This is a genomic window from Kitasatospora sp. NPDC015120, assembly GCF_043080305.1.
Taxonomy (GTDB): Bacteria; Actinomycetota; Actinomycetes; order Streptomycetales; family Streptomycetaceae; genus Kitasatospora.
Genome location: NZ_JBIBVJ010000020.1, coordinates 56,527 through 111,748, shown reverse-complemented (window position 1 = coordinate 111,748; position 55,222 = coordinate 56,527). Strand labels below are relative to the sequence as shown.

General features: G+C 76.0%; 55 protein-coding genes (2 of these 55 running past the window's edge). 30 read left to right on the top strand and 25 right to left on the bottom strand.

The features are described from left to right. Positions 1-1,875, bottom strand: the 5' portion of a protein-coding gene (locus ACF1AK_RS30450) for a restriction endonuclease (protein WP_391502065.1). The gene continues 285 nt to the left of window position 1, outside the view; 1,875 of the gene's 2,160 nt are visible here — the first part of the coding sequence; its start codon is at positions 1,873-1,875; its stop codon lies beyond the left edge, outside the window. A gap of 557 nt (positions 1,876-2,432) precedes the next feature. On the opposite strand from ACF1AK_RS30450, the gene ACF1AK_RS30445 reads away from it, so the two are divergent. The 3 genes from ACF1AK_RS30445 to ACF1AK_RS30435 all read left to right on the top strand — a co-directional run bounded on the left by ACF1AK_RS30445 (position 2,433) and on the right by ACF1AK_RS30435 (position 5,371). After that, entirely contained in the window at positions 2,433-3,812 is a 1,380-nt protein-coding gene (locus tag ACF1AK_RS30445; RefSeq protein WP_391502064.1) for a rhodanese-like domain-containing protein, read from the top strand. Positions 3,813-3,987: 175 nt separating this feature from the next. After that, positions 3,988-4,743: a sulfite exporter TauE/SafE family protein gene (locus tag ACF1AK_RS30440; protein WP_391502063.1), complete on the top strand. Its 756-nt coding sequence runs from the start codon at positions 3,988-3,990 to the stop codon at positions 4,741-4,743. 40 nt (positions 4,744-4,783) lie between these two features. Next, positions 4,784-5,371 carry a rhodanese-like domain-containing protein gene (locus ACF1AK_RS30435; RefSeq protein WP_391502062.1) on the top strand — a complete coding sequence of 196 codons (588 nt, stop codon included), beginning with the start codon at positions 4,784-4,786 and terminating at the stop codon, positions 5,369-5,371. A gap of 601 nt (positions 5,372-5,972) precedes the next feature. On the opposite strand, the gene ACF1AK_RS30430 is transcribed toward ACF1AK_RS30435, so the two are convergent. After that, a complete protein-coding gene (locus tag ACF1AK_RS30430) occupies positions 5,973-6,830 on the bottom strand; it encodes an alpha/beta fold hydrolase (protein ID WP_391502061.1) in 858 nt (285 codons plus the stop codon). Between the two features lie 82 nt (positions 6,831-6,912). After that, positions 6,913-7,635 (bottom strand): alpha/beta fold hydrolase, encoded by a 723-nt coding sequence (locus tag ACF1AK_RS30425; RefSeq protein WP_391502060.1) that lies wholly within the window; start codon positions 7,633-7,635, stop codon positions 6,913-6,915. Positions 7,636-7,770: 135 nt separating this feature from the next. Here ACF1AK_RS30425 and ACF1AK_RS30420 point away from each other — a divergent pair, with 135 nt between their 5' ends. The 3 genes from ACF1AK_RS30420 (at position 7,771) to ACF1AK_RS30410 (ending at position 9,965) form a co-directional block, all read left to right on the top strand. Beyond that, positions 7,771-7,995, top strand: a complete 225-nt coding sequence (locus ACF1AK_RS30420; RefSeq protein WP_391502059.1) for a hypothetical protein — start codon at positions 7,771-7,773, stop codon at positions 7,993-7,995. Between the two features lie 7 nt (positions 7,996-8,002). Then, a complete protein-coding gene (locus tag ACF1AK_RS30415; RefSeq protein WP_391502058.1) occupies positions 8,003-8,917 on the top strand; it encodes a DUF2797 domain-containing protein in 915 nt (304 codons plus the stop codon). 115 nt (positions 8,918-9,032) lie between these two features. Further along, a complete protein-coding gene (locus ACF1AK_RS30410) occupies positions 9,033-9,965 on the top strand; it encodes an alpha/beta fold hydrolase (RefSeq protein ID WP_391502057.1) in 933 nt (310 codons plus the stop codon). Between the two features lie 12 nt (positions 9,966-9,977). Here the strand turns inward: ACF1AK_RS30410 and ACF1AK_RS30405 are convergent, their stop codons facing one another. After that, on the bottom strand, positions 9,978-10,280 hold the full coding sequence (locus ACF1AK_RS30405) for a hypothetical protein (protein ID WP_391502056.1): 303 nt from the start codon (positions 10,278-10,280) through the stop codon (positions 9,978-9,980). A gap of 329 nt (positions 10,281-10,609) precedes the next feature. Next, complete coding sequence (locus tag ACF1AK_RS30400) at positions 10,610-11,611, bottom strand: formylglycine-generating enzyme family protein (RefSeq protein WP_391502055.1); 1,002 nt, start codon at positions 11,609-11,611, stop codon at positions 10,610-10,612. An 89-nt stretch (positions 11,612-11,700) separates the two neighbouring features. On the opposite strand from ACF1AK_RS30400, the gene ACF1AK_RS30395 reads away from it, so the two are divergent. Further along, on the top strand, positions 11,701-12,309 hold the full coding sequence (locus ACF1AK_RS30395) for a PadR family transcriptional regulator (RefSeq protein WP_391502054.1): 609 nt from the start codon (positions 11,701-11,703) through the stop codon (positions 12,307-12,309). Then, a complete protein-coding gene (locus ACF1AK_RS30390; RefSeq protein WP_391502053.1) occupies positions 12,306-14,081 on the top strand; it encodes a sulfatase in 1,776 nt (591 codons plus the stop codon). The genes ACF1AK_RS30395 and ACF1AK_RS30390 overlap by 4 nt, the downstream gene beginning before the upstream one ends. A 116-nt stretch (positions 14,082-14,197) precedes the next feature. Here the strand turns inward: ACF1AK_RS30390 and ACF1AK_RS30385 are convergent, their stop codons facing one another. Genes ACF1AK_RS30385 through ACF1AK_RS30375 form a run of 3 tightly spaced genes read right to left on the bottom strand, consistent with a single transcriptional unit; the run spans position 14,198 to position 17,579 of the window. Beyond that, the gene (locus ACF1AK_RS30385) at positions 14,198-14,935 is read right to left on the bottom strand and encodes a succinate dehydrogenase/fumarate reductase iron-sulfur subunit (RefSeq protein WP_391502052.1); all 738 of its coding nucleotides are present in this window, start codon (positions 14,933-14,935) and stop codon (positions 14,198-14,200) included. After that, positions 14,932-16,878 (bottom strand): fumarate reductase/succinate dehydrogenase flavoprotein subunit, encoded by a 1,947-nt coding sequence (locus tag ACF1AK_RS30380; protein WP_391502051.1) that lies wholly within the window; start codon positions 16,876-16,878, stop codon positions 14,932-14,934. The genes ACF1AK_RS30385 and ACF1AK_RS30380 overlap by 4 nt, the downstream gene beginning before the upstream one ends. Continuing rightward, positions 16,875-17,579 carry a succinate dehydrogenase cytochrome b subunit gene (locus ACF1AK_RS30375; protein ID WP_391502050.1) on the bottom strand — a complete coding sequence of 235 codons (705 nt, stop codon included), beginning with the start codon at positions 17,577-17,579 and terminating at the stop codon, positions 16,875-16,877. Before ACF1AK_RS30375 ends, ACF1AK_RS30380 begins: the two co-directional genes overlap by 4 nt. Before the next feature lie 96 nt (positions 17,580-17,675). Here ACF1AK_RS30375 and ACF1AK_RS30370 point away from each other — a divergent pair, with 96 nt between their 5' ends. After that, complete coding sequence (locus tag ACF1AK_RS30370) at positions 17,676-18,596, top strand: LysR family transcriptional regulator (protein ID WP_391502049.1); 921 nt, start codon at positions 17,676-17,678, stop codon at positions 18,594-18,596. Positions 18,597-18,647: 51 nt separating this feature from the next. Here the strand turns inward: ACF1AK_RS30370 and ACF1AK_RS30365 are convergent, their stop codons facing one another. Beyond that, positions 18,648-19,136, bottom strand: coding sequence for a glutathione peroxidase (locus ACF1AK_RS30365; RefSeq protein WP_391502048.1), 489 nt, complete (start codon positions 19,134-19,136; stop codon positions 18,648-18,650). A gap of 93 nt (positions 19,137-19,229) precedes the next feature. Continuing rightward, positions 19,230-19,793, bottom strand: a complete 564-nt coding sequence (locus ACF1AK_RS30360) for a pyridoxamine 5'-phosphate oxidase family protein (RefSeq protein ID WP_391502047.1) — start codon at positions 19,791-19,793, stop codon at positions 19,230-19,232. A gap of 542 nt (positions 19,794-20,335) precedes the next feature. Here ACF1AK_RS30360 and ACF1AK_RS30355 point away from each other — a divergent pair. The 5 genes from ACF1AK_RS30355 (at position 20,336) to ACF1AK_RS30335 (ending at position 24,021) form a co-directional block, all read left to right on the top strand. Continuing rightward, positions 20,336-20,512: a hypothetical protein gene (locus tag ACF1AK_RS30355; RefSeq protein ID WP_391502046.1), complete on the top strand. Its 177-nt coding sequence runs from the start codon at positions 20,336-20,338 to the stop codon at positions 20,510-20,512. A gap of 83 nt (positions 20,513-20,595) precedes the next feature. Further along, on the top strand, positions 20,596-22,110 hold the full coding sequence (locus ACF1AK_RS30350; protein ID WP_391502069.1) for a SulP family inorganic anion transporter: 1,515 nt from the start codon (positions 20,596-20,598) through the stop codon (positions 22,108-22,110). Positions 22,111-22,201: 91 nt separating this feature from the next. After that, positions 22,202-22,498 (top strand): MTH1187 family thiamine-binding protein, encoded by a 297-nt coding sequence (locus ACF1AK_RS30345; protein ID WP_380294277.1) that lies wholly within the window; start codon positions 22,202-22,204, stop codon positions 22,496-22,498. Positions 22,499-22,568: 70 nt separating this feature from the next. Then, positions 22,569-23,159, top strand: a complete 591-nt coding sequence (locus tag ACF1AK_RS30340; protein WP_391502045.1) for a TetR/AcrR family transcriptional regulator — start codon at positions 22,569-22,571, stop codon at positions 23,157-23,159. 91 nt (positions 23,160-23,250) lie between these two features. Beyond that, entirely contained in the window at positions 23,251-24,021 is a 771-nt protein-coding gene (locus ACF1AK_RS30335; protein ID WP_391502044.1) for an SDR family NAD(P)-dependent oxidoreductase, read from the top strand. Between the two features lie 45 nt (positions 24,022-24,066). On the opposite strand, the gene ACF1AK_RS30330 is transcribed toward ACF1AK_RS30335, so the two are convergent. After that, positions 24,067-24,342, bottom strand: coding sequence for a helix-turn-helix domain-containing protein (locus ACF1AK_RS30330; RefSeq protein ID WP_391502043.1), 276 nt, complete (start codon positions 24,340-24,342; stop codon positions 24,067-24,069). A gap of 114 nt (positions 24,343-24,456) precedes the next feature. Between ACF1AK_RS30330 and map the strand changes: the two genes are divergently transcribed. The 3 genes from map to ACF1AK_RS30315 all read left to right on the top strand — a co-directional run bounded on the left by map (position 24,457) and on the right by ACF1AK_RS30315 (position 27,170). Beyond that, positions 24,457-25,224 (top strand): type I methionyl aminopeptidase, encoded by a 768-nt coding sequence (map, locus tag ACF1AK_RS30325; protein ID WP_391502042.1) that lies wholly within the window; start codon positions 24,457-24,459, stop codon positions 25,222-25,224. Positions 25,225-25,387: 163 nt separating this feature from the next. After that, positions 25,388-26,335 (top strand): universal stress protein, encoded by a 948-nt coding sequence (locus ACF1AK_RS30320; RefSeq protein WP_391502041.1) that lies wholly within the window; start codon positions 25,388-25,390, stop codon positions 26,333-26,335. After that, positions 26,328-27,170, top strand: coding sequence for a universal stress protein (locus tag ACF1AK_RS30315; RefSeq protein WP_391502040.1), 843 nt, complete (start codon positions 26,328-26,330; stop codon positions 27,168-27,170). The genes ACF1AK_RS30320 and ACF1AK_RS30315 overlap by 8 nt, the downstream gene beginning before the upstream one ends. A gap of 56 nt (positions 27,171-27,226) precedes the next feature. On the opposite strand, the gene ACF1AK_RS30310 is transcribed toward ACF1AK_RS30315, so the two are convergent. Continuing rightward, complete coding sequence (locus ACF1AK_RS30310) at positions 27,227-28,141, bottom strand: hypothetical protein (RefSeq protein WP_391502039.1); 915 nt, start codon at positions 28,139-28,141, stop codon at positions 27,227-27,229. Next, on the bottom strand, positions 28,138-29,193 hold the full coding sequence (locus ACF1AK_RS30305; RefSeq protein WP_391502038.1) for an SPFH domain-containing protein: 1,056 nt from the start codon (positions 29,191-29,193) through the stop codon (positions 28,138-28,140). Before ACF1AK_RS30305 ends, ACF1AK_RS30310 begins: the two co-directional genes overlap by 4 nt. Before the next feature lie 111 nt (positions 29,194-29,304). Here ACF1AK_RS30305 and ACF1AK_RS30300 point away from each other — a divergent pair, with 111 nt between their 5' ends. Both ACF1AK_RS30300 and ACF1AK_RS30295 read left to right on the top strand, forming a co-directional pair. Next, positions 29,305-30,381, top strand: coding sequence for a hypothetical protein (locus ACF1AK_RS30300; protein WP_391502037.1), 1,077 nt, complete (start codon positions 29,305-29,307; stop codon positions 30,379-30,381). A gap of 210 nt (positions 30,382-30,591) precedes the next feature. After that, positions 30,592-32,970, top strand: a complete 2,379-nt coding sequence (locus ACF1AK_RS30295) for a transglycosylase domain-containing protein (RefSeq protein ID WP_391502036.1) — start codon at positions 30,592-30,594, stop codon at positions 32,968-32,970. Positions 32,971-33,054: 84 nt separating this feature from the next. Here the strand turns inward: ACF1AK_RS30295 and ACF1AK_RS30290 are convergent, their stop codons facing one another. The 3 genes from ACF1AK_RS30290 to ACF1AK_RS30280 all read right to left on the bottom strand — a co-directional run bounded on the left by ACF1AK_RS30290 (position 33,055) and on the right by ACF1AK_RS30280 (position 37,555). After that, positions 33,055-34,341: a glycerophosphodiester phosphodiesterase gene (locus ACF1AK_RS30290; RefSeq protein WP_391502035.1), complete on the bottom strand. Its 1,287-nt coding sequence runs from the start codon at positions 34,339-34,341 to the stop codon at positions 33,055-33,057. Positions 34,342-34,670: 329 nt separating this feature from the next. Then, on the bottom strand, positions 34,671-35,219 hold the full coding sequence (locus tag ACF1AK_RS30285; protein WP_391502034.1) for an RBBP9/YdeN family alpha/beta hydrolase: 549 nt from the start codon (positions 35,217-35,219) through the stop codon (positions 34,671-34,673). Positions 35,220-35,380: 161 nt separating this feature from the next. Then, a complete protein-coding gene (locus tag ACF1AK_RS30280) occupies positions 35,381-37,555 on the bottom strand; it encodes a hypothetical protein (protein ID WP_391502033.1) in 2,175 nt (724 codons plus the stop codon). Positions 37,556-37,776: 221 nt separating this feature from the next. On the opposite strand from ACF1AK_RS30280, the gene ACF1AK_RS30275 reads away from it, so the two are divergent. The 7 genes from ACF1AK_RS30275 to ACF1AK_RS30245 all read left to right on the top strand — a co-directional run bounded on the left by ACF1AK_RS30275 (position 37,777) and on the right by ACF1AK_RS30245 (position 42,451). Further along, the gene (locus tag ACF1AK_RS30275) at positions 37,777-38,343 is read left to right on the top strand and encodes a DJ-1/PfpI family protein (protein ID WP_391502032.1); all 567 of its coding nucleotides are present in this window, start codon (positions 37,777-37,779) and stop codon (positions 38,341-38,343) included. Between the two features lie 217 nt (positions 38,344-38,560). Beyond that, positions 38,561-39,850, top strand: a complete 1,290-nt coding sequence (locus ACF1AK_RS30270; protein WP_391502031.1) for a serine hydrolase domain-containing protein — start codon at positions 38,561-38,563, stop codon at positions 39,848-39,850. 87 nt (positions 39,851-39,937) lie between these two features. Next, positions 39,938-40,465 (top strand): gamma carbonic anhydrase family protein, encoded by a 528-nt coding sequence (locus tag ACF1AK_RS30265; RefSeq protein ID WP_391502030.1) that lies wholly within the window; start codon positions 39,938-39,940, stop codon positions 40,463-40,465. Between the two features lie 137 nt (positions 40,466-40,602). Then, entirely contained in the window at positions 40,603-40,839 is a 237-nt protein-coding gene (locus ACF1AK_RS30260; protein WP_391502029.1) for a DUF2277 domain-containing protein, read from the top strand. A gap of 69 nt (positions 40,840-40,908) precedes the next feature. Then, positions 40,909-41,145 carry a DUF6296 family protein gene (locus ACF1AK_RS30255; RefSeq protein WP_380294296.1) on the top strand — a complete coding sequence of 79 codons (237 nt, stop codon included), beginning with the start codon at positions 40,909-40,911 and terminating at the stop codon, positions 41,143-41,145. Between the two features lie 42 nt (positions 41,146-41,187). Then, on the top strand, positions 41,188-41,472 hold the full coding sequence (locus ACF1AK_RS30250) for a DUF427 domain-containing protein (protein WP_391502028.1): 285 nt from the start codon (positions 41,188-41,190) through the stop codon (positions 41,470-41,472). A 97-nt stretch (positions 41,473-41,569) separates the two neighbouring features. Further along, positions 41,570-42,451: a hypothetical protein gene (locus ACF1AK_RS30245; protein ID WP_391502027.1), complete on the top strand. Its 882-nt coding sequence runs from the start codon at positions 41,570-41,572 to the stop codon at positions 42,449-42,451. An 84-nt stretch (positions 42,452-42,535) separates the two neighbouring features. Here ACF1AK_RS30245 and ACF1AK_RS30240 read toward each other — a convergent pair whose 3' ends face one another. The 5 genes from ACF1AK_RS30240 to ACF1AK_RS30220 all read right to left on the bottom strand — a co-directional run bounded on the left by ACF1AK_RS30240 (position 42,536) and on the right by ACF1AK_RS30220 (position 46,623). Next, positions 42,536-42,790 carry a hypothetical protein gene (locus ACF1AK_RS30240; protein ID WP_391502068.1) on the bottom strand — a complete coding sequence of 85 codons (255 nt, stop codon included), beginning with the start codon at positions 42,788-42,790 and terminating at the stop codon, positions 42,536-42,538. 250 nt (positions 42,791-43,040) lie between these two features. Next, complete coding sequence (locus ACF1AK_RS30235) at positions 43,041-43,202, bottom strand: hypothetical protein (RefSeq protein ID WP_391502026.1); 162 nt, start codon at positions 43,200-43,202, stop codon at positions 43,041-43,043. A 115-nt stretch (positions 43,203-43,317) separates the two neighbouring features. Then, positions 43,318-44,523, bottom strand: coding sequence for a cytochrome P450 (locus tag ACF1AK_RS30230; RefSeq protein ID WP_391502067.1), 1,206 nt, complete (start codon positions 44,521-44,523; stop codon positions 43,318-43,320). Between the two features lie 92 nt (positions 44,524-44,615). Continuing rightward, positions 44,616-44,834 (bottom strand): ferredoxin, encoded by a 219-nt coding sequence (locus ACF1AK_RS30225; protein ID WP_391502066.1) that lies wholly within the window; start codon positions 44,832-44,834, stop codon positions 44,616-44,618. Between the two features lie 241 nt (positions 44,835-45,075). After that, positions 45,076-46,623, bottom strand: a complete 1,548-nt coding sequence (locus ACF1AK_RS30220; protein WP_391502025.1) for an ATP-dependent DNA ligase — start codon at positions 46,621-46,623, stop codon at positions 45,076-45,078. A gap of 237 nt (positions 46,624-46,860) precedes the next feature. On the opposite strand from ACF1AK_RS30220, the gene ACF1AK_RS30215 reads away from it, so the two are divergent. From ACF1AK_RS30215 to ACF1AK_RS30205, 3 genes are all read left to right on the top strand, one after another. Next, positions 46,861-47,355 carry a GNAT family N-acetyltransferase gene (locus ACF1AK_RS30215; RefSeq protein ID WP_391502024.1) on the top strand — a complete coding sequence of 165 codons (495 nt, stop codon included), beginning with the start codon at positions 46,861-46,863 and terminating at the stop codon, positions 47,353-47,355. A 153-nt stretch (positions 47,356-47,508) separates the two neighbouring features. Next, positions 47,509-48,552, top strand: a complete 1,044-nt coding sequence (locus ACF1AK_RS30210) for a CAP domain-containing protein (RefSeq protein ID WP_391502023.1) — start codon at positions 47,509-47,511, stop codon at positions 48,550-48,552. Between the two features lie 186 nt (positions 48,553-48,738). Then, positions 48,739-50,385 carry a sigma-70 family RNA polymerase sigma factor gene (locus tag ACF1AK_RS30205; protein ID WP_391502022.1) on the top strand — a complete coding sequence of 549 codons (1,647 nt, stop codon included), beginning with the start codon at positions 48,739-48,741 and terminating at the stop codon, positions 50,383-50,385. Between the two features lie 37 nt (positions 50,386-50,422). On the opposite strand, the gene ACF1AK_RS30200 is transcribed toward ACF1AK_RS30205, so the two are convergent. From ACF1AK_RS30200 to ACF1AK_RS30185, 4 genes are all read right to left on the bottom strand, one after another. After that, a complete protein-coding gene (locus ACF1AK_RS30200; RefSeq protein WP_391502021.1) occupies positions 50,423-50,659 on the bottom strand; it encodes a hypothetical protein in 237 nt (78 codons plus the stop codon). A gap of 83 nt (positions 50,660-50,742) precedes the next feature. Next, positions 50,743-51,612 (bottom strand): hypothetical protein, encoded by an 870-nt coding sequence (locus ACF1AK_RS30195; RefSeq protein WP_391502020.1) that lies wholly within the window; start codon positions 51,610-51,612, stop codon positions 50,743-50,745. Further along, positions 51,599-52,120 carry a SigE family RNA polymerase sigma factor gene (locus ACF1AK_RS30190; RefSeq protein ID WP_391502019.1) on the bottom strand — a complete coding sequence of 174 codons (522 nt, stop codon included), beginning with the start codon at positions 52,118-52,120 and terminating at the stop codon, positions 51,599-51,601. The genes ACF1AK_RS30195 and ACF1AK_RS30190 overlap by 14 nt, the downstream gene beginning before the upstream one ends. 555 nt (positions 52,121-52,675) lie before the next feature. Beyond that, positions 52,676-54,346, bottom strand: coding sequence for a M1 family metallopeptidase (locus ACF1AK_RS30185; protein WP_391502018.1), 1,671 nt, complete (start codon positions 54,344-54,346; stop codon positions 52,676-52,678). 181 nt (positions 54,347-54,527) lie between these two features. On the opposite strand from ACF1AK_RS30185, the gene ACF1AK_RS30180 reads away from it, so the two are divergent. Continuing rightward, positions 54,528-55,222 carry the 5' portion of a carbohydrate kinase gene (locus ACF1AK_RS30180; protein ID WP_391502017.1) on the top strand. Its footprint extends 199 nt past the window's final position, so only the first 695 of its 894 coding nucleotides appear in the window; the start codon lies at positions 54,528-54,530; its stop codon lies beyond the right edge, outside the window.

The following is a 55,222-nucleotide window of genomic DNA, read 5'->3' as shown; positions in this document are numbered from 1 at the left end:
CAGCCGGCCCGGCTCCAGGGTGAGGTCGGCGCGGCGGACCGGTTCGCCCGGCACCGAGCGGGTGGGGTGCAGCCGGACCGCGCCCTGAGGGTCCTGCGGGTTGTTGAAGAACACGAAGTGCTCGTCGTCCAGCACCCGGCCGCCGGCGCACAGGAAGGCCGAGACGTCCAGCTCGACCGGGTCGCCGCCGGCCGTGCGGCTGCGCCACGACAGCGCCAGGGTGGTCGTCGCGGGCGCGGGCGCGGGCGCGGTCCGGGCGGGCCCCGCCCCCGCCGCCGGCCCACCGGCGCCGTTCGTCCGCTCGCCCAACCGCCCGCGCAGCCCCTGCTCCGCCAGCAGCTCCACCAGCTCGGGCCCGCTCACCAGGGTCAGCGGCTTGTTGCGGATGTACTCGTAGGAGCCCGGCCCGAAGCCCGCGGTGGTCACCAGGATGCCCTTGATCGCGCCGTGGTGGCGCACCGTCGAGTCCAGGTCGCGCACCGCGGTGGGGGAGACCGTCGAACGGTAGCGCTTGGCCTGGATGACGATCCGTCCGCCGGTCACCGGATCGAGGTCCTCGGCGACCACGTCCACCCCGGCGTCGCCGCTGCGCGCCGTCGTCATCACCCGGAAGCCGCGCAGCCGGAACAGCTCGGCGATCAGCTCCTCGAACTCGATCGGGTCCATCGCGAAGAGGTCCGGGTCGTCCTCGCCGCCCTGCCCCGCCACGCTGCCGCCGACCGTCTCCGGCAGCCGGTCCGGGCGCACCTCGTCCAGCCGCTCGGGGCGTGCCGACAGCACCCCGCCCAGGCCCTGGAAGCACTCCACCGCCGCCACCCGGTCCAGCGCCAGCCCGGCGAACTCGCCCCGGTCGACCGTCACCGTGGTGAGGAACCGCTCCGCCTCCCGGCCGGTCGCCGGGTCGATGCCGCGGACGAAGCCGTTCAGCACCACCGAGGCCAGCAGCCCGTCCCCGTCCGCCCGGTAGAGCTCGGTCACCACCCGCAGCGCCGTCTGCGCCAGCACCTCCCGGTACAGCGCCTTGCGTTCGGTCGCCGGGCGGGCCACCTCGGCCTCCCGGTCGTCCGACTTCACGTACCGCACCCGGGCCGTCGCCGGGACCACATCGGCGCCCGGCAGCTCCCAGTTCACCACCAGCTGGCGGCTGGACGCCTCCCAGGCCGCCACCAGCCGGTGCGGGAAGCCCTCCGGCCAGCCCGCCGAGGCGTACAGCACGGCGGTGAAGTACTCCTGCACCGCCTCCGCCTCGCCGGCCCGCAGCCGGCGCAGCAACTCCTCCGTCCGGGTGGCCCGTTGCTCGTCCTCCCGGCGGCAGCGGGCCACCCACTCCAGGTACTGCCCGTGGTACTCGGCCAGCCGCCGCTGCCGGTCGGCCTCCGCCGCCTGCGCCGCGTACCAGTCCTGCTCGAAGCGCGCCCGGGCCTGCGCCACGTACTGCTCGTACTGCCGCCACACCCCGGGGTTGCGGGCCTGCACCGGGTCCGGCGGCGGCACCTGGTAGCGGGACTGGTCCGGCATCGGCACCGGCTCGCCGAGGCGTCCCGGCTCGAAGGGCGGCACCGGGCGCGGGGCCAGCAGGCTCTGCGCCCGGAACGCCGCCCCGCCCAGCCCGGCCGCCAGCAGGCCACGCAACTCCTCCACCCGGGCGTCCAGTTCGGCCGTCCGCCGGGCCGCCTCGGCCTCCCGGGCCTGCTGGTACGCCTTCTGCGCCTCGCGCTCGGTGCGGGCCGCGGCCTTCTGCGCCTCGCGCTGCTCCCGCTCCCGCCGCCGCAGCTCGGCGGCCTCGGCGCGCCACCGGGCCTCCTCCCGGCGCTGCTCCTGTCGCTGCGCCTCCGCCCAGACCGCCAGCACCCCGTCGTTCCGCCGCCCCGCCACGTCCACCCCTTCGTTCCACCGCCGGTCCGCCGCGGCGCCCGCCTCCCGGCCGCGCCGCCGCCGCGCCCGCCACAATAGAACGTGCACCGGGGGAGTGCGCAAAGGCCCTGCGACCTGCGGCGTCGGCGCGGGGTGAGGCGGCGTCAGGCCCCGGCGCCGGGCACGCCGGCGCGTCCGGGAAGAGCCGGGCGAGGGTGCGGCGGCAGCGAGGACGGACCCGAGGTCCGCGCCTTCCACCCCCGGGGGCTCGCGGACCCGGCGGGGTTCGTGGCGATGAGCCTGGTGAAGACGCTGGTCCGCCTGCACGACGTCGCCGAGGGGCTCGGGCTTCCCCGGGGCCGCCCGCCGAGGTCGGCCGCGGGGCGGGTCCCGGGGCCGGGCCGGGCGGCGTGGGCGAGCAGGTCACGGGATCGGTGGTGATCGCGCACGGGACCGTGTCCGGACGGCCGGGCTTCGCCCGGCGATGCCCCTGGGGGTATCTCTGCTACAGTCGACAGCAGCGGGAAGATACCCCCGGGGGTAAGACCAAGGGAAAAGGCCCAGAGAAGGAGAGGCACGTGTTCTTCGTCGACACCCTGGAGATCGAGGGCCTCGGCAACCGCAGCTACCTGGCCGGCGGTCCGCACGGAGCGGTCGTCGTCGACCCGCCGCGCGACATCGACCAGGTCATCGCCGCGGCCGCCCGCCGCGGCGTGCGCATCGCCTACGTCGCGGAGACGCACGTCCACAACGACTACGTCACCGGCGGCCTCGAACTCGCCCGGGTCACCGGCGCGCACTACCTCGTCCCCGCCGACGCCGCGGTCTCCTACCGGCGCGTGCTCGTCCACGACGGCGACGAGTTCGACGTCGACCCCGCCGCCGGTCTCACCCTGCGGGCCGTCGCCACCCCCGGCCACACCCCGCACCACACCTCCTACGTGCTCGCCGAGGCGGGCCGCCCGGTCGCCGCGTTCACCGGCGGCTCGCTGCTGATCGGCACCGTCGGCCGCCCCGACCTGGTCGAACCCCGCCTCACCGAGGACCTCGCCCGCGCCCAGCACGCCTCCGCCCACCGGCTCGCCGACGGCCTCGCCGACGACGTGGCCGTGCTGCCCACCCACGGCTTCGGCAGCTTCTGCGCCGCGGGCCGGAGCGCCGGGACGGCCACCACCATCGGCGCCGAGCGGCACCGCAACGAGGCCCTGGTCAAGGACGTCGACACCTTCGTCGCCGATCTGCTCGCCGGGCTCGACGACATCCCCGCCTACTACGCGCACATGGGACCGCTCAACGCCGCCGGCCCCGCCCCGGTCGACCTCACCCCGCCCGCCCCGGCCGACGCCGCCGAGCTCGCCCGCCGCCTCGCCGCCGGCGAGTGGGTCGTCGACCTGCGCGCCCGCACCGCCTTCGCGGCCGGGCACCTCGCGGGATCGTTCAACATCGAGGCCGACGGGCAGCCGGCCACCTACCTCGCGTGGCTGATCCCGTGGGGCAAGCCGGTCACCCTGCTCGCCGGGAGTCCCGAGCAGCTCGCCGCCGCGCAGCGCGAACTCGCCCGGGTCGGCATCGACCGCCCCGGCGCGGGCGTCACCGGCGGTCCGGAGCACTGGCTGCTGCCCGGCGACCGGCCGCGTGCCTTCCGCCGCGCCACCTTCGCGGACCTCGCCGCCGCGCTCGCGGCCGCCGACGGCGGCCCGGCCCCGGTCGTGCTCGACGTGCGCCGCGCCGCCGAACGCGCCGCCGCCCACCTCGACGGCACCCACCACATCCCGCTGCACCAGCTCCACCGCCGCAGCACCGAACTGCCGGACGGGCCCGTCTGGGTCCACTGCGCCGGCGGCATGCGGGCCGCCATCGCCGCCTCCCTGCTGGACGCGGCCGGACGCGAGGTGATCGCCGTCGACGACGCCTTCACGTCCGCCACCGAGGCCGGCCTCACCGTCGTGACCGCCTGACCTCCCCTCCCGGCACCGTCCCCAGCAGGAGCACCACCATGCACCACCATGCCCCACCGGCCCCGATCCCGGCTCTCTGTATACGCACCGTCCCGGTGGCGCCCGACGCACCCGGGGCCCGCGGGCAGGCCGCCGGGGTCCGGGTGCCCGCGGCCGCGCTCCCCGAGGCGGTCCGATGACCACGCTGCTGCTGGCGCTCGCCGCCGGGGCGGTGGTCGGGCTGGTGCTCGGCGGGCTCGGCGGCGGTGGCGGCATCCTCGCCGTCCCCGCGCTGATCTACCTGCTCGGGCTCTCCCCGGCCGAAGCCAGCACCGCCGCCCTGCTGATCGTCCTCGCCACCTCGATCTCCGCGATCGTCGCCCACACCAGGGCCGGCACCATCCGCTGGCGCACCGCCCTCGCCTTCGCCGCCGCCGGGCTGCTGCCCGCCGCCCTCGCCGGCGCGGCCGCCGCCAGGCTGCCGCAGAGCGTGCTGACCGGCGCCTTCGCGCTGGTCGCCGCGCTCGCCGGCGTGCGGATGCTGCGCCCGGCCCGTCCGGCCCCGGCCGACGGACCGGCGTCCGGCGCCCGCCCCGGGCGGGCGGCCGCCTCCGGGGCCGGACTCGGCGCCCTGACCGGCCTGCTCGGCGTCGGCGGCGGTTTCCTGGCCGTGCCGGCCCTGGTCGGCGCGGTCGGGCTGACCATGGAGGCCGCCGTCGGCACCAGCCTCCCGGTGATCGCCGTCAACGCCTCGGCCTCGCTGGTCACCCGGGGCGGCGGCGCGGCCGGACTCGACTGGGCGGTGATCGCCCCGTTCACCGCCGCGGCCGTGCTCGGCGCCTGGGACGGCAAGCGGCTCGCCGCCCGCCTCTCCGGGGCCGTCCTGCAGCGGACCTTCGCGGCGCTGCTGCTCGGCGTCGCCGCCGTGATGGGCGCCGACGCCCTGCTCTGACCCCTTTCCCCTCCCTTTTCCCCTCTCGCAAGGAGACCCCATGGCCACGCTCACCGAGATCACCCCGGCCCAGGCGCACCCGCGCCTCGCCGCGCTCACCGTCGTCGACGTCCGCAGCGCGGGCGAGTACGCCGCCGGACACGTCCCCGGTGCGCTGAACATCCCGCTCGACCAGCTCGACCGTGCCCTCCCGGCGCTGCGCACCGTCGCCGCGCGCGGCGAACTGCTCATCGTCTGCGCCTCGGGCAACCGCTCGGGCCGAGCCTGCGAGTCGCTGGCCGCGGCCGGCATCCCGGCCGCCACCCTGGTCGGCGGCACCAGTGCCTGGGCGGCCGCCGGACACGCGGTCGAGCGCCCCGACGGCGCCCCGGCGCGGGCTCCGTGGGCGATGGACCGGCAGGTTCGCTTCGCGGCCGGCGGCCTGGTCGTGGCGGGCCTGCTCGTCGACCTCGTCCGGCCCGGCACCCGCTGGGTCTCGGCGGCGGTCGGCGCGGGCCTGGTCTTCTCGGCGGCGACCAACACCTGCGCGATGGGCAACCTGCTGTCCCGCCTCCCGTACAACCGCCCCCGCCCCGGCCAGGCCGCCGACCTCGACGCCACCCTCGCCGCCCTCACCGGCGCCCGCTGACCCTCGCCCCCCCTCGCCCGCCCGGGAGCCGACCACCGGCCCCCGGGCGGGCGCCGGGCTGTTCGGCCGACCCCTGCCGGCGGGGGACACCACCGGGGACACCGCCACCGGGTCCTCAGCGGCACCCCCGCCTGCACGGCGCCGGAGTTCTCGGCGGCCTCCCCGACCGTCGCTCCGCCCGTACGCGCTCCGGCGGCGGCCCCGCGCGCGGCCGGCAGGCGTGATCCGGGCGGCCGTCACGAGCCGGGCGCCGCGCTCTGGCCGGCGGTCATCCGGCCGGCGGCGCGGCCCTGGGCCGGGCGGCGGAGGCAGGTGCCACCGGCTGCGGGCGGGCACCGCCCGGCGCGGACGGTGCCCGCCCGGTCCAGGGCCTGGCCGGGGGCGAGTCATCGCCGCGGGGGCGGCCGGGCCGCCCGCCCGCGCGCGCCGGCCGCGCCGGGGGGGGGGGCCCCCCCCCCGCGGCCCCCCCCGGGCGCGGCGGGGGCCCCCCGGGTCCTGGGCGGGGCGGGGGGGGCGCCAGCGCCGCGCCCCCGCCGGGCCGGCCGGCGGACGGGCGACGCCGGCGCGGGGCGCTCGGCACGACGCCCGCCCCGCGCCGGGGTCAGTGGCCGGGGCCGACGGAGCGAACGGCGCTCAGGACCAGGTCGGTGACGGCGCCCGGGTCGCTCACGGACACGGCGTGCGGGGCGCGGACGGTCACGGTACGGGCGCGGGCCCGCGTGGCCATCCACCGCTCGGCGGCCGGCGGGATGTTCCGGTCCTCGGTCGCGACGAGGTACCAGCTGGGGATCGTCTTCCACGCCGCCGCGGTCGCGGGTTCCTGGAGCGCGGCCAGGGTGATCGGCCGCTGTCCCGCGGCCATCACCTGGGCGGTGCGGACGGGGACACCGGCCGCGAACTGCCGGTGGAACGCGTCCCGCCGGATGACCAGTTCGTCGCCCTGGCCGCCGCCGGGCAGCGGGTAGTGCTGGGTGACGGTGGCCTGTCCCAGGGTGCTGCCCGGGAACGTGCCGGTGAGCTGGAGCGCGCTCTCCCCGACCTCGGGGACGAATGCGGCGATGTAGACCAGGGCCTTGACCCGGTCCGCGCCGGCCGCGGCCTGGCTGATGACCGCGCCGCCGTAGGAGTGGCCCACCAGCACGATCGGGCCGGTGAGGCTGTCGAGGACACTGCGGATGTAGGCGGCGTCGCTCGCGAGGCCGCGCAGCGGCAGGGCCGGCGCCAGCACGCGGTGACCCTGCCGCTGCAGGCGCCCGACCACGCCGTTCCAGCTGGAGGCGTCGGCGAAGGCGCCGTGGATCAGGACGACGGTGGGCGCCTGCGGGCGCTCGTGCGGGCCGCGTGGCCGGCCCGCCGCCGCGGCGGCGGGCACGGCGGACGCGACTGCGGCGGTGCCCAGCACGGCGGCGCCGGCCAGCAGGGACGCCGTCACGGTGCGGCGTGAGACGGGGGTGTTCATGGTTCTCCAGTCCGGGAGGGGGAAGAGGCGTGTCCGTCGGCAGGACGGGGCGCGGGGCGGTTGGCGGAGGGGTGTTCCGGCCTCAGGCGCAGGTGGCCCGGACGGCTTCCTCGATGAGGTCGGCGACGCGCTGCGGGTGGGAGAGCATCACCAGGTGGGAGGAGTCGACCTCGACGGTGGTCATGCCGGCCCGCCGGTAGCCGTAGCGCTCGACGTCCGGATTGATGGTGCGGTCCGAGGAGGCCACCAGGCCCCAGGAGGGCTTGGTCCTCCAGGCGGCGGCCGGTGCCGGCTCGGCGAACGCCTGCGCCGCCAGCGGGCGCTGCGAAACGGCCAGCACCTCGGCGAGGCGGGGGTCGACATCGGCGGCGAAGATCGCCGGGAACCGCTCGGGCCGCACCGTCACGTCGGTGCCGGTGCCGCCGCCTTCGAGGGGGAAGGGGGTCTGGACGAGGGCGGTGGAAAGCCCGGAGTCGGGGAAGCGGCCCTGCAGCTCGCCGAGGCTCTCGCCCTCCTCCAGGGCGTAGCCGGCCAGGTAGACCAGTGCCGTGACGTTGTCCTCGGTGCCGGCGACGGTGATGACGGCGCCGCCGTAGGAGTGGCCCACCAGGACGACGGGACCGGGGATCTGCCGCACGAGCGAGGCGATGTAGGCGGCGTCACCGAGCAGGCTCCGGTTGGGAACGGCCGGCGCCACCACGTCCAGGCCCCGGTCGGCGAGCCGGGGTATCACCTGAGCGAAGCCGGACGCGTCGGCGAACGCGCCGTGGACGAGGACGACGGTCGGGCGGGGGGAACGGGACAAGGGAGACTCCCTCTTCAGGACGGGGCCGCTGGGGCGGCACGGTGTTCGGATCCGGACACCGGACCGGTGCGGCGGAGCAGGTCCGGCTGACTGCCGCCGGTACGTCAGGAACGGTAGGGACGGGAAACCGGCGCGTTGGTCCGTCAGCGCCTCGGCAGCAGCCTGCCCGCGCCCACCGACCGCACCGGCCCGCTGCTCGTGCTCAAGCCGCGGCAGCGCTTCCGCGAGGGCACCGGGCTGATCGTCGACGCCACCCGGGCGGCAGGGGCTGGCGCGGACGACCGGCCGGACCCGGGATTTTCCCGGGCGTCGGTGACCGGCGGTAGCCTCGGGGGCTCGGACGGGTGTGCGGCGGGGTGAGGTGCGGGTGAGCGGGTCGGACGGGTGGGTCTCCACGGGGATGGGGTGGCGCGACGGCCGGGCGGTGCTGAGCGCCGTGCACGGGCGGCGGGTGCACGAGCGCGAGGTGCTGCCCGGGGCCGAGGTCGGCTGGCTGCTCGGCGGGCCGCGCCGCTGCACCGGGGCCTGGCTGGAGGGCCGGGACGAGCGCACGCCCTGCCCGCACCACGCCGTGATCGCGCCGGACGGCGCCGCCGTGCAGTGCGCGTCCTGCCAGAGCGTGGACCGGGGGCTGGCGCTGGCCCGGGACCAGATCCTCGACGACGGCCGCACCTACCGGCTCTACCTCGCCTGGTTCGGGGAGGGGCTGCTCAAGGTCGGCCTCACCGCCGAGCAGCGCGGCACCAGCCGGCTGCTCGAACAGGGCGCGCTGGCCTGGACGTTCGCCGCCCGGGGCGCGCTGCCGGCCGTCCGCCGGGCCGAACTGACCGTCGCCGCCTCCGGGCTGGCCCGGGAGCGGTTCAAGAGCCGGGTGAAGGCGGACCACTGGTGGGAGCACGGCGACGCGGACCACCGCCGCGCGCTGCTCACCGACGCGCGGGCCCGGGCGCACGAGCTGCTGCGCGGGCACGGGGTGGAACTGCTGGCGGACCACCCGGTCACCGACCACGTCGCGGTCTTCGGGCTGACCGGGGGTGCCCCCGCCGTCTACCGGGCGGTCGAGGCCCTGGCGGACGGCGCGGTGCTGGCCGGGCGGCTGCGCCCGCCGATCGGCCGGCACCTGCTGCTCGACCAGCCGGACGGCGGCGCGCCGCTGCTGCTGGACACCCGGCTGCTGACCGGCTGGACGCTCGCCCCGGCGGCGGGGCGGCCGTCGGCGGGGCTGGTGCTGAGCGAGCGGGTCCGCCCGGCCGAGCCGGACACCCAGGAGGCGCTGTTCTGACCCGGCGGGCGGCCGATGGCGGTTGCATATAAAAACCAGCGCCCCTAGGCTCGGGCCTGCCTGGTTTCACTTCGCTACCGCCAGCTTCGCCACCGTCCCGCGCGAGAGGCCCGCCATGATCCCCGCCCACGAGACCTTCGACGGCACCTTCCCCTACCGCCCGCACATCAGCACCGCCCCCGGTTTCCCGATGCACTACGCGGACGAGGGCGCCGGCCCGGTCGTTCTGTGCCTGCACGGCGAGCCCACCTGGGGCTACCTCTTCCGCGATCTCGTGCGCCGTCTCGCGCCCACCCACCGGGTCGTCGTCCCCGACCACATGGGCTTCGGCAAGAGCGCCACGCCCGCCGACCGCGACTACCGGCTGCAGGACCACGTCGACAACCTGGAGGCGCTCGTCCTGGACCTCGGGCTGCGGGCGGTCACCCTCGTCGGCCACGACTTCGGCGGGCCGGTCGGCATGGGCCTCGCGGCCCGCAGGCCCGGACTGATCGCCCGGGTGGTCAGCGTCAACGGGCCCACCCCGTTCGGACAGCCCGGCCTCGCCGACGCGCTGGCCGCCAACGCCGCCGACTCCCCGTGGTTCCGCTGGACCGCCCGGGCGCACGCCGACGGCACGCTGGAGGCGGTGCTCGGCGCCCTGGACGTCACCGTGCTCAGCATGCTCAGGCTGAACGGCTTCGAGAACCCCGCCCTCGCCACCGGCACCTGGCTGCGCGCGTACGGCGCGCCGTTCCCCACCCCGGCCGAGAGCGTGGGCGCGATCGGCTGGGTGAAGGGCTTCGCCACCGGCGCGCACCGCTTCGAGGAGCCGGACGCGGCGGCCCGCGCCGCGCTGGCGGCCGTCCCGGCGCTGGCGCTGTGGGGAGCCGCCGACCGGACGCTGAACGCCCGGCACTTCCTGCCGCTGTTCCGGGAGGCCTTCCCGCACGGCCGGGTGGTCGAGCTGCCGGGCGTCGGCCACTACAGCCCGGAGGACGCCCCGGACGCCGTCGCCGGCCACCTCCTGCGCTTCCTCGCGGAGACGGACGGCGCGCTCGGGCGCTGAACCGTACGCCGGTCAGGCGAGCTTGCCGCGCAGCACGCCCGGCCCGGAGCGGCCCCGCCGTGACACCGGGGGCCGCGAGGGTCGGACGTCGGTGCGCGCGGCGCCCGAGTCCTCGGCGGCCGTCCTGGCGCCCGCCGCCCGGGCGGCCGCCAGCGCCACCCGCGCCAGCAGCGGGTCCTCCCGGACCCCGGCCGCGCGCTTGGCCGTCTGGCAGCCCGTGCACCAGATCGGCGAGGCGGGCCCGTCGGGGTACGCCATCGCCTCCGGCGGCAGGTAGTGGCTACCGCACTCGACACACTCGAAGACCAGCCTCATCCGACGATCACCGTTCCGGATCCGTGGCACCGACGGCACGGTGACCAGTAGACGTGGACCCTGGGCACCATGCTCCCTTCCTCGTCCCGTTCGACCGTGGCCTCGGTCTTCTGGGTCCCCCCGGACCCGCCGCATCCGGAGCAGGACTGGACCTCGGGCATATGCACACTCCTTCACGGCGGGGACCACGGTAGCGCGAAACCCGGCCGGTCAGCACCGGACCTGACGAACAGTCGAAGAAGCGGGGCGCGTGTCGCCACCGCGCACGCCGCGTGCGAACGTTCGATGGCGCCCCCCGATGCGCTGCGCGCCCCGTGCGCGCCCCCGGGTCAGCAGGCCACCGTCCGGAAGCCGCAGTTGCCGCTGGTGGAGTCCGGGGTGTTGCCGGTGCGCGCGGCCACCCGGTAGCGGTTGCAGTAGGAGTCGTGGCACAGGTACGAGCCGCCCCGCAGCACCCGCCGGTCCCCGTCGGCGCTCCCGCCCCCGTCGCCCCGGTCCTCGTCGCTCCCGTCCCCGTCGGCCCCGGGCCCGCGCGGGTCGAAGCGCGGCGAGCGGGCGTAGTAGCCGGGGTCGAAGCGGTCGGCGCACCACTCCCAGACGTTCCCGGCCGTGTCCACCAGGCCGAAGCCGTTCGGCGGGTAGGTGCCCACCGGCGCGGTCGCGTACCAGCCGTCCTCACCGGTCGGCAGGTCGGGGAAGCGGCCCTGCCAGATCCGGCAGCGGTGCGCGCCGTCCGGGCGCAGCTCGTTGCCCCAGGGGTAGCGGCGCCCGGCCAGCGCGCCCCGGGCGGCGTACTCCCACTCGGCCTCGGTGGGCAGCCGGCGCCCGGCCCAGCGGCAGTAGGCGAGCGCGTCGCGGTGGCTGACGTGCACCACGGGGTGGTCCTGGAGGTCCCCCGCGTCGCCGAGCGGGCCGTAGGGGTGGCGCCAGTCGGCGCCGCGCACCTCCAGCCACCAGGGCGCGGCGGGGGAGCGGCCGAGCACATCGGCGGGGCCGGCCAGGGCGAACAGGTGGAAGACGGCCGAGGAGCCGGCCCGTTCGGCGTCGGTCAGATGGCCGGTGGCCTCGACGAAGGCGGCGAACCGGGCGGTGGTGACCGGCTCGGTGTCGATGGTGAACGGTGCCAGCTCCACCTCGTGCACGGGTGTCTCGCCGTCCGCCGGATAGCCCTCCCCGAAGGCGTCCCCCATCGCGAACACCCCGCCGGGCAGCGCCGCTTGGGGGTGCGCGGGCCGCCGCGCCGCCGTCCCGGGCGGCGGCAGCGGGACGGGCCCGGCCCCGGCCGGGGCGGACGGCAGGCAGCAGGCGCGGGCGGCGCGGGGTTGACTCATGGGCCCAACCTATAGCACGTTGCACCTAGGTGAGTCTGCACCTGGCAGGCATCCTAGGCACCGGCCGGCGCCGGGGAAGAGGGCATGCGGTGAAGTTCGACCACGTCCTGCTGGGCCTGCTGGCCCTGCGTCCGCGCAGCGGCTGGGACCTCAAGCAGTGGCTCGCGGGGGAGGGGCAGTTCGTGCGCTCCAACGCCCACCCGAGCCAGATCTACCGGCTGCTCAAGCGGATGGCCGAGCAGGGCTGGGTGGTCTTCGAGACCGACCCGCGCGACGGGCGCCCGGACGCCAAGGTCTACCGGCTGACCGACGCCGGCCGGGCCGAGCTGATCCGCGAGGCCCGCTCCCCGTACCGGCCGACCAGCCGCTTTCAGGACCCGGACTTCATGGCCCGCTTCTACTTCTCCGCCCAGCTCGCGCCGGACCAGCTGCTCCCGCTGATCGACACCGAGCTCGCCCACCGCCGCCGCCAGGTGGCGGTCATGCGCCCCCGGGACCGCTCGCTGTCCTTCCCCGAGGGCACGCCGGAGGCGGACGTCCGGCGACTGCGGATGATCCGCGAACTCACCCACGAGTACGGCGCCTCCGCCGTCGACGCCTGGCTCGACTGGCTGGAGCGCGTGCGCGGGCTGCTCGCCGACGGAACCGTTCCCACCACCAGCCCCAGCACCACCAGCAACGAGGAGACGCCCCGGTGAAAGCCGTTCTGGTCATGTTCGACAGCCTCAACCGCCGGTTCCTGCCGCCCTACGGCTGCGACTGGACGGTGGCGCCGAACTTCGCCCGCCTCGCCGCCCGCGCCGCCACCTTCGACAACTGCTACGGCGGCTCCATGCCCTGCATGCCGGCCCGCCGCGAGATGCACACCGGACGCTACAACTTCCTGCACCGCTCCTGGGGCCCGCTGGAGCCCTTCGACGACTCCGTCCCGGACCTGCTGAGCAAGGCGGGCGTCTACACCCACCTGGTCACCGACCACCAGCACTACTGGGAGGACGGCGGCGCCACCTACCACAACCGCTACGACAGCTACGAGTTCTTCCGCGGCCAGGAGGGCGACAGGTGGAAGGGCCACGTCGCCGACCCGGAGATCCCCGGGACGCTCTCCTGGCGCCGGGGCCCGGCCTGGCGCCAGGACTGGGTCAACCGCCAGTACCTGGCCGACGTCGCCGACCACCCGCAGACCCGCACCTTCGACGCCGGCCTGGAGTTCATCGCCACCAACCGCGAGCAGGACCGCTGGTTCCTGCAGATCGAGTGCTTCGACCCGCACGAGCCCTTCTACTCCTACGCCGAGCACAAGAAGCACTACCCGCACGACTGGGACGGCCCGCACTTCGACTGGCCCGACTACAAGCGCGTCACCGAGAGCCCGGAGGCCGTCGAGCACGCCCGCAACGAGTACGCCGCGCTGCTCACCATGTGCGACGACTCGCTCGGCCGCGTCCTGGACGCCTTCGACGAGCACGGCCTGTGGGACGACACCCTGCTGATCGTCTGCACCGACCACGGCCTGCTGCTCGGCGAGCGCGGCTGGTGGGGCAAGAACATCCAGCCCTGGTACGACGAGAACATCCACACCCCGCTGTTCGTCTGGGACCCGCGCAGCCGGGCCACCGGACGGCGCGCCTCCCTCGTCCAGACCGTCGACCTCGGGCCGACCCTGCTGGAGTACTTCGACGTCCCGCGCACCGCCGACATGCAGGGCCGCCCGCTCGCCGACACGGTCGCCCACGACGCCCCGGTCCGCCCGCACGGCCTGTTCGGCGTCTTCGGCGGACACGTCAGCATCACCGACGGCCGCCACGTCTACATGCGCGCCTGCCAGGACCCGTCCAACCGGCCGCTGTACGAGCACACCCTGATGCCCACCCACATGCGCGGCCACTTCACCCCGCAGGAACTGGCCGGCGCCACCCTCGCCGACCCGCTGCCGTTCACCAAGGGCGTGCCCGTGCTGCGGATGCCGGCCGACTCCTGGGGCAACCCGTACGCCTTCGGCACCCTGCTGTTCGACCTGGAGACGGACCCGGGCCAGGAGCACCCGCTGGTCGACGACGCGCTGGAACTGCGGATGGCGACGCTGCTCACCGAGGCGCTGCGGGAGAGCGACGCGCCCGCCGACCAGTTCGAACGGCTCGGCCTGCCCGCCGAGGGACCGGTCACCGACGGGCACCTGCTGGCCCGCGCCCAGCGGCCGCAGGCGCTCTCCGCCGCCGAGCCGCTGCCGGACGCCGAGGAATTCGCCGAGGCCCCGCTCTCGGTGCACACCCCGCTGCGCACCCTGCTGGCCCACGAGGGCGCGCGGGGGGCCGTCCTGGACCGGCTGCCGATGCTGGCCAACCCCGGTCTGCAGGCGATGCTCGGCGGGCTCTCCCCGTTCCGGCTCGCCGCCATGGGACCGTCCGTGCGCCCGGCGGACCTGCACGCCCTCGCCGGCGCCCTGGCCGCCCTGCCGGCCGACGCGTAGGCCCTCCCGTCCGGATCGCGCCGGGCGGGCGTCGTGATCCGGGAGGAAGGACCTGGCCGCACACGACGGCGGCGCCCCTCCCCGCGGCATGGGGGAGGGGCGCCGTCCGCGCGGCGTCAGCCCAGCGAGCTGCGCAGGAACTCGCGGTTCATCGCGGCGATGCTCGGCAGCGGGATGCCCTTGGGGCAGGCCGTCGCGCACTCGCCGGTGTTGGTGCAGCCGCCGAAGCCCTCGGCGTCCATCGTGGCCACCATGTCCCGCACCCGGGACCTGCGCTCCGGCGCGCCCTGCGGCAGCACGTTGAGGTGGACCACCTTGGCGGAGGTGAAGAGCATCGCCGAGCCGTTCGGGCAGGCCGCCACGCACGCCCCGCAGCCGATGCACTCGGCGTGCTCGAACGCGGTGTCGGCGGCCTCCTTGGGGACGGGCGTGGCGTGCGCCTCGGGAGCGCTGCCGGTCGGGGCGGTGATGTAGCCGCCGGCGCCGATGATCCGGTCGAAGGCGGAGCGGTCCACCACGAGGTCCTTGACCACGGGGAAGGCCGCCGCCCGCCACGGCTCGACGTCGATGGTGTCGCCGTCCTTGAAGTGCCGCATGTGCAGCTGGCAGGTGGTGGTCCGCTCGGGGCCGTGCGCCTGGCCGTTGATGACCATGCCGCAGGCGCCGCAGATGCCCTCGCGGCAGTCGTGGTCGAAGGCGACGGGCGTGTCGCCCCGGGTGATCAGCTCCTCGTTGAGGGTGTCCAGCATCTCCAGGAAGGACATGTCCGGGCTGATCCCGCTGACCTGGTAGGTGATCATCGAGCCGGGCGTGCCGGGGCCCGCCTGGCGCCAGATCCGAAGGGTGAGGTTCACGCGTAGCTCCGCTGGGTGGGGTGGACGTACTCGAAGTCGAGGTGCTCGCGGTGCAGGACCGGCGCCTGCCCGGTGGCGGTGAACTCCCAGGCGGCGGCGTAGGAGAACTCCTCGTCGCGCCGGGCGGCCTCGCCGTCGGCCGTCTGGCTCTCGGTGCGGAAGTGGCCGCCGCAGGACTCGGCGCGGTGCAGCGCGTCCAGGCACATCAGCTCGGCCAGCTCGAAGTAGTCGACGAGCCGGTTGGCCTTCTCCAGCGACTGGTTGAGCTCCCGGCCGGTGCCGGGGACCCTGATCCGGCGCCAGAACTCCTCCCGCAGCTTCGGGATCCGCTCCAGCGCGCGGCGCAGCCCGGCCTCGTCGCGGGCCATTCCGCACTCGTCCCAGAGCAGCTCGCCGAGCTCGCGGTGGAAGGAGTCGGGCGTGCGGTCGCCGTTCACGGCGAGGATGAGGTCGAGCCGGTCGGCGACCTCGGCCTCCACCGCGGCGATCTCCTCGTGGCCGGCCGGGACGGCGGGCAGCTTCTCGCGGGCCAGGTAGTCGTTGAGCACCGGCGGCAGCACGAAGTAGCCGTCCGCCAGGCCCTGCATCAGCGCGCTGGCGCCGAGCCGGTTGGCGCCGTGGTCGGAGAAGTTGGCCTCGCCGATCGCGAACAGGCCCGGGATCGTGGTCTGCAGGTCGTAGTCGACCCAGAGCCCGCCCATCGTGTAGTGGATCGCCGGGTAGATCCGCATCGGCACCCGGTACGGGTCCTCGGCGGTGATCCGCTCGTACATCTCGAACAGGTTGCCGTACTTGGCCTCCACGGCGTCCCGCCCCAGCCGGCGGATCGCGTCGGCGAAGTCCAGGTAGACGCCCTGCCCGCCGGGGCCGACGCCGCGGCCCTCGTCGCAGACGTTCTTGGCGGCCCGGGAGGCGATGTCGCGGGGCACCAGGTTGCCGAAGGCCGGGTAGATCCGCTCCAGGTAGTAGTCCCGCTCCTCCTCGGGGATCTCCGCCGCCGGCCGGGTGTCGCCCTTGGCCTTGGGCACCCAGATCCGGCCGTCGTTGCGCAGCGACTCGCTCATCAGGGTGAGCTTGGACTGGTGGTCGCCGGAGCGCGGGATGCACGTCGGGTGGATCTGGGTGAAGCACGGATTGGCGAAGTACGCGCCGCGCCGGTGCGCCCGCCAGATCGCGGTGGCGTTGGAGTTCTTGGCGTTGGTGGAGAGGTAGAAGACGTTGCCGTAGCCGCCGGAGGCCAGTACCACGGCGTCGGCGGTGTGGCTGGTGATCTCGCCGGTGACGAGGTCCCGGGCGACGATGCCGCGCGCCCGGCCGTCGACCACCAGCAGGTCCAGCATCTCGGTGCGGGCGTGCATCTCGACGTTCCCGGCGGCGATCTGCCGCGACAGCGCCTGGTAGGCGCCGAGCAGCAGCTGCTGGCCGGTCTGGCCGCGGGCGTAGAACGTCCGGGAGACCTGCACGCCGCCGAACGAGCGGGTGTCCAGCAGGCCGCCGTACTCGCGGGCGAACGGCACGCCCTGCGCGACGCACTGGTCGATGATCTCCACCGACACCTGGGCCAGGCGGTGGACGTTGGACTCGCGGGCGCGGAAGTCACCGCCCTTGACCGTGTCGTAGAACAGCCGCCGCACCGAGTCGCCGTCGTTGCGGTAGTTCTTGGCGGCGTTGATGCCGCCCTGGGCGGCGATCGAGTGGGCCCGCCGGGGGGAGTCCTGGAAGCAGAACTGGACGACGTGGTACCCCTGCTCGGCCAGCGTGGCGCCGGCCGCGCCGCCCGCCAGGCCGGTGCCGACCACAATGACCGTGTGCTTGCGCCGGTTCGCCGGGTTGACCAGCTTGGCCTCGAAGCGCCGCTGGTCCCAGCGCTGCTCGATCGGGCCCCCGGGGGCGCGGGTGTCGGCGATCGGGTCGCCGACGGTGTAGTCCGGGTACTCGCTCAACTCACCACTCCGGTCATCACGGCCACGGGGACGGACAGGAAGCCCGCGGTCAGCAGCAGCGCCAGGCCGTTGGCGGTGAGCTTGAGCGCGCGGTCACGGCGGGCGTTGTTGGCGCCGAGGGTCTGCGCCGCGCTCCAGAAGCCGTGCCGGATGTGCAGGCCGACGGCGAGCATCGCGACGATGTAGATCACGCAGGAGTACCAGTTCCCGAAGGACGCCACGATGTTCTGGTACACCCGGCCGTGCTCGGCGTTGGGGTTCACGGTGAGCGTGGTGAGGTCCAGGATGTGCCAGACGATGAACAGCGCCAGGATCACCCCGCCCCAGCGCATCGTCCGGGTGGCGTAGCTCGCCCGCCGCCGCTGGTGGGCGTACTTGCTCGGCCGGGCGGCGAGGTCGCGCCGGCTCAGCTGGTACGCGGCGACCCCGTGCAGCACGACGGCGGCCAGCAGGCCTGCCCGGGCGATCCACAGGAACCACTCGTGGCCGAGGAACGGCTGCCCGAGGGTGCGCAGCCAGGCCGCGTAGCCGTTGATGTCGTCCGGCCCGAAGAAGACCTTGAGGTTGCCCAGCATGTGGGCGACCAGGTACAGCAGCATGACCAGTCCGCTGACGGCCATGACCGCCTTCTTGCCGACGGTCGACCGCCACAGGGTCGCCAGGGTGGACGGGTGCCGGGCCGTCCGAGTCGCGGTTGTCATGGCGACAACGGTAGGGAGGCGGCCCAGGGTGCGTCCAAGACATGATGCGGCTGGTCACCATAGGTGTTTCCTATCGGTGCGGCCTATCCTGGCACCGTGCAGCTCCAGCAACTCCGCTACTTCGTGGCCGTCGCCGAGACCCGCCACTTCACCCGCGCGGCGGAGGCGGCGCATGTCGCCCAGCCGTCACTCTCGCAACAGATCCGGTCGCTGGAGCGGGAGTTGGGCGCCGAACTGTTCCACCGCACCCGCGGCAACATCGCGCTGACCGACGCCGGGGACGCCTTGCTGCCGCTCGCCCGGCGCATCCTCGCCGACACCGAGAGCGCCCGCCTGGCCGTCCAGGAGACCGTGCAGCTGCGCCGCGGCCGGGTGCGGCTCGGCGCGCCGCCGAGCCTGTGCACCAGCCTGGTGCCGGACGTGCTGCGGGTGTTCCGGGACCGCTATCCGGGCGTGGCGCTGATGGTGCGCGAGGGCGGCTCGCGGGACCTGGTGCGCTCCCTGGTGGCGGGGGAGCTGGACCTCGCGCTGATCATCACCCCGCCGCGCGGCGAGGAGGAACCGGCGCTGGCCGTCACCGAGCTGCTGCACGAGGACCTGGTGCTGGTCTCGGCGGAGCGCCGGACCCGGCGCACGGTGCGGGTGCCCGAGCTGCGCGGGTGTCCGCTGGTGATGTTCCGGGAGGGCTACGACGTGCGCGAGGCCACGCTCGTGGCCTGCCGGGAGGCCGGCTTCGAGCCGGAGTTCGCCGTCGAGGGCGGGGAGATGGACGCGGTGCTCGGCTTCGTCCGGGCCGGGCTCGGGCCGGCCGTGCTGCCCGGCATGGTCGCGCACCGCTCGGGCCTCGCGGTGACCCCGTTCGCCGGCCGGGGCCTGGGCCGCACCATCGCCGTCGCGCACGGTCACGAGGTGCCGCCCACCCGGGCCGCCGAGGCGCTGCGGGCGACCCTGCTGGCCCATTTGCACGACGCCGCGCGGGACGGCGAACTCCCGCCGGGGACCGAGCTGTTGCTGTAGCCGACGGGGCCCGCGACGCGTGCTGCGCCGCGGGCCCCGCCGGGCGCCCGTTCAGTTGGGCAGCACGGCCTCGATCGCGGCGATCACCTCGTCCGCCTCCGGCTCGGTGCGCGGCCGGATCCGGGCGGTCACGGTGCCGTCGGGACCGAGGACGAACTTCTCGAAGTTCCAGGCCACGTCCCCGGCCAGGCCCTCGGCGTCGGCCGTCTCGGTCAGCCGCGCGTACAGCGGGTGCCGGTCCTCGCCGTTCACGTCGGTCTTCTCGAACAGCGGGAAGGTCACGCCGTAGGTGGTGGAGCAGAAGGTCCGGATCTCCTCCGCGCTGCCCGGCTCCTGCCCGGCGAACTGGTTGGAGGGGAAGCCCAGCACGGTGAAGCCCCGGCTCGCGTAGCGCTCCTGGAGCCGCTCCAGGCCGGCGTACTGCGGGGTCAGGCCGCACCGGGAGGCGACGTTGACGATCAGCAGCGCCTTCCCCTTGTAGTCGGCCAGCGAGGCGGCCTCGCCGGACAGCGTGCGCAGCGGGATGTCGTACAGGCTCACGGTGGGGTGCCCCTTCGGAGGAGGTCGTCGTCGGTGGTGCGGTGGCGGGCGGGCCCGCGCGGGTACGGTATCCCGTCCGGCCCGCCCGCCTGCTCAACCGCGCCCGGACGCCGGGTGTTCCGGGCCGCGGCCGGATCCGGGGGCCGCCCGGCCGGGGGCGGGCCGCCGCGGGTCGGATCCGGGCGGGCCGGGCCGCCGCGGCATCGACCGTTCCAGGGCGGCTATCTGCCCGGTGACGACGGAGAAGTCGGCGCTCAGCCACCGCTCGGGCCGCATCCGGACGGTGACGTCCGCCGTCAGCTGCTCGGCGGTGGCCACCAGGTAGGCGGCGGCGGTGGCGGGCGGCAGGTAGCGGTGGGCCAGCGCGGCGCGCTCGTCCGGGTCGACGTGGTCCTCGATCGCGACCACCGGTCCCCCCACGCTCACGTACCGGCAGGGCGGCTCCTCCTGCTGGGCGCAGAGCGTGAACCGGCCGGCCGCCCGGATCCGGCGCGCCTTGGCGGAGTCGCGCCCGGTCAGGACGGTGATCAGCCCGCCGGGGCGGTAGGAGTACCAGATCGGCACGGTCAGCGGGGCCTGGCCGGCCTCCGCGCCGGCGACGGACAGGACGCCGACGTGCACGGCGGCCAGGAAGCGTTCGCACTGGGAACGGGTCATCGCGAAGGACACGGTGGGCCTCCCGGGTGGGAAAGGCCGGCGCGCGGCCGTCGCGCGCGGGCGGTTCTTGGTACGTACCCGTACCGCCTGCGGCCGGAACGCCCCGGGGTGCCGGGGCGGGAGCGGGGAGGCGGGCGGGCGCGGGTCGCCCGGCTGCTCGACGGGCGAACGTGCGTACCCGTCCGAGGCCGGGATTCCGGCCCGGAAGCGCCCTCCGTGTGCCGCTCGCGTGAAGGGTCGGTGTGCGAGGTTGGCCGGCTCCGGGGTGCTGGGTACCGTCGGTGGCACGCCGGGCCCGGCATGGTTGCCATGTTCAACAGCGGGTCACGGCAAGGGGGTTCGGGACCGTCCGGGGAGCGGGGGAGCTCCGGTCGCAGGGGCCCGGGCAGCACGCCCGCCGCGCCGGCCGGCCCGTCCCGCGCGTCCCAGCCGCCATCGCAGCACCGCAGTCACCAGCAGCAACGCACCCCGCAGCAACGCACCCGCAGCGATGCGCCGCCCGCGGCGCGCCGCCGCGCCGGGTGCGCGGAAGGAACCTCCCGATGCCTCGACGCCGTGCCCTGCCCGCCTGCCCCGCCGCTTCCGCTCCCGCCACCGCGTCCGCCGCCCCCCGCCCCGTGCGCATCGTCCCCCTGCCCGCCGTCCCTCTCCCCGCCGTCCCCCTGCCCGCCGCCCGCGCGTGCGCCGCCCGCGCCGACTCCCCGGCGGTGCGCCGGTGAACAGCCTGCCCCGCCCGCGCAAGCGCCCGCCCGCCGCGCCGCGCCGCAGCGCCCCGCCCGGTCGTGCCCGCCCCCGGCGCACGCTGCGCCACGCCGGCCCGGCCGCCGTCCTGCGCGCGGTGCCCTGGCGCCACGACCTGCCCGCCTCGCTGGTGGTCTTCCTGGTCGCGCTCCCGCTGTGCGTCGGCGTCGCCGTCGCCTCCGGGGTGCCCGCCGAACTCGGCCTGGTCACCGGCATCGTCGGCGGCCTGGTGGTCGGCGCGCTGCCCGGCAGCAGCCTCCAGGTCAGCGGCCCGGCCGCCGGCCTGACCGTCCTCGTCCACGAGGCCGTCCAGCAGTACGGCGCGGGCGCCCTCGGCGTCCTCGTCCTGCTCACCGGACTGCTCCAACTCGCCATGGGAGCCCTGAGGTTGGGCCGCTGGTTCCGCGCCATGTCGGCCTCCGTGGTGCACGGCATGCTGGCCGGCATCGGTCTGACCCTGCTGCTCGGCCAGCTGTACGCGCTCGCCGACCGCCGCGCCCCCGGCACGGGGCCGGAGAAGATCGCCGGCCTGCCCGCGCTGCTGCGCGACGCCGTCACCGGGGCCGCCGCGCCCGCCGCGGTGGCGCTCGGCACGGCCACCCTGCTCGTACTGGTCGCCTGGAAGTACCTGCCGCCGCGCCTCGCCCGCGCGCTGCCCGGCCCGCTCGGCGCCGTCGGGCTGGCCGCCGCCGTCACCGCCGCCGCCGACCTGCCGGTGGCCCGGGTCGAGGTGGCCGGCCTGCTCGACGTCGTCCAGCTGCCCGACCGTGCCGCGCTCGGCGCCCTCGCCACCACGGCCGGCGCCGGCACCGTCCTGGCCTTCACCCTGATCGCCTCCGCCGAGACCCTCTTCAGCGCCGCCGCCGTGGACCGGATGCACCACGGCCCGCGCACCCACTACGACCGCGAACTCACCGCCCAGGGCGTCGGCAACGCCCTCTGCGGCCTGCTCGGCGCGCTCCCGATGACGGCCGTGATCGTCCGCAGCGCGACCAACGTCCAGGCCGGTGCCCGCAGCAAGGCCTCCCGGGTGCTGCACGGCGGCTGGCTGCTGCTGTTCACCGCCCTGCTGCCGGGCGTGCTCGGTCTCGTCCCGCTGACCGCGCTGGCCGCCGTCCTGGTCCACGCGGGGGCCAAGCTGATCCCCGTGCGCAGGGCCGCCGCGCTCTGCCGCGACCACCGCGGCGAGGCGGCGGTGCTCGCCGTCACCACCGTCTCGGTCATCACCACCGACCTGTTCGAGGGGGTGCTGATCGGCATCGGCCTCGCCGTCGTCAAGTCCGCCTGGCAGACCTCCCATCTGCAGATCGTCGTGGAGGAGCCGGCGCCCCTGCCCGGCGCCGGGGAGCGGCCGCTGCGGGTGCGGCTGAGCGGCAACGCCACCTTCCTGCGGCTGCCCCGGCTGCTGGACACCCTCGAACGCCTCCCGGCGGACCGCCCGGTCGAACTCGACTGGTCCGGGCTGCGCCATCTCGACCACGCCTGCACGGTCGCCCTCGCCGCCTGGGCAGCGCAGCACCGCGCCCGCAGCTCCGCCCCGCTGGCGGTCGACCCGCCGCTGCCGACCGTCGTCTGAACCCCTCCGCGGGGAACGCCCTAATCTGGTGGCCCGGAGACCGGTGGCCGGCCGGGCCGCCCGTCGGGTCGTTCTGGGAGGAGACGCAGCCGTGATCGCAGCCTTTTCGGTCACCCCGCTCGGGGTCGGCGAGGACGTCGGGGAGGCGGTCGCCGCCGCCGTCAGGGTGGTCCGCGCGAGCGGGCTGCCCAACCGCACGGACGCCATGTTCACCAGCGTCGAGGGGGAGTGGGACGAGGTGATGCCGGTGATCCGGGAGGCGATCGAGGCGGTGAAGGCCTACAGCGGCCGGGTCAGCACCGTCATCAAGATCGACGACCGGGCCGGGGTCACCGACGGCCTCACCGCCAAGGTCGCCTCGGTGGAACGCCACCTCGCCGGGGGCTGAACCGTCCCGGGCCGCGGGGGGCTTCGGCCCTTTCTTGACCGACCGATCTGGAATCGACTACCTTTCAGACATGGCGCGTACCAAGGAATTCGACCCCGAAGCCGCCCTCCAGTCGGCCCTGGAGCTGTTCTGGCGGCGCGGCTACGAGGCCACCTCGATGGCCGACCTGGTCGACCACCTGGGGATCGCCCGCGCCAGCATCTACGCCACCTTCGGCAGCAAGCGCGAGCTGTACCTGCGCGCGCTGGAGCGCTACGGCCGGCAGCAGCAGCCCGTGCTGCTGGCCGAGCTGTCGCAGCCCGGCCCGGTCCTCCCGGCCGTCCGCGCCCTGGTTCGCCGGTTCGCCGGCGAGTCCGCCGCGGACGGCGAGGGCGGCCCGCGCCGCGGCTGCTTCGTCACCAACACCGCGGTGGAACTCGCCCCGCACGACCGGGACGCCGCCCGCCGGGTGGAGGCCAGCCTGCTCCACCTGGAGACCGTCCTGACCGCGGCGCTGGTGCGGGCGCGGGCCCAGGGCGAACTGCCCGAGGGGCGCGATCCGCAGGCGGTCGCCCGGATGCTGCTGGTGCTGTTCCAGGGCATGCGGGTGATCGGCAAGGCCGGCGACGGCTCGGCCCGGCTGGGGGACGCCGCCGAACAGGCCCTCGCGCTGCTGGACTGACCCGCCGTCGGCGAGGCCCGTCCGGGTGTCTTTTGCTGTCTCTATTCTGAACCGAACGGTCAATATAGACCCTCGATCGAGGAGTACGCGCATGACCCGCAGCACCACCCGCTTCACCGGCAAGTCCGTCCTGGTCACCGGGGGCGGCAGCGGCATCGGCCGAGCCGTCGCCCTCGCCTTCGCCCGTGAGGGCGCCCGCGTCGCCGTCGCCGGCCGCACCGCGGGCGCACTCGCCGAGACCGTCGCCCTGGTCGAACGCGAGGGCGGCACCGCCGTCGCCCTGACCGGCTCGGTGTCCGACGCCGCCGACGCCGCCCGGCTGGTCCGGGAGACCGTCGAGCACTTCGGCGCCCTGGACATCGCGGTGAACAACGCCGGTGTCTTCGGCGGCGTCGGCCCGATCGCGGACGTCGCCGACGAGGAGTGGCAGCGGCTGATCGACATCAACCTCACCGGCACCTGGTACGCGATGAAGCACCAGATCGCCCAGCTGCGTGCGGGCGGCGGTGGTGCGATCGTCAACATCTCCTCGAACCTGGGCACCCACCTGCGGGTCGAGAACACCGGCGCCTACGCCGTCTCCAAGGCCGCCGTGGCCACCCTGACCCGGGCCGCCGCCCGCGACCACATCGGCGAGGGCGTGCGGATCAACCTGGTCAGCCCCGGCCCGATCGACACCACGATGTCGACCCGGCCCGGCGAGAGCGCCGCCGACAAGGCGGACCGGATGAGGGGCAGCGTCCCGGCCGGGCGCGCCGGCGCCGTCGAGGAGGTCGCCGCCGCCGTCCTCCACCTCGCCTCCGAGGAGTCGGCCTTCACCGTCGGCGCCGACCTCGTCCTCGACGGCGGTGTCACCGCCTGAGCCGCCGTGCCGCCGCCCGGGCGGCCGCGCGGGCCGGCCGTCGGCTCAGGCCGACAGCGCCTCGTCCGCGTCCTCGGCCGGGGCCGCGCAGGCGGCGGCCAGCTCGTCCAGCGAGAGTCCGAGCGCGTAGGCCAGCGCCGCGACGGTGAAGAACGCGGGCGTTGGTGCCCGTCCGGTCTCGATCTTGCGCAGCGTCTCGGCCGACACCCCGGCCGCCGCCGCCACCTCCACCATGCTGCGCTCGCCCCGCGCCCCGCGCAGCAGCGCGCCGAAGCGCTCGCCGCGCTCGCGTTCCCCGGGAGTCAGCGGAGTCCTCACCATGCCCCCGATGGTAGGCCACGGCGGCCGGGGTGCACCGGCGCGCCCCGGGCGCACCCCGCGAACCGTGATACTAATACCGGTATAAGAATTGGATCGAGCCGGTCGGAGGACCTCGTGGTGGAGCTCAAGTCGGAGGCGGCGCTGGCCGCGATGCGCGAGGCCGGGCGGGTGGTCGCCACGGCGCTGGCGGCGGTGGAACGCGCCGCCGGCGTCGGGGTGAGCCTGCTGGAGCTGGACGAGGCGGCCCGGGCTGTGCTGCGCGACGCGGGCGCCACCTCGCCGTTCCTCGGCTACCGCCCGGCCTTCGCCCCGGTGCCCTTCCCGGCCGTCATCTGCGCCTCCGTCAACGACGCCGTGGTGCACGGCATCCCCGACGGCTACCGGCTGCGCGACGGCGACCTGGTCAGCATCGACTGCGGCGCCGTGCTGGACGGCTGGGCCGGCGACGCCGCCGTCAGCTTCACCGTCGGCACGCCCCGCCCCGAGGACCTGCGCCTGATCGACACCGCCCGCCGCGCCCTGGAGGCGGGCATCGCGGCGGCGGTGGCCGGCCACCGCACCGGGGACATCGCCCACGCCGTCGGCACCGTCGCCCGCACCGCGCGCTACGGACTGCTGGAGGGCTACGGAGGCCACGGCATCGGCCGCCGGATGCACGAGGACCCGCACCTGCCCAACGAGGGCCGTCCCGGCCGCGGCTACCCCCTGAAGCCCGGCCTGGTCCTGGCCGTCGAACCCATGCTGATCGCCGGCGGCACCGACACCCACACCACCGACCCCGACGGCTGGACCCTCCGCAGCACCGACGGCAGCCGCGCCGCCCATGTGGAGCACACCGTGGCCATCACCGAGGACGGGCCCCGCATCCTCACCCTCCCGTGACCGCGGTGCCCGGGTTGACCCCCTTTCGGGCGAACGGCACCGGGCGGGACCCTCGGTCGGGTGGCGGGGACTTTGGACCCTGGGTGGACTGGGAGGCGACGGGAAGGGTGGGGGTGCGGCCGGCCCCGTCCCGCCGCTCCGTTCGAAACTGCCGGAGGTCGTCATGCCAAGGTCCGTCGTCGTCGGTGTCGATGGTTCGCCCGAGAGCCTTGCCGCGCTGGACTGGGCGGCGGAGGAGGCGGCGCAGCGGCGGCTGCCGTTGAAGGTGGTGCTCGCCTGGCCCACCGTGGTCACACCGCTGTCGGTGCTCGGCACCGTGGACCTGGCGCGCCGCCAGGCGGACGTCACGTTGCGTGATGCCGAGCTGCGGGTGCGGGAGCGGTGGCCGGAACTGGCGGTCATGTCCGTGCAGGTGCCGACCGAGCCGGTGCACGCGCTGGTCGACGAGGTGAACGGGGCGCAGGAGCCCGACGGGGCGCCGGCCGAGCTGCTGGTGCTGGGCTCGCGCGGGTTCGGCGCGGTGGCCGGGTTCCTGGTCGGCTCGGTGAGCCAGCGGGTGCTGACCCGCACCGACTGCCCGGTGGTGCTGGTGCGCCGGGGCGGGACGGAGGGGGAGGAGACGGCGACCGCGCGGGAGGTGGTGGCCGGCGTCGACCCGTTCGAGGGGGCCGACGCGGTGCTCGCCCACGCCTTCGAGACGGCGCAGCGGCGCGGACTGCCGCTGCGCGCGGTCTACTCCTGGACGCTCCCGGCGACGTACCAGTACGCGGGCATCGCGGCCAGCGTCGACGTGACCGGCGAGATGCTCGTCTACGCGAAGGGCGAGCTGGCCCGGGTGGTCCAGCCGTGGCGGCGCAAGTACCCGCAGGTGGAGGTGGTCGAGGAGGCCGTCAACGCCCGCCCGGCCAAGCTGCTCGCCGACCGGGCGTCGCGCGCGGAGCTGGTGGTGATCGGCCGGCGGGTGCGCCGCACGCCGCTGGGCGCGCACCTCGGCGCCGTCGCCCACGCCGTCCTGCACCACGTGCCCTGCCCGATCGCCGTCGTCCCCTACGAGCGGGCCGAGAAGCAGGAGCAGCAGCAGGGCCAGCAGCAGGAGGCCGGCGATGCGTGACCAGGTGCTGGTCGGCGTCGACGGCTCGGAGACGAGCCTGGCCGCCGTGGACGTCGCGGTCCGCGAGGCGCGGCTGCGCGGCAGCCGGCTGCGGATCGTCCACGCGTTCATCTGGCCGCTGATGCGCGTCCCGCTCGGGCCCGCGCAGGACGGCCCGCCGGAGGGCGGGCTGCGGAACCAGGCGGAGTCCGTCCTCGCGGACGCCCGGGCCCGCGCCGAGGCGCTCGACCCGCGGCTGGACATCGCGACCGAGCTGGTCACCGGGGAGCCGCTGACCGTGCTGGCCCGCTGGTCGCGGGAGGCCGCGCTGGTGGTGGTCGGCAGCCGGGGGCTGGGCCGCTTCGGCGCCCTGCTGATCGGCTCGGTGGCGGTGCACCTGGCCGCGCACGCCGACTGCCCGGTGCTGATCGTCCGGGGCCGGCCGGACCCGCAGGGCCCGGTGCTGGCGGCGGTGGACGGGAGCGGGGTGGGCGCCGAGGCGCTGGGCTTCGCCTTCGCCGAGGCCTCCGCGCGCCGCGCCCCGCTGACCGCCCTGCACATCGCGCACCCCAGCACCAGCTGGCCGGACCAGGAGGAGCGGGTGCTCGCCGAGGCCCTGGCCGGCTGGCGCGAGAAGTACCCGGACGTCGAGCTGCGCTCCGAGGTGGTGGAGGCGCACCCCCGCCCCGCGCTGATCGAGGCGAGCCGGCAGGCGCAGCTGCTGGTGGTGGGCGCCCGCGGCCGGGGCGGGTTCGCGGGCCTGCTGCTGGGCTCCACCAGCCAGGCGATGATCCAGCACGCGCACTGCCCGGTCGTCGTGGTCCGCCACCCGCAGGAGCGCACGGCGGAGGCCTGAGCCCGCACCGGCGAGCGGCGCCGGAGCGGGGAGCGGTGCCGGACCGGGCCCGGGGTTCACCCCAGCAGCCGCAGCCGGGCGGCGGCCACGCCGACCCGCACGGTCTGCCCCCGGGCCAGGTCCAGCGCGTCGTCCTCGATCCCGTCGCCGAAGGCCACCAGCCGGTCCGACTCGACCGTCAGGACCAGCCGCCGCCCGCCGTCGAGCAGACCGTGCACCCGGCCGGTGCCGGTGGCGGGGGAGGGCCAGGCCTCGCGGACGAACCAGGCGAGGGCGGGGGCGGACGGCCCGGGCAGGTCGAGCGGGCCGCCGCGCTCCAGCCAGACGGAGCGGCACCAGCCGGTGCCGCCCGTCCCCGTGCCGACCAGGACGCCGGACGAGGCCTGCGGCTCGCCCTCGTCGGCCGCGCCCGCTCGCTCCTCGACGGCCAGCCGGTAGCGGGCCGTCTGGTGCCCGGACCGGCCGACGTACACCTCGTTGAGCGCCAGCAGCCGCTGGGTGTCGTCGGCGACCGCCTCCACCATGGTCCGCTCCTCGCAGCGCCGCTCGCCGCCCGGGCCGACGGCGGCCGGCAGCAGCCGCGCCAGGGCGTCCGCGCGGTGGCGCACCAGCACCCCCGGGTTGCGGCCGGGCTCGGTGTCGACACCGATCACCGGCTGGCCGTCCAGGTACTTGGCGACATTGGCGACCAGGCCGTCCTGGCCGACCACGACCACCACGTCCTCCGGTTCGAAGAGGAACCTCGGCAGGTCGGCGCGCTCGACCCGGGTGCGCCGCCAGTCGAGCGGCACCGCGCCGGCCGCCTCGGCCAGCGCCAGGTCCTGGCGCCGGTGGCGCAGCTCGATCTCCTCGACCGACCGGCCGCGGCTGCTCAGGAAGTACGCGGCCTGCCCGGGCGTGCCGTGGTGGGCGATCAGCTCCTGGTACTCGGTGCGGCGGTGGACCAGGACCACCCGGGGCGCGAGCGTCATCGTGCGGATCCGTCGACCGTGCCCGCGCCCGCGGCCATGCCCGTCCCGCCGCCCGCGCCCGTCGCGCCGAGCCTGGCGAGCAGGCCGGTGAGCACGTCCGGCGTGAGCGTGACGCTGTCGATCCGCGGCAGGTGCTCGGCGAGGCGCATCAGCGCGAGCGCCCGCAGCACGGCCGGGTCGGCCTGCTGGTGGGCGGCCAGCCAGGCCGCCTCGGCGCCGGCCCTCGCCTCGCCGAGGGCGCGGGCCGCGTCGGCCTCGGCGCCGGCCAGCCGGGTGCGGCGCTGCGCCTCGGCGTCGGTGCGGATCCGGTCGGCGACCGCCTCGTCCTCGGCCTGGAGCCGGCTGTTGGCGCCCTGCCGGGCGATCAGCTGCTCCTGCCGCCGGGCGAGTTCGATCCGGTTGGCGAGCTCGTTCTCGGCGATGCCGCGCTCGTGCTCGACGGCGACGGCGCGCCGTTCGAAGGTGGCCCGGTCGGCCTCCTGCTGGACCAGCTCGCGGGCGGGGGTGCGCAGCGCGCGCTCCACCTCGGGTTCGGGCCGCAGCGCGACCACCCGCACGGCGATGACGGCGAGTCCGGTCTCGGCGAGCCGGGGTTCGGCGGCGAGCCCGGCGGCCATCCGCTCGCGGACGGTGGTGATGCCGTCGGCCAGCGCGGTGGCGAGCGGGGTGCGGGCGAGCAGGCCGAGCGCGTGCTGCTGGGCGGTCTCGGTGAGCAGGCCGGCGAGCTGGTCGAGCGGGGCGGAGCGCCAGGCACCGGTGTCGGGGTCGATGCCGAAGTCGACCCGGGCGGCGGCGGTGGCCGGGTCGGTGATCCGGTAGGTGAGGGTGCCCTGGACGGTGACGTCCTGGAAGTCGGCGGTGCGGGCGTGGAAGAGCATGGCCAGCTCCCGGTCGTCGACCGGGACCTCGGAGAGCACGGCCGTGAGCGGGCGGAACCAGAACGCGAGGCCGGTGCCGTCGTGGACGAGCCGGCCGCGCCGGACGTGGCGGATGTGGGCGGTGGGCAGCGCGCGCAGGTGGCGCAGCCCGAAGCGCTTGGTGATGTCGGCCATGGGACAGCTCCTTATCGTCGTGATGACGATATGAGGTGGGGCTGATTCTCGTCAAGATGACGAAAAAGGGTCATCCGGTGCCCGCCCCGGGCGTCGTGGGAGTATCGACCGGTGCTGAGGACGCGAACGACCAGGCTCCCCGCCGCGCTGCTGGCCGCGGTCTGCACGACCGCCGCGGCCGCCGGCACCGCCGTGCTCACCGCCCCGCCCGCCCGCGCGGCGGACGGCGCCGGACAGGCGTTCACCATCGGCGACCCGCGGATCACCGAGTCCAGCGGTCTGGCCGCCAGCCTGCGCCACCCCGGCGTGTACTGGACGCACAACGACAGCGACGACGGCCCCTACCTCTACGCCGTCGACTCCCAGGGCCGCACCGTCGCCACCGTCACCCTGCGCGGCATCGAGCCGCGCGACGTCGAGGCGGTCTCGCTCGGCCCGGACGGCCGGCTCTACGTCGGCGACATCGGCGACAACCTCGGCGGCAAGTGGCCCGAGGTCTGGATCTACGCCTTCGCCGAGCCCGCCGAACTCCGCGACCAGGCCGTGCAGGTGACCCGCTACAAGGTCCGCTACGAGGACGGCCCGCGCGACGCCGAGGCGCTGATGGTCCACCCGGTGACCGGCCGCGCCTACATCGCGAGCAAGAAGCAGGGCGGCGGCGGCCTCTACCAGGGCCCCGAACAGCTCTCGCCGAACGCCGTCAACACCTTCCGCCGGATCGCCGACGCGCCGTGGACCACCGACGGCGCCTTCTCGCCCGACGGCACCCGGCTGGTGCTGCGCGGGTACTTCTCGGCCACCCTCTACCGCTGGAAGGACGGCGCGCCGAGCGGCGGCGAGGCGCTCTCCACGCCCTTCCAGCGCCAGGGCGAGTCGGTCACCTTCAGCACCGACGGCCGGGCGCTGCTCTACGGCAGCGAGGGCAGGGACAGCCCGGTCTGGCGCTCGCCGCTGGACGACGACCAGCTCCCCGACACCGTCCGGCCGCTGCCCGGCCCCACGACCGGCGCGGCCCCGGACCGGAACGCGCCGGCGGCCTCCGGGGAGGCCGCCGAGCCGTCGGCCGGCGCCCCGGGGGACTCCTCGTCCACCTCGGCCGGCGCCGGGGACCAGGTGCTCGGGGTGGTCTTCCTGCTCGCGGTGGCGGGCGCGGTGCTCGGGCTGCGCCGCAAGAAGCGCGACGGCTGACGCCGGCCCTGCCCGAAGGGGCCGGGCGGAAGTGCCGCACCGGCCCGGCGGCGGCCGTCCGGACGTCCGCGAACGACCCCCGGTGCGCCGGGCCGCGGCGTGCCCCGCCCGCCACGCCACGCCCAACGGGGCCGATCTGTCGCCGATTTGTGACAAAGCTTGGCCAACACCGGCCCCACAGGCGGTTTTCGTGGACGTAGTGTTCCGACTATGTCACGGAGAAGCCGCCGCACGCCCTCCCCGGAGCCCCTCGACACCTGGGTGCCGCGCCCCCGGCGCCGCGAGACCCCGCTCGGCCTGCTCGGCCACGGCGTGAAGTTCCTCGGTTACAGCACCCTCGCGGGTGTGCTGCTGGCGGGCATCGCCCTTCCGGCCGCCGGTGCGCTCGGGCTCGGGATGAAGGGCACCGTGGAGGAGTTCGACACCATCCCTGACGACCTGAAGACCCCGCCGCTGACCCAGTCCAGCTGGATCTACGACGCCAAGGGCCAGCAGATAGCCAAGGTCTACGAGCGCGACCGCCGGGTGATCACCGCCGAGGAGATGGGCCCGCTGATACGCCAGGCCCAGGTGGACATCGAGGACGCGCGCTTCTACGAGCACGGCGCGGTCGACCTCAAGGGCGTCCTGCGGGCCATCACCAAGAACGCGGAGAGCGGCGCCGCGATGCAGGGCGCCTCGACCCTGACGCAGCAGTACGTGAAGAACGTCAACGTCGAGAAGGCCGGCGACGACCACGCGGCCGTCCGGGAGGCCCAGCGCAAGACCCTGGGCCGCAAGGTGCAGGAGCTCAAGTACGCGATCAAGCTGGAGGAGGAGCTGACCAAGGAGCAGATCCTCACCAACTACCTGAACATCACCTACTACGGCCAGCAGGCCTACGGGATCCAGGCGGCCGCCCAGCGCTACTTCAGCAAGAACGCCAAGGACCTCACCGTCGCCGAGGCGGCCACCCTGGCCGGACTGGTGCAGAACCCCTCCCAGTTCGACCCCAAGGCCCACCCCGAGGCCTCGCGCAAGCGCCGCGACGTCGTGATCGACAAGATGGTGGAGAACAAGCACCTCACCGCCGAGCAGGCCAAGGAGGCCAAGTCCGGGCCGGTGGTGCTGCACTACCAGGCGCCGCAGAACGGCTGCATCACCGCCGACGCGGGCATGGGTTTCTTCTGCGACTACGTCCGGCACGTGATCAAGCAGGACCCGGTCTTCGGCAAGTCCGCCGCCGAGCGCAAGAAGCTCTGGGACATGGGCGGCCTGTCCATCCACACCACCCTCGACCCGGTGAAGCAGGCGGCCGCGCTCAAGGCGGTGACCACGAAGGTGAAGGTCACCGACGACGTGTCGGCGGCGATCACCATGGTCGAGCCCGGCACCGGCAAGATCCTCGCGATGGCCCAGACCCGCCCCTACGGGATCGACCCGGGCAAGAACCAGACCGTCGTCAACTACAACGTGGACGCGGCGATGGGCGGCGGCAACGGCTTCCAGCCCGGCTCCAACTTCAAGCCGATCGTGGCCGCCGCCGGCCTGGAGGCGGGGCTCACCTCCACCCAGTCCTACCCGTCGCCGAACAAGATGGACTGGCCGTCGATGAGCACCTGCGACGGCACCTGGAAGAACCTGGAGAAGGGCAAGAAGGGCGGCACCATCCCCAACGAGTCGGCGGGCGAGGTCGGCCCGTACGAGCTCAAGGAGGCGATGGCGCTCTCGGTCAACACCTACTTCGTGCAGATGGAGCAGGAGATCGGCCTCTGCGCGGTCAAGCAGATGGCCAACAAGCTCGGTGTGCTCACCAAGGCGAGCGGCAAGCCGCTGGAGGAGCTGCCCGCCCTGGGCCTGGGCACCCAGGAGGTGAGCCCGCTGGTGATGGCCAACGTCTACGCGACCTTCGCCAACCGCGGCACCTACTGCACCCCGGTCGCGATCAGCGCCATCACCACGATGGACGGCAAGGAGGTCCCGGTCAGCCCCGCCAAGTGCGAGCGGGTCTTCTCCGAGAGCACCGCCGACGTCATCAACACCGTGCTGCTGGGCGTGACCGAGAAGGGCGGCACCGCGCGCGACCTCGGCCTGAACGACGACCGCCAGATCGCCGGCAAGACCGGCACCTCGGACGAGAAGAAGTCCGCCTGGTTCAGCGGCTACACCGGCAACCTCGCCGCCTCGGTCTGGCTGGGCGGCCCGGCCGGCGGCGTGAAGATGCGCAACATCCGGATCGGCGGCAAGTGGTTCGACGAGGTCTTCGGCGCCACCGGCCCCGGCCCGATCTGGCAGATGGCGATGAACGACGCCGTGCGGGGCATGCCGGAGAAGGAGTTCGAGACCGTCTACATCCCCAACCCGGCGCCGAAGCACGACCCCTCGGCGAGCCCGGGCCCGGGCAGCGGCTCGCCGGGCGACGCGTCCACGACCTGGCCCGGACGCCCCACGGCGCCCGCCCGGCCGACCCGCAACCCCGGCCCGACCCAGCGGCCCGCGCAGCCGTCCCAGCCGGAGCCGCAGCCCCGGCAGGACGAACAGCAGCAGGAACAGCAGCAGCCGCAGGGCGAGCAGGCGCAGCCCGGGGAGCAGCAGCACCAGGACGGCTGAACCGCCCGGCCCGCACGGCACCGCGCCCCGGGACGTCCGTCGACGTCCCGGGGCGCGGTCGTGGTCGCGGTCGGACCGGGGGCGTCAGTGCACGCCCTTGGCCGCCCAGAAGTCCTGGCGGGCCAGCACGCTGGTGTCCGTCTGGTCGGTGAAGAAGCCGTCCACGCCGAGCTCGTACAGGTACTTCGCCCAGCCGATCGCGTCACCGTACGCGTTCGGGTCGGTGCCCCGGCGGTAGTCCAGCGGCAGGAAGGCGTTCTCGTTGCGCACCGTGTACGGGTGCAGCAGCAGGCCGGCCGCGTGCGCGTCCTGCACCAGGGTGGTCGGCGCCAGCAGCTTGCCGGTCGCGTCGACGGGCGCGATCAGCGTGGTCGTCGGGCCGATGCCGTGGGCGAAGGAGGAGATCCAGCGCAGGCCCTCGGGCTTCACCAGGTCGGCCACCGTGCGCTTGTCGCCGGCGAGCACGAAGTCGTACGGCTGGCTGGTCGGGCCGCCGAGCAGGAAGACCTTCGGATTGTCGACCAGCTTGGCCAGCCGCTGCAGGCTGCTCGGCTCGAAGGACTGCAGGATCGCCCGGCCGTTGCGTCCGGCCAGGCCGGTGCGGCGCAGCTCGTCGGCGAGGCGCTCCTCCAGCGGCAGGCCGATCGAGCGGAAGTAGCTCGGGTGCTTGGTCTCGGGGTAGACCCAGACGTCCCGGCCCAGCTCGCGGCTGCGCTTGCGGGCGAAGTCGGCGACCTCGCGGAAGGTCGGGACCGCCCAGCGGCCGTCGTAGAGGGTGTTGCGCTGGCGCTGCTGCGGCAGGCGCTCCTTGGCGCGCAGGGTGCGCAGCTCGGCCAGGGTGAAGTCCTCGGTGAACCAGCCGGTCTGGGCCGCGCCGTCGATGGTCCTGGTCGTGCGGCGGTCCGCGAACTCCTTGTGGTCGGCGACGTCCGTGGTCTCCGCGATGTTGTTCTCGTGCCGGACCACCAGGTGGCCGTCCTTGGTGGGGACGAGGTCCGGCTCGATGACGTCCGCACCCAGCTGCAGCGCCAGGTCGTAGGAGCCCAGGGTGTGCTCGGGGCGGTAGCCGGGGGCGCCGCGGTGGCCGACGACCAGCGGGTGCGGCAGCCGGTCCAGGCCGGTGCCGGTGCGCACCGGCGGGCGGGTGCCGCCCGGGCGGCCGGCGGCGACGCCGCGCTCGTCGGCGGCACCGGACTGCTCGTCGCCCGGCTGGTCCGCGCCGGGGGCGGCGAAGGCCTCGCCGGCGCCGGCCGCGAAGGCCGCCGCGCCGATCCCGGCCGCACCGGTGACCCGCAGGAAGGACCGACGGGAGGAGGCGGCGGCGTCGGCGGACCCGGCGGGGGTGCCGCCGTCGGACGGACGGTACGTCATGGATGCTCCTAGCTGAGGGCGTCGCGGTGTGAGTGCCGCCCGCAGACTAGGAGCAGCGGCGCCCGGCCGGGTGGCCGGCGGACGAACTGCGGGAGAAGTTCCCGCACCCGCCGCCCCGGAACGCGGGGAGGCCGGCCGCGGTCACGCACCGCGGCCGGCCCCGGCCCCGGGACTCCCGGCCGGCCCGGCCAGGGACGGGCAGGGCCGGCGCGTCGGGGAGGTGGTCCCCCGGGGTGGTGGAGCGCCACCGATTCTGCTCCGCAGCCCGGTCGCCGGACCATCCCCGGAACCTGGGACGCCACGGGGCGGCCACCGCCCGGCCGGTCCGCTCAGAGCGCGGCGAGCAGCTCCCGCCCCAGCGGCCAGTCGCCCAGCCCGGAGTCGGAGTTGAGGTGCCCGAAGGCGCCGGGCTCGACGTAGCGGGCGCCCCAGGAGGCGGCGAACAGCCGGGCGCGTTCCGGGGTGACCCACGGGTCGTCGGTGCTGGAGACCACGGTGGCCGGGAACGGCAGCGGGGACAGCGCCACCGGGCGGAAGCCCAGCAGCTCGGGGACGTCCGCGTGGTCGACGTCGGCGGGCGCCACCAGCAGCGCGCCGCGCACCGCCGCCGTCCGGGAGGCCGGCGCCCCGGCCGCCCAGCGGGCCACCGTCACGCAGCCGAGGCTGTGCGCCACCAGGACCACCGGCCCCTCGGCCGCCGCCGCGGCGACCGCCTCGTCCACCCGGGCCACCCAGGCGTGCGGATCCGGGTGGTCCCAGTCGTCCTGCCGCACCCGGACGAACGCCGCCGGGTCCGCGGCCTCCCAGCGGCTCTGCCAGTGGGCCGGCCCGGAATTCTGGTAGCCGGGCAGGACGACGAAGGTCGTGCGGTCGGACATCGGCGCGGGGTCCCTCCGGGGAGACGTCACGGACACGACGACGCCGGGGCGCGGAAACCGCGCCCCGGCGTTGGGTCGAGGGCGAGGAGAGCGAAGGGACTGGATTCAACGGGAATGAGAAGGAAGCCCCTTCATGGCCTCGCCGCGGCTCACGCTACCAGTCAGACGGGAATCAGGTCGCGCAGATTTCCGGGGGTGACGACCCGGGAGTCCGGGTGCAGTCCCTCCGGCCGCTCCAGGCCGATGTAGGTCACCGGCCCGGCGGGGAGCTCCACGCCGTCCCACAGGGTGACGGTCGCGGCCCGGTGCCGCATCAGGTCGGTGAGGTGGCGGACGGTGAGGTAGTCGCGCTCGACGACCCCGCGCAGCAGTGCCGCGACCGACACCCGGTTCTCCTCCACCCGGTTGGCGGCGGGCCTGCCGGCCAGGTGCAGGTGCAGCCACTTGGCGCGCCAGCGGCCGTCCTCCCCCCGCAGGAACGCCAGCGGCAGGGCCACCCGCCCCGGACCGCGCAGCTCCGACTTCATCCGTACGGTGCGCGGCTCGAAGGGCCGCCCCGCCTGCTCGCCGTCGCGCAGCATGAAGCCGAAGAACGACTCCTCGACCTCCTCGAAGCCCTCGCCCCAGTAGACGTCGACCTGCGGGACGACGAACGCGGCCCGCACCGCGTCCAGCCGCAGGTTGATGAACTCCGAAGCGCCGTCGGGCGCGTCGGTGACGTCCCCCGAGTGCTCGCCGCCGATCTCCGTGAGCGAGGTGTACGAGAGCCAGGAGACGGTCTCGTAGGACGCGTCCAGCAGCAGGGCCGACAGGTCGAGGTCGGTGCGCCGCTCGCGCTGCTTCCAGTACACGAAGAAGCGCAGCAGCTCGCCGTCGACCGGGCTGAGCGAGCCGCGGGGCAGCACGCCCAGGCCCGCGGACGTGGCGTTGCCGCTGAGCGGCAGGGCGACGTCGAGGACGGCCGGGTCGACCAGCAGGTGCCCCGGGTCCGGGAGGCGCCGGCGCACCTCGGCGTCCAGCGCGGCGATCAGCCGCCCGTGCCCGGCGGGCGGCAGCGGCGGGCGGACGTCGGCGACGACCCGGCCGCGCCCGGTCCGGTTGACGAAGACCCGGCGCCCGCCGCTGCCGTCGGTGCGGCGGTTCTGCAGGTGCTCGCGGACCGACAGCAGCAGGCGGCCGGACACCTGACCGGCCGCCGCCTCGGCGGCGGCCACCACGGTCCCGCGCTGCTCCTCGGTGGCGCAGGCGCGCAGCAGGCGGTCGAGCGCGCGGAACAGCCTGCCCGGGGCGGCGGACAGCAGCCGCACCGCCGCCGCGACGTCCCCCGCGCCGAGCGCCTCCTCGACGCGGCTGTCGAAGGACCGGGCCTGCCGCTCGCCCCGGGCGACCGCGAACACCGCGGCGGCGTGCGGCCGGCCCGGGTACTCGTGCGGGTGGAGCCGCTCGCCGAGGCGCTTGAACATCTCGCGGTGCGCGCCGACGTCGCCGAGCTTGGCGGGGGCGGCGGCGACCACCGCGTCCAGGCCGGCGATCAGTGCCCGGCGCACCGGCCGGGAGAACGGGCGGAACCGGGTCGGCTGCGCGAGCGTGACGTCGCCGTCCGACAGGGCACAGGCCAGGCGCAGCACGTCGGTGACGGTGTCCAGCAGGAGGTCCGCCCCGGCGTCGAGGCGGGCCCGGTTGACGACGGCGCGGTTCTCCCGGACCGGGATCGCCGGGGGCTGCGGCCCGTGGACGCAGTGCCCGGCGAGCTCGCCGAGGTCGCGCAGGGCCTCCTCGCCCAGCGGGGTGGTGCTGCCCGCCAGCGCCAGGTACAGGGCGGTGAGCTCGTCCTCCAGCGCGCCGCCGGAGTGCAGGACGGTCAGCCGGTCGCCGGCGGCGGCGACCAGCTCGTCGTGGGCGGCGAGCAGTTCGGCGTAGGTGTGCTGGTAGCGGCCGTAGCGGGGCAGCGCCAGCAGGTCGACCGGACCGGCGTCGAGCCGGGCGAGGGTGTGCTCGCGGGTGTCGTCGTCGGCCAGTGCCTCGCCGAGGCAGCGCACCCAGAAGTCGACGGTGTCCGGCACACCGGCCGGGAAGTCGATGAAGTAGGCGTTGTGCCGGACGTGGTCGCCGGCCAGCTCGCGCACGGTGGCCAGGGTGCGCACGGCCGTGTCGTGGACGGTCCGCGCGCTCAGCCCCGACAGCCGCTCCAGCGACCCGGCCGAGAGCTTGAAGCCCGCGGACATCAGCGCGGTGTCGAACTGCCGCGCCGCGGCCGCGCCGTTCCCGGCCGGACCGTCGGGGGCGGGCAGGCGGAAGGTGTGCCGGACGACCAGGGATTCGAGACGCTGGGACATTCCGGCATGGTCCCAGAGCCGCCCGGACCGCCGCACCCGGGTTTCCCGTTCCCGGCCGGCCTGCGGGGGCGCGCGCCCTGGGGCGTGCACCCTGGGCGGACGGTGCGCCCCGTTGCGTGGGGGCACCGGGTGCGGGAGGTTGGTCCGGGCCCCGGAGCGGAGCTCTCCGGCCCGGGCCCGCACCGTGTTCGACGACCGATCACTTCGGAGGGATGTCGGCGATGGCATCGAAGATCCTGCTCGTCACCGGGGACGCCGCGGAGTCCCTGGAGGTGTTCTACCCGTACCAGCGGCTGCGCGAGGAGGGCTACCGGGTCGACATCGCGGCGCCGGAGAGGAAGCGGCTCCAGTTCGTGGTGCACGACTTCGTCGAGGGGTTCGACACCTACACCGAGAAGCCGGGCTACACCTGGCCCGCCGACCTGGCGTTCGCCGAGGTCGATCCGGCCGGCTACGTGGCCCTGGTGATCCCGGGCGGGCGGGCCCCCGAGTACCTGCGCAACGACCCCGAGGTGCAGCGGATCGTCCGGCACTTCTACGAGGCCGGCAAGCCGGTCGCCCAGATCTGCCACGGCCCGCTGGTGCCCGCCGCCGCCGGGGTGCTCGCCGGGCGGACGAGCGCCGCCTACCCGGCCCTGGAGCCGGACGTGCGGGCGGCGGGCGCGACCTACGTGGACGGCGAGGCGGTGGTGGACGGGGTGGTGGTCTCGGCCCGCGCCTGGCCCGACCACCCGGCGTGGCTGCGGGCGTTCATCGAGGTCCTGCGGGTGAAGGCCCCGGTCGGCTGACCGCCGCGCGCCGGGGCCACCCCGGGACCCGCACCGGACCCTAGGGGACGGCCCCTGAGGAGAGCTCGGGGGCGGCCCCTCCCTGCGGGGGAGCGACCCGCCGGACGAGGCTCGGGCCAGAGGCGGACGACCTCCCGTCCGCTGCCTGTCAGAGTGTCAAGTGCCGAGAACAGCACTGGTGTTGTCGGCACCTGCCGGCACGGACACAGGAGGACGCATGGGCATGGGAGAACACGGGGACGGGGCGGCGGACCGGACCGGCCGCGGCGGAACGGGGCGCCGGCGGCGCCGCCCGGGCGCGCGCCTGGTGGCGCTCGCGCTCGCGGGAGCGGGCCTGGTGGGCGTGACGGCCCCGGCGGCCGGCGCCCTCGGCACCGCGCGACCGGCCGGGGCGGTGACGGTGACCGGCGCCCAGGACGAGGCGGCCCCGGACGCCGCCGGGCGGGGCCCCCGGAAGGGCGTCGACACCAGGGCCCTGAACGCCGCACTGAGCGGCATGGTCGACTCCGGCGGAACCTCCGCCTCGCTGGCCCGGGTCGGCGACCACGGCCGCACGCTGTGGAAGGGCGCCTCCGGCGTCGCCGACCGCACCACCGGTGCCCCGGCCTCCCCGGACGGCCGCTTCCGGATCGGCAGCGTGACCAAGACCTTCGTCGCCACCGTCGCCCTCCAGCTGGTCGCCGAGGGGCGGATCGGCCTGGAGGACCCGGTGGAGCGCCTGCTGCCGGGCGCGGTGCCGAACGGCGCGGGCATCACCCTGCGCCAGCTGCTCGGCCACACCAGCGGGGTGTTCAACTACACCGAGGACACCGCCTTCGACGTCGAGCAGCCCGGCTACATCGAGCGGTGGCTGGAATCCGGCCGCTACACCCGCTGGACGCCGCAGCAGCTCGTCGCGCTGGCCACCGCCCACCCGCCGTACTTCGCGCCCGGCCAGGGCTTCCACTACTCCAACACCAACTACGTCCTGGTCGGACAGATCATCGAGCGGGCCACCGGCCGCAGCTGGCAGCAGGAGGTGGAGCGCCGCGTCATCCGCCCGCTGCACCTGACCGGCACCTTCATGCCCGACCACGAGACGGCCGTCCCCGGCCCGCACGCGCACGGCTACTTCGACCTGCCCACCGGCCCGGCCGACGTCACCGAGCTGGACCCGAGCATGGCGGGCTCCTCCGGCGCCGGGATCTCCACCACCGCCGACCTCAACACCTTCGTCGCGGCCCTGATCGGCGGCCGGCTGCTGCCCCGCCCCCAGCTCGCGGAGATGATGACGGCCAGCCCGCAGAGCGAGGGCCGCTACGGCCTCGGCCTGGAGCGGGCGACCACCGACTGCGGCGTGCTCTGGGGCCACACCGGCGGCATCCCCGGCTACAACACGGTCCTCTACACCACCGCCGACCTGCGCCGGCAGCTCGCGGTCTCGATGAACGCCCAGGGCCTCTCGACCCCGCCGGCCACCAGGGAGGCCTACGAGAAGCTCCAGAGCGCTGCGACCTGCACCGGCTGACCCCGGGGCCACCCGGCCCCGGACCGGCGTCGCGGGGATGCCATCATGGCCCGCATCGACGGGCCGTCGTCACGAGGAGGACCAGGGATGGCAGAGCCGCTGATCGCCGAAGTCGGGGGCCGGGTGCCCGCCGTCGACCCGGGCGCCTTCGTCGCGCCCAACGCGGTGGTGGTGGGCAGCGTGACGGTCGGCGCCGGGGCGAGCGTCTGGTACGGCGCGGTGCTGCGCGGCGACGCCGAGACGATCACGGTCGGCGCGGACAGCAACGTCCAGGACAACTGCACCCTGCACGCCGACCTCGGCTTCCCGCTGGTGGTGGGGGAACGGGTCTCGGTCGGCCACAACGCGGTGCTGCACGGCTGCCTGGTCGAGGACGACGTGCTGGTCGGGATGAACGCCACGGTGCTCAACGGCGCCCGGATCGGCGCGGGCTCCCTGGTCGCGGCGGGGGCGGTGGTGCCGCAGGGCATGGTGGTCCCGCCCGGTTCGCTGGTCGCCGGGGTGCCGGCCAAGGTCCGCCGCGAGCTGACCGAGGAGGAACGGGCCGGCATCACGTTCAACGCGGAGGGCTACCTGCTGCTCGCCGACGGCCACCGGGAGCTGCGCCCGCGGTGACCCGCCCGCCCGCCTCCGGGGCCGGCGCGGTCCCGGGCACCCGGGACCGCGCCGGATGACGCGCCCGTGCGGTGCGCACGGCGGTCCGGTGACGGACGGGAGTCGCCACCCGGGCGTCCGCGCGGGAGACTGGGGTCATGTGCCGCAGTATCAAGACGCTGAGACCGCCCGTGACGCCCGACGCCACGGAGGAGGACTACCGCGCGGCCGCCCTCCAGTACGTGCGCAAGGTCTCCGGCTTCCGGGCCCCGGCCGCGCACAACCGCGAGGCCTTCGACCGGGCCGTGGACGCCGTCACGGAGGCCACCGCGAGCCTGCTCGCCGAGCTGGAGGTCCGCGGGGCCCCCGCCCGTACGGCCCGGGCCGCCGTCTAGGGTCCAGGGGGGCCGCACTGTCCAAGGGGCGCACCGCCCCGGGGGCACACAGGGAGCAGGAGGTCGGTGATGAGCTCCGTCACCCGCTACGCACTCACCTTCCCGGGCACCCCCGGAACCCAGGCCCCGCAGGACGTGGTCGTGGTCGCGCGCACCAGCGCCACCGGGCCCGGCGGGCACCCGGTGTACGAGGACGCCAGCGGTATCGTCCGGGCCGAGATCAGCGACGCGGGGGAGGTCAGGATGCTCGCCAGCGGCGGCCACCAGACCCCGCACTGCCCGGTCCACGCCCAGCCGCTGCCCTGACGCCCTGCTGACAGCACCGCGCCCGTGGGGCACACTCGCGCCATGACCACAGCACGCTGGCAGGGCATCGTCGTCGCCGAGAGCGAGGACACCGTCGTCGTCGAGGGCAACCACTACTTTCCGGCCGACTCCGTGCGCACCGAGTACCTGCGCCCGTCCGACACCACCACCTTCTGCGGGTGGAAGGGCACCGCGGAGTACTACTCGCTGCACGTCGACGGCGCGACCAATCCGGACGCCGCCTGGTACTACGCGGACCCCGACCCCGCGGCGGAGCACGTCCGCGGGCGGGTGGCGTTCTGGCGGGGCGTGGAGATCACCGACTGACCCGCCGGGCCGCCGGGACACGGCCGTCGTCGTCCTGTCGCAGGACCGCGACACCCGCCGGGGCGTGTCACACCGCCGCGCCGGGTACGGCCACACCATGGCAATCTTCAGGAAACCGGGACGCCCCGGGCAGCCCGAGCCCACCGCGGACCGCGTCGCCGACGAGCTGGCCGGCCTGGTCGAGGAACTCGAACCCGGCGAACCCGCCGAGGGCGGCCCCGGCGAGCTCGCCGAGTACCGGGCGGAGACCGAGCGCGGCCGGCGGCGCGGTGCCCGGCTGGTCACCGCGATCGCCCGGCGGCTCGGCACCGGGGGCCGGGCCGCCGCCAAGGGCGCCGTGGTCGGCGGCCGGGCCCTCACCGAGCAGCTGCTGCAGACCGCCCCGCGCATCCCGGTGCGCACCCTCGCCACCCTGCGCGCCCAGCACCCCGGCGCCGCCGATCCGGAGAAGCTCGCCGACCTGCTGGTCACCGGCGCGAGCCGGGCCTCCAGCGCGCTCGGCGCCGGCGTGGGCGCCGCCGCGATGCTCCCGGTGCCGCCCGCGATGCCGGTCGAGATCGCCGCCGAGACGATCGCCGTCGCCGCCGTCGAGATCAAGCTGATCGCCGAGCTGCACGAGGTCTACGGCCTGCCCGTCCGGGGCACCGCGACCCAGAAGGCCGGCGCGTACGTCGGCGCCTGGGCCAACCGGCGCGGCATCGACCCCACCCTGCTCGCCAAGCCGGCCGGCCTGGCCGCGATGGCGCTCGGCAGCGAGGTGCGCCAGCAGGTGCGCCGCCGGCTCACCCGCAGCTCGCTGCGCCGCCTGCCGTCGCTGACCCCGCTGCTGGTCGGCGCGGGCATCGGCGCCACGATCAATCTGCGCGACACCCGCAAGGTGGCCCGCGAGGTCCGCGATTCGCTGCGCCGGCTGCCTCCCGCGGACCCCGGGTACTGGGCGGCCGCCGCGCCCGCCGAGGGCCCCCGGGGCGGCGACTGACCGCCGCCCGCGGGCGCGACGCGGACCGGCCGGCCCCCGTCCGGGGACCGGCCGGTCGGCCTGCGGCGGCGACGCGGCGCCGGGTCAGCCCGCCGGTGTCTGCGGGGCCCCGGCGCCCCGACCCGTCTTCACGGCGTTCACCATCGCCTGGTGGACGGCCCGGGCGGTGGTCTCGTCGGCCGCCGGGACGGGGCTGCCCGCCACCGAGTACCAGTCCAGTGCCCCGGTGTACTGCACGGTGAGCCGCGCCTCGCCGTCGGCCCAGGTGGTGTGCACGGTGAGGTCGCCCGAGATCGGGCCGACCTCGACGGTGGTCACCCCGCCCGGCCCGCTGATGATCGACTGGGTGGTCCAGGTGGCCCACGAGGCCCTGGGGTCGAGCGGGGGCTCCGCCCGTCCCGCCGTCCCGCCCGCCGGGCCCGGTACCTGCCCTGCCGTGCCCTGCTGCTGTTCGGTCATGCGCCCATCCTCCCCCGCCGGTCCGTCGCCGCCCGGGCAGCGACACCGGCGGTCGCGAAGGCCGCCCTCGGGATCGGGCGGCCTTGTGGCAACTCGTTCGTCGGCGTGGTCGAAGCGGTGCCCAAGCGGGTCAGCCGCCCGCCCCCGGTTCCTCCCGAGGCTCGCCCTCCGCCTGCGAGGTGTCCTGTGCGTGCTGGTTCTGCAGCGAGGTGATGCCCTCCTCGGGGTCGGCCGCGCGGACGTCCTCGTCCCGGTCGGTGCTCACCTCGGAGCGTGCGCTCATGTCGGTCATCGCGGGCTCTCTCTCCTCGGCCGGTCTGTCTCGCCCCTCAAGCCTGCCTCCGCACCCCGGAGACGGCCAACCGGGCGTATCCGGCGCCCCCGGACCACCCGGTCGGCCGGGCCGTTCACCAGGCGACCGGCAGCGCCTTCAGCCCGTAGACCAGCGCATCGGCACGGAACTCCAGGGCCTCCTGCGGGACCGCGAGCCGCAGCCCCGGTAGCCGCCGGAACAGGGTGGCCAGCGCGATCTGCAGCTCGGCCCGGGCCAGCGGCTGGCCCAGGCACTGGTGCACCCCGAAGCCGAAGGCGACGTGCCGGCGCGCATCCCGGGCGAGGTCGACCTCGTCGGCGCCCGGGTGGCCCTCGGCGCCGAACAGCCGGTCGTCCCGGTTGGCCGTCGACAGCATCGCCATCACGCCGTCCCCGGCGCGGATCAGGGTGCCGCCGAGTTCGACGTCCTCCACCGCCTGCCGCGGCACCCCGGTGTGGACGATGGTGAGCAGCCGCAGCAACTCCTCCACCGCCCCGGGCACCGCCGCCGGGTCGCTGAGCCGGGCGGCCTGCCCGGGGTGGCGCAGCAGCAGCGCGGTGGAGAGCGCGATCATGTTGGCGGTGGTCTCGTGCCCGGCGACCAGCAGCAGCACCCCGGTCGCGGCGATCTCCCGCACGGTGAGGTCGTCGCGCGCCGCCAGCCGGCTCAGGATGTCCTCCCCGGGCTCGGACCGCTTGCGTTCGGCGAGCCCGGCGAGGTAGCCGAGCATTTCCTTCTGGGCCCGCGCGAAGTCCTCGCCGGCGGCCTCGGTGGCGAGCAGCAGCCGGCTGTTCGCCTGGAACGCCTCGCGGTCCTCGTAGGGGACGCCGAGCAGCAGGCAGATCACCAGCGAGGGCACCGGCAGCGCGAAGCCGGCGACCAGGTCGGCCGGGCCGCCCCCGGCCGTCATCCGGTCGAGCGCCTCGTCCACGATCCGCTGGATGCCGGGGCGCATCCCCTCCACCCGCTTGACCAGGAACTCCCCGGTGACCATGCGGCGCAGCCGGGCGTGCTCGGGGTCGTCCAGGCGCAGGAACGAGGGGTTGGCGGCGATGAGCTCGCGCCGTCCCTCGGTGAGGAACGGGAAGGCGGGCCGCCGGGCGTCGGCGCTGAACCGGCGGTCCGAGAGCACCGTGCGGACCTCCTGGTAGCCGGTCACCAGCCAGCAGGGGCTGCCGTCGGGCAGTTCCGCGCGGCTGACCGGGCCGGTGCCGGCGGCTTCGGTGTACGCGGGCGGCGGCGCGAACGGACAGGCCGTGTCGCGCCGGGCCGGGATCGGGGTGACGGGGACGGTGGACATGCTCAAGGTGGTCTCCTCGCGTGACGGGTGAGGTCCGTGGCAGGCGGTGGGAGACGGCGGGAGGGCAGGTGGCGAGCCCCCGGGCGGTCGGGTCAGACGGTGGTGCCGGGAGCGTCGTCCTCGGTGACGGCGATCGCGCCGCCCGGGCAGAGGTCGGCGGCGAGCCGCACGTCCTCGGACAGCGCGGCGGGGACGGCCGGCCGGCGCACGGTCACCAGGCCGTCCCGCTCGTCCTGCTCGAAGACCCCGGGCGCCGTCATGACGCACTGGCCGGAGCTGCAGCAGCGGTCCCGCTCGACCTTCACCTGCATGTCGGACACCTCTCCGTGGTGGGGCACCGGTCGGTCCCGCCGGGGCCGGGCCGCCCTCCGCTGTCCCGGCCAAGCTATCCCCGCTTCCCGTCGCACACGAAGAGTGGACGGCCAACCAGCAGAGAATGGCCGATTTGGGTATGCTCGTGAACGACTTTGCGAAAAACGGAGTTTGATTGTCCGTCAGCTGAATTGTCCGGAGCATTCCGGCGCGGCCCGTGCGGCCCGTGCGGCCCGGAGCTCAGCCGAGCCCCTCCGCGGCGGCGATCCCCCGGACGGCGGCGACGGTGTCCGCCTCCGACGCGCTCTTGTCGGGCCGGTAGCGCACCACCCGGGCGAACCGCAGCGCCAGCCCCGCCGGATAGCGCGGGCTGCGCTGGACCCCGTCGAAGGCCACCTCCACGACCAGCTCGGGCCGCACCCGCACGGTCCAGGCGTCCCGCTCCACCTCGCGCTCCAGCAGCGCCGCGGTCTGCCAGGCGAGCGTCGCGTCGGTGAGCCCCTTGAAGGTCTTGCCGAGCATCACCCACGGGCCGAGCCCCGCCTCGCCGCCCGCCCGCGCCCCCAGGTGCAGATTGCTGAGGAAGCCGCGCCGCCGCCCGCTGCCCCACTCGGCGGCCAGCACCACCAGGTCCAGGGTGTGCCGGGGCTTGACCTTGACCCAGCCGGCGCCGCGCCGCCCGGCCTGGTAGCCGGCCCCCGGGTCCTTCACCAGCACCCCCTCGTGGCCGTGCGCGAGGGCGTCCTCGAAGAACGCCAGAGCCTCGTCGTGGTCCCCGGTCTCGGTGTGCGCCACCCGCAGCCCGGCCGGGACGGCCCCGTCCAGCGCGGCCCAGCGCTCCCGCCCGGGACGGTCGACCAGGTCCTCGCCGTCCCGGTGCAGCAGGTCGAAGACGTACACGCTCAGCGGGACCTCGGCCCGCAGCCGCTGCGGGTCGCGGCGCGCCGCGGTGCGGGCGGCGGTCTCCTGGAACGGCCGCGGCCGGCCGTCCGGCCCGAACGCGATCGCCTCGCCGTCCAGCACCGCCGACCGCACCGGCAGCGCCAGCGCGGCCTCCACCACCTCGGGCACCCGGGCGGTGATGTCGTCCAGCGACCGGGTGAAGACACCGACGTCCCGGCCGTCGCGGTGCACCTGCACCCGGATGCCGTCCAGCTTCCACTCCAGGGCCGCCGGCCCGGCGAACCGCTCCAGCGCGGTGCCGACCTCCGGGGCGGAGGCCGCCAGCATCGGGCGCACCGGGCGGCCCACCTCCAGCCGGAACGCGGCGAGTGCCGGCTCCCCGCCGGCCAGCACGGCCGCGGCGACCGCCCGGGCGGAGCCGCGGAACATCAGCGCCCGGCGCACCGCCGGGGCCGGCACCCCGGCCGCCTGCGCCACCGCGTCGGCGACCACCGCGTCCAGCGCGCCCTGGCGCAGGTCGCCGGCCAGGACCGCGCGCAGGAACGCCTGCTCCGCGTCGGTGGCCCGCTCGAACAGGCCGTGCAGCAGCCGGCGCCGCTCCGCCCGGGCGCCGGGCCCGTGCACCACGGCGATCGCCTCCAGCGCCCGTTCCGTCTCCCGCACCCCCAGCCGGGGTTCGGCGGCGGGCGGCGGCAGGTCGCGCAGGGCGGCCGGGCCGAGGCCGGTGCGCAGCCGCTGCGACTCGCCGGACAGCAGCGCGACCGCCGCCGGTGCCTCGTCCGGGCCGAGCTCGCGCAGGCAGTCGGCGAGCAGCCCGGTCTTCGCCCGGCGGCCGGGCTCGGCCGCCACGGCGCGCGAGGTCAGGGCCAGCCGGCGGAGCAGCATCGCGGGCCTCCTCGGGAGCGGCCCGTCGGCGGGCCGGGCGTCCAGGATCGGCGATCCGGGCCGCCGGCGCGCGCCGGGCCACCCCTCCGGGCTTCCCGGGAACGCTCCGGACGACGGATCGGCGTGGAAGGGTGGGGTACTTGGCCGCGCTGTCGATCGGCGCGGCGGATGACGGGCCGTCATGCTGGCACGCATCGCATCCGGCCCCACCGGCCACCCGAGCAGAGGGAGTTCCGCATGACCCCGGAAACCGCCGTCAGCACCGTCGCCGCCCCGGCCGGCTGGACCGTCGGTGCGCCCACCGAGGCCGACTTCACCGCCTGGCGCGAGCTGTTCCGCGGCTACGGCGCGTTCTACCGGGTGCCGATGCCGGACGAGAAGGCCGCGCTGGTCTGGTCCTGGCTCACCGACCCGGCCCATGAGCTGGACGGCCTGCTGGTCCGCGACGCCGACGGCACCCCGGTCGGGCTGGCCCACTACCGGCCCTTCGTCCGCCCGCTGCACGGCGCGGTCGCCGGCTTCCTCGACGACCTGTTCGTGGCCCCCGCCGCCCGGGGCACCGGCGCGGTGGACCTGCTGCTCGCCCGGCTGCGCGAGATCGCCGCCGAGCGCGGCTGGAACGCCGTCCGCTGGATCACCGCGGAGGACAACTACCGGGCCCGCGGCAAGTACGACCAGGTCGCCACCCGTACCCGGTTCCTCACCTACGACATGCCCCCGGCCGGGGCCTGAGCCGGACGGGGGCGGCCGCCCGCCGCCCCCGTCCGGAAATCAGTTCGCACCTTTCTGTTATCCGGTCACCGCCCGCGGGTCTCCCACGTGTCGGCACCCGTCCGCCGGACCCTCCGGCGGACCCGACGGACCGAACACAGGAAGCGTGCGCAGGTGAACAGCGAAGACCGGACCACCATCCTCCCCGCGACCGGGCATCCCGGCCCCGGCGGGCGCTCCGCGCGCCGTGCCGCGCAACGGCGGCGCGGCCACGGCCGGCGGCGCCGGCGCGGCGGGGCCGGGCCGGTGGCGGCCGTGGTCGTGGCCGTCGCCGGGACGGGCGTGATCGCGGCCCTGACCGGCGCCGGGTACGCGGTGTACCGCGGCGAGGAGGGCGGCGACACCGGCGTGCAGGCCGTCGCCCACGAGCCGCTGATCGACGCGGAGGCCGGCGACCTGAACGGCATCCAGGTGCCCGGCGCGGGCCTCAGCGGGCCGGACCCGGCCCCGGCCGTCACCGACCAGGCGCGCGCGGCCGGCGCCGGCTCCCCGCCCGGTACCGCCCCCGCCGCCCCCGCGACGCCCTCGGCCCCGGCCACCACCCCGGGCCGCAGCGCCTCCGCGGTGCCCGGCGCCGCCTCCACCGCCTCCACCGCGCCGCGTGACCCGGCCGCGAGCCCGGCGCCCGGCGACGCCGCAGGCCCGCAGTCCCCGACCGCCTCCGCGCCGGCCGGGCCCACGGCCACCGCCACCGCCACGGCGGCGCCCGGCGCCAAGCCCTCGGCGACCGCCCCGCGGCCGACCGTCACCGCCAAACCGGGCGGCTCCGCCAACGGCTCCTTCGCCCAGCAGGTGGTGGACCTGGTCAACGCCGAGCGCGCGCGGGCGGGCTGCGGACCGCTCACCGCCGACTCGCGGCTGGCCACCGCCGCCCAGGTCCACAGCGACGACATGGCCGAGCGCAACTTCTTCGACCACGCCAGCCCCGAGGGCACCCACGCCGACCAGCGCATCGAGGCGGCCGGCTACCGCTGGAGCACCTGGGGCGAGAACATAGCGCGCGGTCAGAAGGACCCGGCGGCGGTGATGGAGTCCTGGATGAACAGCCCGGGCCACCGCGCCAACATCCTCAACTGTTCCTTCCGGCAGATCGGCGTCGGCGTGCGGACGGGTTCGGGCGGGCCCTGGTGGACCCAGGTCTTCGCCTCCCCGTCCTGAGCCCCGTCCTGAGGCCGTCCTGAGGCCGTCCTGAGTCCCGCCCCGCCCGCCGCCCGCCCGCCGGGCGGCGGGCGGGGCGGGACTCCGATTTTCCGAATCAGCGGGAATTGTTGTTATCTGATCACTCCCCAGAGGTCTCCGAGGAGGCAGCGGCGGACGGACGACAGCAAGACGGAGTGCGGACCCATGAACGTAGACGTGCAGAGCGGCGCCGGGGCGCCCCTGGTGCTCGCGGCCCAGGCGGGCGACCCGCGGGCGCGCGAGGCGCTGGTCGCCGCCTGGTTCCCGCTGGTCTACAACGTCGCCGGCCGGGCCCTGAACGGCCACGCCGACGTGGACGACGTCGCCCAGGAGACCATGATCCGGGCGCTGGACGGCCTGGGGGGCCTGCGCGACCCGGAGGCGTTCCGGTCCTGGCTGGTCGCGATCACCATGAACCAGGTCCGCCGCCGCTCCACCGGCCAGCAGCAGGCGGCCGTCGGCGGCCTGGACGAGAGCTGGGAGCTGGCCGACCCGGGCGCGGACTTCACGGACCTGACCATCCTGCGGCTCGGCCTCTCCGGCCAGCGCCGGGAGGTCGCCGAGGCCACCCGCTGGCTGGACCCGGACGACCGGGAACTGCTCGCCCTGTGGTGGCTGGAGGCCGCCGGTGAGCTCACCCGCGCCGAACTCGCCGAGGTGCTCGACCTGACGCCGCAGCACGCCGCCGTCCGCGTCCAGCGGATGAAGAAGCAGCTGGAGGCGGGCCGGGTGGTGGTCCGCGCGCTCACCGCCTACCCGCGCTGCCCGGAACTCGCGGAGCTGACGACCGGCTGGGACGGCACGCCGGACTCGGTCTGGCGCAAGCGCACGGCCCGGCACATCCGGGGCTGCGCCGCCTGCGACGGGCTGGCGCGCGACCTCGTCCCGGCCGAGGGGCTGCTGGCCGGTCTGGCGCTGGTCCCGGTGCCGATGGACGCCCCCGGCGGGTTCGCCCTCCAGGCCGCGGGCGCGGCGGCCGGCGGGCCCCCCGGCGCCGCCGGTGCGTCCGGCGGCGCCTCGGGCAGCGCGTCCGGCCCGGCGGCGGGCCCACCGCCCGTGCCCGGGGACCCGGTCGGCGGACCGGGCGGCCGGGCCGGGCTCGCCCGGCGCACGACGGTACTGGCGGGCGGCACGGCGGCGGTGCTCGCCGCGGCGACCCTCGCGATGGTCTGGCCCCAGCACCCCGGGCCGGGGACCCCCGGGCCCGGACCGGCCAGTCCGGCCACCGCCCCCGATGTCCCCGCCTCCGGCGTCCTGGCACCGCCGCCCGCCGCACCCGCCGCATCGTCCGCGCCGGCCTCGGAGGCCCGGCCGCCCACGACCGGCCCGAGCGCGACGCCGTCCTCAGCCGCGGCGCCCGCCCCGGCCACCAGCCCGACCCCGGGTCCGAGCAGTGCCCGGCCGAGCACGGCCCCGGCCGTACCGGCCACCCAGGAACGCCAGCTGGTCGACCTGGTCAACGCCGAGCGGGCCAGGCGGGGCTGCGGCCCGCTGCGCATCGACCCGAAGCTGCACGCCGCCGCCCAGAAGCACGCCGAGGACATGGCCGCCCGCGGCTACTTCGACCACGTGGCCCCCGACGGCGGCGGGCCGGAGACCCGGCTGACCGCGGCCGGCTACCGCTGGTCGCAGTGGGGCGAGAACCTCGACCGGGGACCGGGCGCCCCGGCCGTGGTCTTCTCCCGCTGGATGGACGGCGGCATCCACCAGTCGAACATGCTGGACTGCGCGTTCAAGGACGTCGGCATCGGCATCGCCGGCGGGCCCGGGGGCCCCTACTGGACCCAGGACCTCGGGACCCCGCTCGGCTGACCGGGCGTCGGACCGCCGTCCGTCAGACCGCCGTCCGTCAGACCGGCAGGCCGACCAGGCCCGGCGCCTCGCCCGTGACCTGGCCGACCGCGGTGCCGGCCTGGCCGAGCTGCCCCGGCAGGGCGTCCGGCACCGAGGCGAGCGGCCCGCTCCGCAGCGGGCCGGTCAGGTCGCCCGCGCCCTCCGCGACGGCGGCGTGGGCGCTGGGGGCGGTCAGGGAGGCCACGACGCCGACGGCGAGCGAGGCGACGGCGAGCATGCTGCGCTTCTTCATGCCCCGTCCAACGACGCTCCGCCACCCGGGTTACGGCCGGGCCGCCACCGGGGGCGCGCCGGGCCGGGGGCGCGCCCCCGCGATCACTTCGTCCGGGTGACCGGGACGGGCGAGGCGGACGGCGCCTTCTCGCCCGCGCGGATCGAGGTGACCGTCCGGTTCAGCGCCAGGAGGGTCCCGGACGACGGAGCCCGCAGACAGGCCGTCAGCTGGATCATCTCCGCCCGCCCGGACACCAGGACCGCCCGGAACCCGCGCAGCTGCTGGGTGCCGCCCCGCAGGACGCAGTCCTTGTCGGTCGGCGCGGCCTCCAGCACCGGCGGCCGGCCCAGGAGCTTCTCGGCGCCGCTCTGCTCGGGGATCACCCGGAGCGCGATGACCACGCCGTCGTCGGGGAGCAAGCCCGAGACGATGCACACCGGACTCTGCAGGTTGTCCGGGCGCGGGCAGTCGGCCGCCCCGGCCAGCTGCTGGGAGGAGAGGTAGCCGAGGGGCTCCGACTGCTCGCTGCCGGCCAGCGCCGTCAGGCCGTACCAGCCGAACGGGACGTCCACCGCGATGTCGTCGAGCAGGGTGAAGCGGACCGTCGGGCCGTCTCCCGCCCCGGCGCCCGGCGGGGTGCTCGGTGACGCGCCGCCGGACGGGACCGCGTCGCCGGCCGGGCCGGAGGCGGCCGGGCGGAGCGCGGGGCCCCCCGGGCCGGGCGCCAGCGCCGGGGCCGCCGCCAGGACGGCCGCGGTCAGGCCGACGGCCAGCCCGCCCGCGAGGGCGGCCCGGCGGCGGCGGCGCCGGGTGCGGGCCGCCCGGGCCAGCACGCGTTCCATCCGGTCCTCGGGCGCCGACAGGTGCGGGGCCGCCAGCTGGAGCAGCACCCGCAGCTCGTCCGCCACCTCGCGGTCCCCGGGCGCCTCCCGGTCCGGGGCGCCCCCTGCGGGGAACTCAGGCTCCGTCACGACGCCCCCCGTCCAGGAGCAGTTCCCGGGCGGGCAGCCGGCCGCGCAGCGCCTGCAGGGCGCGGTGCGTCTGGCTCTTGACGGTGCCCGTGCTGCAGCCCAGCGCCTCGGCGGTGTCCTCCACACTGAGGTCCTCGAAGAAGCGCAGCACCACCACCGCCCGTTGCCGGGCCGGCAGCGCCCGGACGGCGGCCGCCACCACCTGGCCCGTCACCACGTCGTCGAACGGGTCCTCGGCCGTCGGCGGCTCCGGCAGCCGCTCGTGCGGCAGCTCCCCGTGCCAGCGGCGGCGCCACCACGAGACGTGCGCGTTCACCAGCACCCTGCGGACGTACGCCTCGGGCCGGTCGATGGAGATCTGCTCCCAGCGCGGCCACACCTTGGCGAGGGCCGTCTGCAGCAGGTCCTCGGCCTGGTGCGGGTCGCCGGTCAGCAGCCAGGCCATCCGGAGCAGCCGGGGGCTGCGGGCGGCGACGAACTCCGCGAAGTCCGGTGTCGCGTCCGTCATCCCGCCGCCCCCGCCATGCCGTTCCCGCCGCCGTCTCCGTCGCCCGTGCCGCCACGTCCGTGGCGGCGGTCCTGCCGGTCGGCCGTGGCCGCCGGGTCCTCGCTGTCGTTCTCACGGCTGCTCAACGCGCTGGGCTCCGCCGCGGGTTGCCAGGCCGGCGGGACCAGTTTCCCGAAGCACTTCCCGAAGCGCTTCCCGGACCCGTTCTCCCGGGCCGGTCGGGGCCGGGTCCCGGCGGGCCGGGAAGGCGGGACCGGGGCGCGCGGCTGCGCCGGGGCGGTGGCGGTGGCGGTGGCGGTGGCGGTGGCGGGAGCGGGAGCGGCCCGGCGCGGACGCTGGACGGCCCGCGAGCCGGCCGGGACTCGGCCGGGCGGCGGGCGGGCCGTGGCCACCACGATCCGCCCCCCGCGGCGGCCCGCCAAGGGCGCGCGGAGGGCGCCCGGGGGCACCGGCAGGGCGCGCCGGGCGGGCCGTCCCGCCCGGCGTCCGCCGTCCGCACCCCGCCTCGCCCCGCCCCGCCCGGGCGGCCCGCAGCACCTCCGCGGGCGGCCGCCGTCAGAGCGTCCCCGATCCGCGCGGCGCACCTCCCGTCCGCTCGGCGGCGCCGGGATCCACCGGGTCCACCGTCCAGTCGGGGTGACCGGGCATCGGCGGGGTCCGCTCGCCGTAGAGCCAGTCGCGCAGGAAGCCGCCGAGCGGCTGCCCGGAGACCTCGTCGGCGGTGCGCAGGAAGTCGGCGGTGGTCGCGGTGCCGTGGCGGTGACGGTCCAGGAAGGCCCGCTCGATCCGGTCGAACACCTCCGCCCCGACCCGCTCCCGCAGGGCGAACAGCACCAGCGCGCCGCCGGTGTACCGCTGGCTGTCGAACAGCGTCGCCGCGGTCGGCGCGGCCACCGGGCCGGAGTCGTGGCGCCCCTGGTCGCCCTGGGCGTAGACCCTGCGCATCCGGTCGGTGAGCGTGGTGGAGCCGCCGGAGTCCGGCCAGCCGCGCTCGTAGCGGTACATCAAGCCGTAGAGGTCGGCATGGCCCTCGTTCAGCCAGAGATCGGCCCAGGTCCCCGGGGTGACGCTGTCCCCGAACCAGGAGTGCACCAGCTCGTGCATCATGTGCGAGCCGATCGTCCGCTCCGGCCCGCGCAGGAAGTCCGGCTTGTAGAGCGTCAGCGTCTGCGTCTCCAGGCCGGTGAAGCCGAACGCCGCCGGGTCGTCGGTGTCGGCGGGCAGCAGCCCGTACGTCTCCAGCGGGAACCGTCCGAGGTGCTGCTCCGCCCAGGCCAGCTGGCCGGGCGTCAGGGCCAGGGCCGGCTCCAGGTCCGCGGCGCGCGCCGTGGGCACGACGTCGCGCAGCGGCAGCCCGTCCGGGCCGCCGCGCTCGCGGACCGTGTAGCGGCCCACCGAGGCCTGGAGCAGTTCGGTCGCCATCGCCTCGCGCGAGACGTAGCGCCGGGTGGTGGTGCCGTCCGGGTGCGGCTCGGTGACGGTGAGCCGGCCGTTGGCCACGCCGAGGAGGCCGTCCGGCGCGGTGACGGCGATCCGGAAGCGGGCCTTGTCACCCGGCCGGTCGTTGCAGGGGAAGACGGTGTGCGCGCCGTCCGGCTGCCCGGCCACCGCGAAGCCGTCGGGCGTCACCACCCAGCCGGTGTGCGGCAGGGCGGCGCGGGGGTCGGCGCTGTACTCCACCTCGACCCGCAGCACGGCGCCCGCCCGCACCGGCCGGGCCGGCAGCACGGTCAGCTTCTCGTCGTGCGCCCGGAACCCGGCCGGGCGCCCGTCGACCCGGACGGCGTGCACGTCCAGGCCCAGCGCGTCCAGCTCCAGGTCCGTCAGCCGGGTCAGCGCACGGGCGGTCAGCACGGTGGTGCCGTCCACCGTGCGGGTGGCGGGGCGGTAGTCGAACGCGAGGTCGTAGGCGAGCGCGTCGTAGGCGGTGGTGCCGAGCGCGGGGAACACGGGGTCCCCGGTGCCCGTGGCACCCGCGGGGCCGGCGGCCGGGGCGCCGGCGGCCGGGGTCAGCGTGAGCGGGAGCGCCGCCAGCGCGAGCGCGGTGGCGAGGACGGGACGGTGCCTGGGCGGCACGACGGTCACCTCGTCTCGTTGTCGTACGGATCCGCTTCCGGTGAGCGATCCTCCGGGCACGGACCGTAGCAGAGGGCTCCGACAACCCGGGCGACACGCGGCGTCCCCCGGACGGCCCAGTGTGGTAGCCGGACGGCTGCGCAGTGTCATACCGTCGAAGAGCTCCGCCCCCTGACGGACGGGGCCACGGCCGCCGGAGCGCCTGGCCAGGACCGGCGGCCGTACTCATGCCCGCGCACCGTGCCCGCCGCCCCCGCCGCCTCGTAGGCTGGGCAGCCGCGCCGGCCGCCCCCAGCCCCCGCCGGCGCCCCGGACCGGCAGGAGCGAACCCGTGACCAGCCCGCACTTCGTGGTGATCGGCGAGTGTGTCGCCGACGTCGTCCGCACCGACGGCGCGCCCGACACCGTCCACCCCGGCGGCAGCCCGGCCAACGTCGCGTACGGTCTGGCCCGGCTGGGGGAGCCGGTCGCGCTGCTCACCGAGCTCGCCGACGACCCGTACGGCCGGCTGATCCGCGCCCACCTGGAGTCGGCCGGCGTCACGCTGCTGGGCGGGCCGGCGGGCGGGGGCGGCGGCCCGCGCACCCCCTCGGCGGTGGTGCGGCTGGACGCCGAGGGGCGGGCGCACTACACCTTCGACATCGGCTGGACCCTCCCGCCGTCCACGCTCCCCTTCGCGCCGGGGCACCTGCACCTCGGCTCGATCGCCGCCGTCACCGCGCCCGGCGCGGCGGCCGTGCTCGCCCTGGCCGAGCGCTGGCGCGGCCGGGCGTCCGTCAGCTACGACCCGAACGTGCGGCCCGCCCTGATGGGCGACCACGACGCGGCCGTCCGCCGGGTGGAGCGCTGCGTGGCGCTCAGCGACCTGGTCAAGGCCAGCGACGAGGACCTCGCCTGGCTCTACCCCCACCGCACCCCGGAGGAGTCGGCCCGCCACTGGCTCGGCCTCGGCCCCGCCACCGTCGCGGTCACCCGCGGCCCCGCCGGGGCCTTCGCGCTCACCGCCGACGGCCGCCACGTCGAGGC

Coding starts and splice junctions, on each gene's coding strand:
- ACF1AK_RS30440 (WP_391502063.1), top strand. CDS start 3,988: ATGACCACGCTGCTGCTGGCGCTCGCCGCCGGGGCGGTGGTCGGGCTG.
- ACF1AK_RS30435 (WP_391502062.1), top strand. CDS start 4,784: ATGGCCACGCTCACCGAGATCACCCCGGCCCAGGCGCACCCGCGCCTC.
- ACF1AK_RS30430 (WP_391502061.1), bottom strand. CDS start 6,830: ATGAACACCCCCGTCTCACGCCGCACCGTGACGGCGTCCCTGCTGGCC.
- ACF1AK_RS30410 (WP_391502057.1), top strand. CDS start 9,033: ATGATCCCCGCCCACGAGACCTTCGACGGCACCTTCCCCTACCGCCCG.
- ACF1AK_RS30405 (WP_391502056.1), bottom strand. CDS start 10,280: ATGAGGCTGGTCTTCGAGTGTGTCGAGTGCGGTAGCCACTACCTGCCG.
- ACF1AK_RS30400 (WP_391502055.1), bottom strand. CDS start 11,611: ATGAGTCAACCCCGCGCCGCCCGCGCCTGCTGCCTGCCGTCCGCCCCG.
- ACF1AK_RS30375 (WP_391502050.1), bottom strand. CDS start 17,579: ATGACAACCGCGACTCGGACGGCCCGGCACCCGTCCACCCTGGCGACC.
- ACF1AK_RS30360 (WP_391502047.1), bottom strand. CDS start 19,793: ATGACCCGTTCCCAGTGCGAACGCTTCCTGGCCGCCGTGCACGTCGGC.
- ACF1AK_RS30355 (WP_391502046.1), top strand. CDS start 20,336: ATGCCTCGACGCCGTGCCCTGCCCGCCTGCCCCGCCGCTTCCGCTCCC.
- ACF1AK_RS30340 (WP_391502045.1), top strand. CDS start 22,569: ATGGCGCGTACCAAGGAATTCGACCCCGAAGCCGCCCTCCAGTCGGCC.
- ACF1AK_RS30335 (WP_391502044.1), top strand. CDS start 23,251: ATGACCCGCAGCACCACCCGCTTCACCGGCAAGTCCGTCCTGGTCACC.
- ACF1AK_RS30330 (WP_391502043.1), bottom strand. CDS start 24,342: ATGGTGAGGACTCCGCTGACTCCCGGGGAACGCGAGCGCGGCGAGCGC.
- ACF1AK_RS30320 (WP_391502041.1), top strand. CDS start 25,388: ATGCCAAGGTCCGTCGTCGTCGGTGTCGATGGTTCGCCCGAGAGCCTT.
- ACF1AK_RS30315 (WP_391502040.1), top strand. CDS start 26,328: ATGCGTGACCAGGTGCTGGTCGGCGTCGACGGCTCGGAGACGAGCCTG.
- ACF1AK_RS30310 (WP_391502039.1), bottom strand. CDS start 28,141: ATGACGCTCGCGCCCCGGGTGGTCCTGGTCCACCGCCGCACCGAGTAC.
- ACF1AK_RS30305 (WP_391502038.1), bottom strand. CDS start 29,193: ATGGCCGACATCACCAAGCGCTTCGGGCTGCGCCACCTGCGCGCGCTG.
- ACF1AK_RS30295 (WP_391502036.1), top strand. CDS start 30,592: ATGTCACGGAGAAGCCGCCGCACGCCCTCCCCGGAGCCCCTCGACACC.
- ACF1AK_RS30290 (WP_391502035.1), bottom strand. CDS start 34,341: ATGACGTACCGTCCGTCCGACGGCGGCACCCCCGCCGGGTCCGCCGAC.
- ACF1AK_RS30285 (WP_391502034.1), bottom strand. CDS start 35,219: ATGTCCGACCGCACGACCTTCGTCGTCCTGCCCGGCTACCAGAATTCC.
- ACF1AK_RS30280 (WP_391502033.1), bottom strand. CDS start 37,555: ATGTCCCAGCGTCTCGAATCCCTGGTCGTCCGGCACACCTTCCGCCTG.
- ACF1AK_RS30275 (WP_391502032.1), top strand. CDS start 37,777: ATGGCATCGAAGATCCTGCTCGTCACCGGGGACGCCGCGGAGTCCCTG.
- ACF1AK_RS30270 (WP_391502031.1), top strand. CDS start 38,561: ATGGGCATGGGAGAACACGGGGACGGGGCGGCGGACCGGACCGGCCGC.
- ACF1AK_RS30265 (WP_391502030.1), top strand. CDS start 39,938: ATGGCAGAGCCGCTGATCGCCGAAGTCGGGGGCCGGGTGCCCGCCGTC.
- ACF1AK_RS30260 (WP_391502029.1), top strand. CDS start 40,603: ATGTGCCGCAGTATCAAGACGCTGAGACCGCCCGTGACGCCCGACGCC.
- ACF1AK_RS30255 (WP_380294296.1), top strand. CDS start 40,909: ATGAGCTCCGTCACCCGCTACGCACTCACCTTCCCGGGCACCCCCGGA.
- ACF1AK_RS30250 (WP_391502028.1), top strand. CDS start 41,188: ATGACCACAGCACGCTGGCAGGGCATCGTCGTCGCCGAGAGCGAGGAC.
- ACF1AK_RS30245 (WP_391502027.1), top strand. CDS start 41,570: ATGGCAATCTTCAGGAAACCGGGACGCCCCGGGCAGCCCGAGCCCACC.
- ACF1AK_RS30235 (WP_391502026.1), bottom strand. CDS start 43,202: ATGACCGACATGAGCGCACGCTCCGAGGTGAGCACCGACCGGGACGAG.
- ACF1AK_RS30230 (WP_391502067.1), bottom strand. CDS start 44,523: ATGTCCACCGTCCCCGTCACCCCGATCCCGGCCCGGCGCGACACGGCC.
- ACF1AK_RS30225 (WP_391502066.1), bottom strand. CDS start 44,834: ATGCAGGTGAAGGTCGAGCGGGACCGCTGCTGCAGCTCCGGCCAGTGC.
- ACF1AK_RS30220 (WP_391502025.1), bottom strand. CDS start 46,623: ATGCTGCTCCGCCGGCTGGCCCTGACCTCGCGCGCCGTGGCGGCCGAG.
- ACF1AK_RS30215 (WP_391502024.1), top strand. CDS start 46,861: ATGACCCCGGAAACCGCCGTCAGCACCGTCGCCGCCCCGGCCGGCTGG.
- ACF1AK_RS30205 (WP_391502022.1), top strand. CDS start 48,739: ATGAACGTAGACGTGCAGAGCGGCGCCGGGGCGCCCCTGGTGCTCGCG.
- ACF1AK_RS30200 (WP_391502021.1), bottom strand. CDS start 50,659: ATGAAGAAGCGCAGCATGCTCGCCGTCGCCTCGCTCGCCGTCGGCGTC.
- ACF1AK_RS30190 (WP_391502019.1), bottom strand. CDS start 52,120: ATGACGGACGCGACACCGGACTTCGCGGAGTTCGTCGCCGCCCGCAGC.
- ACF1AK_RS30185 (WP_391502018.1), bottom strand. CDS start 54,346: ATGACACTGCGCAGCCGTCCGGCTACCACACTGGGCCGTCCGGGGGAC.